This window comes from Flagellimonas sp. HMM57 (assembly GCF_021390175.1).
In the GTDB taxonomy this organism is placed as follows: Bacteria; Bacteroidota; Bacteroidia; order Flavobacteriales; family Flavobacteriaceae; genus Flagellimonas.
In genome coordinates this window covers 3,344,106-3,401,776 of sequence record NZ_CP090004.1, presented here as the reverse complement: position 1 = coordinate 3,401,776, position 57,671 = coordinate 3,344,106, and the positions used below count along the sequence as shown (strand labels likewise).

Here is a 57,671-nt window from a genome sequence, read left to right as displayed (position 1 = left end):
GGTGCGGGCGCCGCTGTTGCCAAAGCACTTCCCTCTCTGAAAGGGAAATTAACCTCCAATGCCATTCGAGTTCCGGTCCCCAATGGTTCACTGGCCATCCTTAATCTTGAAGTAAAGAACAAGACCTCCAAGGAAAGTATCAATACTATTTTAAAGAAGTATGCCCTTGAGGGCGACCTTGTGGAACAAATTCAGTATTCTTTAAGTAATGAATTGGTATCATCGGACATTGTGGGCGCTTCTGCACCTTCCATCTATGACAGTAAGGCTACCCTAGTGTCCGCAGACGGGAAAAGCTTGGTACTTTATATTTGGTACGACAACGAGTATGGCTATTCACACCAAGTAATCCGATTGGCAAAATACATTGCCAAAGTAAGGCGCTATACCTATTATTAGAGCCTAAATCTTTGCATATAATTTTTATTAAAAGATTTTTCTTTTCAATCTTAACTTTATTCGTGTAATTTCGCAGTTCCCTCAATCTAAATTTATACGCAATATTTATCATGAAACGTTTACAAGCATTTTTCACCCTTACCTTACTAATCACTTTTTTACCAATTTTAGCCCAAGACAACGAATCGGAATCCAGTTCTGACAATACGCTTGTTGGACAATTTCAACAACTTGAAAAAAAATCGGGTAATTACAGGGCAAACGGTGTTCGTTACGAAGTTGTACGCATAGGGGACTTAGCCAGAATCAAGAAGAATATTTTCGATTCCATTAATAGTGCCAACAAGTCCATAAAAGATTTGTCCGCTACCATAGAAAGCAATAACTCAAAAATAGAAGAGTTAAATTCCCAGCTTCAAGAGACTACCAATAATTTAGAGACCGTAACCGAGGAAAAAGATAGTATGTCATTTTTTGGGGCTTTGGTAAGCAAAGGAACGTATAACCTGATACTTTGGTCAATTATTTTCGCACTGTTATTATTCTTGTTGTTTTTTATCTACAGATTTAGAAACAGTAACTTTTTGACCCACCAAGCAAAAACGGCACTTGCCGATGTAGAAAAGGAATATGAAGAACATAGGCGGCGAGCGCTGGAACGTGAACAAAAAATTAGTCGTCAGTTACAAGACGAACTGAACAAACAAAAAAAATAAGCCAAAAACTCCCTTTTTAGGGAGTTTTTTCATTGATATCCTCATCAAAAAAATACAACAGGAAAGTTTTAGCTTTACGATATAATTATTTTGTATTATGAAGGTTAGAGGAGCAACCCTATCAGATGTAGCATTTATTGCCCCGTTATTCAATGAATACCGAGTATTTTATGAGCAAGAAACGGACTTAAGTGCTTCCAGAGCTTTTCTCGAAGCACGTTTGCGCAACAACGAATCAATCATTTTTGTAGCAATTAGTGAAGGGGAGATGATTGGATTTACCCAACTCTACAAAACCTTTTCATCTGTATCATTGCAACCTTATTATATTTTAAATGATTTATTTGTAGCGCAAGCGCACAGAAAACAAGGAGTGGGAGAAACACTACTAAACCATGCAAAAATCCATTGTGCCAAAAAGAATTATAAAGGCTTGGCACTGGAGACCGCTACAGATAATCCAGCGCAAAAATTATATGAACGCTTAGAATGGAAAAAAGATAATGACTGCTTTCATTACTTTTGGAAAAATACTATTGCACAATAACCCTTATTTTTGATGAATTTCTAAGATAGCCATGCGGATAGATATTATCACGGTTTTGCCAGAACTATTAAAAAGTCCTTTTGAAGCTTCAATCTTAAAAAGAGCTATAGAAAAGGGGCTGGTCGAAGTACATTTTCATAATTTAAGGGATTATTCAACGGGCAATTACAAGCAAGTGGACGACTATCAATTTGGTGGTGGTGCAGGAATGGTATTGATGGTAGAGCCCATAGATAAATGTATTACCGGATTAAAGGAAGAACGGGAGTATGATGAAATCATCTATATGACACCAGACGGAAGTACACTGAATCAAGCCATTTCCAACGAGATATCCCTAAAAAAAAATATCATAATCCTATGCGGCCATTACAAAGGAGTTGACCAAAGGGTACGTGATATGTTCATAACAAGAGAAATTTCCATAGGTGATTACGTACTGTCAGGTGGGGAGTTGGCGGCCGCGGTCTTTTGTGATGCTGTTATACGATTATTGCCAGGAGTCCTCAATGATGAAACCTCAGCATTAACGGACACATTTCAAGATAATTTATTGGCGCCACCCGTTTATACTAGACCATCTAATTATAAAGGCACAACTGTACCTGAAGTGTTGCTAAGCGGTGATTTCCCAAAAATAGAGAAATGGCGCGAAGAAAAAGCTTTGGAGCGAACTGAAAAACTAAGACCGGATTTATTAAACTGATATGGAAAATTCTCACACGCTATTTTATGCCATTGGAGGCATTCTGAACGCACTTGCACAACTGGTTGTTATTATAGGTTGTATTGTTTTGGTCACCAAACAGAAAAACACGGGCACTATTCTCATGTTGGTCGCAAGCATTCTTTCCCTGCTCTTTTTGATAGGAAACTTTGCTGGGAACATGATTGCTGGACATTATGGAACAGATGCTATTTTGCTGTTCAGTAAAATGACCGCAGTTTTGACACCACTCCCCTATGTTCTGTTTGCTGCCGGGCTATTAACTTACGGGGTGATGTATGTCAACAAAACAAAACCTGTAGCATAACCATTTAAAAATTTAAAAACATCTTGTCAATTCTAAATATTGCACTATTTTTGCAATCTCAAAATTAACCTCTGACGATGTCCGTGAAAGTTAATCTTGTTAAACGATAAAAAATATACCATGGAATCCTTAATAAAATTTGTTGAAGACGAATTTGTTCCAAAAAAAGATTTTCCAAAATTTTCTTCTGGTGACACGATAACTGTTTACTATGAAATTAAGGAAGGTGAAAAAACCCGTACACAGTTCTTTAAAGGAGTTGTAATACAACGAAGAGGGACTGGAGCTACAGAAACATTCACTATTAGAAAAATGTCAGGTACTGTTGGTGTGGAAAGAATTTTCCCAGTAAACATGCCAGCGCTTCAAAAAATTGAAGTAAACAAAAAAGGTAAGGTACGTAGATCTAGAATCTTCTACTTTAGAGAGCTTACAGGTAAAAAAGCCCGTATTAAAGAGATAAGAGGATAACTCAATAATCCTGCACTTATTAAAAAGCACCTGTAACAGGTGCTTTTTTTATGAACAATTGTTAATAACCAAAGTTCATAGTCTGTTGATTTTTAATCGCTTATAAAGTTTGCATACCTCCAACTTTATTTTAATTTAGTAAAAGAATAAGCAAGGGATGTATTTCTATTTCTTATTCTTTTAGAGTTAACGTTCTTTAAAACTGATGTTTTCCTTTTTAATTGGTAACACTACTAATCGAAAAAGAAATTCCATAAGTAGAGAAGCTTAGGTTGATTTAATTATGGAACGATAAATTTTATGTGCGGACGGAAGAGCGATTTTCTGTTTTGATAAAATTTAGAAAACAACAGACTAGTTTCGTAAAACATGGTTTGATTTAATAATTAAAGATATTTTGCGGAATAAACGTTAAAAGAGCAACGGATGCAACCAATGGTTGCGAATCTGTTGAAAAGCAGATAAAAATCTTTTAGCTCTTTTCAGAAAGCCATATCAATGTTCACACATAGATATGGCTTTTGTTATTTGTACTCCTCTAAATTCACACTTTAAGTTAAATCCCTTACACTTCCAACAGCCATAAATTGTATATTTGCACCGCTCAAATAAAAACACCTTAATGGCTAAAATTTTCTACACAAAAACTGACGAAGCGCCAGCCTTGGCAACATTATCTTTTTTACCAATAGTAAAAGCATTTACAAATACCGCCAATATAGACATAGAGACCAAAAATATTTCGCTTGCAGGTAGAATAGCAGCTGTATTTCCCGAGTTTTTGGACGATAACCAAAAAATATCGGATGATTTGGCCAAATTGGGCAGTTTAGCAAAGACCCCGGAAGCCAATATTATCAAATTACCAAACATAAGTGCATCCATTCCACAACTAAAAGAAGCCATTGCGGAACTTCAACAAAAAGGATTCAACGTACCCAACTATCCAGACGAGCCAAATACCGAAAACGAGAAGACCGTTAAGTCCAGGTATGATAAAATAAAGGGAAGTGCCGTAAACCCTGTGTTGCGCGAAGGAAACTCCGATAGAAGAGCGCCAAAAGCAATTAAAAATTACGCAAAAAAGAATCCCCACAGCATGGGCGAATGGTCATCGCAATCCAAAACCCATGTGGCCACAATGTCAGAAGGAGATTTTAAACACAATGAAAAATCTTTGACTTTAAAGAATGCTGACGATGTGCGTATTGAACTGTTCAATGCCAATGGCGAAGCGGCTGTACTAAAAGAAAGCACTCCGCTTCAAAAAGGGGAAATAATCGATGCTACGGTCATGAGCAAACGCGCACTTGTTGATTTTTTAACCCATGAAGTCGCAGCCGCAAAAAAGGATGGTCTTTTACTTTCCCTACATTTTAAGGCTACTATGATGAAGGTGTCCGATCCAATTATATTCGGTCATGCATTAAAAGCTTATTTCTCTGATCTCTTTGAAAAATATGGTGATGCTTTAGAAGATTTAGGAATAAATCCCAATAATGGTTTAGAAAGTCTGCTTGACAAATTGCACAAGTTACCAGAAGTAAAACGAAAAGAGATTGAAGCTGTAGTTGCTGAAAATATCAAAAATGGTCCAGATTTGGCCATGGTGAATTCAGATAAAGGAGTTACCAATCTTCATGTCCCCAGTGATATCATTATCGATGCTTCCATGCCGGCAATGATTAGAAACTCTGGAAAGATGTGGGACAAAAATGGACAACCTCAAGATACGAAAGCCATTATTCCAGATAGTAGCTACGCAGGAATTTATCAAGCTACCATAGACTTTTGCAAAGAACATGGCGCATTTGACCCCACAACCATGGGAACCGTGCCCAATGTAGGACTAATGGCCCAAAAAGCGGAAGAATATGGCTCCCATGATAAAACTTTCGAGATACAAAATTCTGGAACAGTTCGCGTGGTCAGTACAACGACCAATGAAGTTTTACTACAGCATAACGTTGAGCAAGGGGATATCTGGAGAATGTGCCAAGTTAAAGATGCACCAATCCAAGATTGGGTAAAACTAGCTGTTACCAGAGCTCGAGCGACCAATACACCTGCTGTATTTTGGTTGGATGAAGAAAGAGCCCATGACGCTGAATTAATTGGTAAAGTAACCCAATATCTGAAGCTTCACGATACCGAAGGATTGGATTTACGTATTCTCTCCCCTACCGAAGCTACCAAGTTCACCCTGGAACGCATAAAAGATGGAAAAGACACCATCTCAGTCTCTGGAAATGTGCTACGCGATTACCTTACTGACCTCTTCCCAATTCTGGAAGTTGGTACCAGTGCAAAAATGCTATCCATAGTTCCGTTGATGAATGGTGGTGGCCTGTTTGAAACAGGTGCTGGTGGATCTGCACCAAAACATGTACAGCAGTTTTTGGAAGAAGGACACCTAAGATGGGATTCGCTAGGCGAATTTTTGGCACTTGGTGTTTCCTTGGAACATTACGGTGAAAAAAATCAGAATAAAAAAGCTTTGGTGTTGGCAGAAGCCTTGGACAATGCAACAGAGAAATTCTTGGACAACGACAAATCACCTTCAAGAAAAGTGAACGAACTGGATACACGGGGAAGTCACTTTTACTTGGCATTGTACTGGGCAGAAGAACTGGCTAATCAGAATGAAGATAAAGAGCTTAAATCCTCTTTTACCAAGGTGTATGAGTCCCTTGATGCTAACCAAGATAAAATCACTTCAGAATTAATAGATGCACAGGGTGCTTCTGTTGATATTGGTGGATATTATCTTCCCGATTCGGATTTGGCATCAAAAGCAATGCGACCAAGTAAGACGTTCAATACCATTTTGGAGACAATCTCTTGATTTTTCACAATTTAAGGATTAAGAAACTGTTAAACCAGATAGTTTAATAGTATGATTGTCTATTTTAGACCCCAAAAAGCAACTTTAACACTTTGAAAAACAGCATATACCTCCTACTATCATTATTTCTACTAGCGAGTTGTGAAGAAGTAATCGATATAGAGTTGCCAACTTCTGAACCTAGATTGGTCATAGATGCCATAATAGGTTATAACCAAAATAATGGAGATCCAATTACTATTGGGCAGGTAAAACTTACCCTTACAGCACCTTTCCTTCAAGATGAAATACCGCCTGCAGAGAATGCAACGGTAACCATTATAGACGAAGAAAATGGACAATCTTTTCCCCTAGTAGAAAGTGACCCAGGTGTTTTTCAAAATGGGTTTCCTGATTTGGAGTTTGATAGGGAATACACCCTTATTGTGAATTACGATGGAGAAACCTACACAGCAACACAACAGTTGATACCAGCCCCGGTCATTAGTAGCGCTGTACAAGGAGACGGTTTTTTGTTCGATGAGGAAGAAGAGACCGAAGTGGTCATCACATTTACAGATACCCCAAACGAACGCAACTACTATTTGTTCTCTTTTGGGTTTGATAACTTTTTAGTTGTTGATGATGAATTTTTTGAAGGTAGTGATATTACATTTTCATATTTCTATGAAGATGTTGAACCTGGTGACCTGCTCACGATAACACTATTGGGAATCGATAAAAATTTTGCCGATTACGTTGACTTGGCCTTGGTACAATCTGGTGAGAATGGCGGTGGTCCGTTTGCAACACCCCCTGCCACCGTTAAAGGTAATATCTTAAATACGACAACCCCGGAAAATTTCCCTTTTGGCTATTTTAACCTGAGTGAGTTTGACACTGAATTATTGACCGTTGAATGAAATTAGATATCTCTTTTTCTATAAATCGCCCTGTTTCATTCAATAAATCGAAAAAACATAAAATGTCCAAAAGGCGACTGTTTCTTTTTCTCTCCTTGCTTGTTTGTGTTATCTCTATACAAGCCCAGAACAGATTCACGTTAAGTGGTACCATCACTGAAGCAAGTAGTAACGAGACCTTAATAGGAGTCACTATAGCATTTCCAGAACTAAAAACAGGCGTTACTACCAACGAATATGGGTTTTACTCCATCACACTGCCACAAGGTGAGTATGAAGTTATTGTTAGCTATTTGGGTTTTCAGGAGGTTCGTGAGACTATAAACCTATCCCTTAATATAAAGAAAGACTTTGAGCTCAATGAAGAAGCGGAACAACTGGACGAAGTTATCGTTTCTGAAAATCCAGAGCGTTTGGATATTGTAAAACCGCAAATGAGCGTAAACACCCTTGCGGTGCAGACCATAAAACAAATACCCGTGGTACTGGGCGAGGCGGATGTCATCAAGTCGCTACTTTTATTACCTGGTGTTTCCAATGCTGGTGAAGCTTCTTCAGGATTTAATGTACGTGGTGGTGCAGCGGACCAAAATCTTATTCTATTGGACGAGGCCATCGTATTTAACTCATCTCATCTTTTTGGGTTCTTTTCGGTTTTTAACCCAGATGCCATAAAAGATGTAAAACTGTTTAAAGGAGGTATCCCCGCTAGGTATGGCGGAAGACTTTCATCTGTTTTGGAAATATTTCAAAAGGAAGGCAACAGTAAGGAATTTAAGGTAAATGGTGGAATTGGTGCCGTGGCCAGCAGACTGCTCGTGGAGGGCCCTATTATAAAGGATAGAACGGCTTTCTTGGCAGGTGGTAGGGCTTCATATGCACACTTGTTTTTACCCTTTTTTGATATTGACAACAAAGCCTACTTTTATGACCTGAACACCAAAATCAACCATAAGATCAACGATAGGAACAACATATTTTTATCGGGTTATTTTGGGCGTGATTTGTTCAGCATCAATGACAGCTTTGTAAATACCTACGGTAATGCCGTAGGGAACTTTAGATGGAACCATTTGTTCTCGGACAAATTGTTTTCGAACCTGTCCGTAATCTATTCCGATTACTTCTATGGCCTAGAACTTGATTTTGTAGGTTTTGAATGGGATTCGGGGATTCAAAATTTCAACCTAAAGTATGACCTCAAACATTATATCAACGATAAGTTTCAGTTGAATTATGGATTGAACAATATATACTATGTATTCAATCCCGGTGAAATAAAACCCAACAGGGAAGATTCCGGAATAGTTGCAGACCAGCTTACAAAAAAATATGCAAACGAGGCTGCTGCGTATGTTGATGTGCAGCACAAAGTCTCAGAAAGACTGAGCCTTAACTATGGGCTTCGGGTCAGTCATTTTAACCGATTGGGGCAAGATGAATTTTTTGTTTACGAAAATGACAATGCCGTCATTTTTGATCCTTCTATTGGGATATATAGAGAAGGAACACCTATAGATACCATAAGTTCCAGCCGGGGCAACAGCTTAGATACGTTTACCAATTTTGAACCAAGGATATCGTTATCCTATAATTTTAACGGAAAAAGTTCCGTTAAGGCAAGCTACACACGATTAGCACAATATTTACATCTACTTTCCAATACCAACTCCCCTACTCCCTTAGATGTTTGGACGCCCAGCGGGCCATTTGTGGAACCCCAATTATTGGACCAGTATGCCATAGGCTATTTTCAGAATATAAAAGATGGCGAATTCGCCTTGGAAACCGAGTTGTTTTATAAGGATATCCAAAATAGAATCGATTATATAGATGGTGCAAACTTGATTGCAAACGATGCCATTGAACAAGTAATCTTAAATGGAGAAGCCCGCGCTTATGGGTTGGAAATCTTATTTAGAAAGAACGAAGGGCGTTTTAAGGGGTGGTTGGCCTACACACTTTCAAAATCAGAGCAGAGGACACCTGCAAGAACCTCATCAGAAACGAACGGAATATCACCATTGGAAACCGGTATTAATTCAGGGAAATGGTACAATACGCCTTATGACAAAACCCATGATATTTCGGTATTTGGTAGTTTTGATATAAACGAGAAATGGAACTTTAATGCAAACTTTGTGTACCAAACGGGCCAACCTACAAATTATCCCATAGGCCAATTTGAGTTTCAAGGGATTACCATTCCATTTTTTGGAGAACGTAATGTAGAGCGTTTACCCGCCTACCATAGATTGGACATTTCGGCGACGTTGACCCCAAAAAGAAATAAGAGAAAAAAGGTGCAGTCAGAATGGGTATTTAGTATCTACAATGCTTATAATCGTATGAATGCGGCTTCCATTAACTTTAGGGAAAATGAGGACAGTGGTAGAAATGAAGCGTTGAGAACTTCGATATTTGGAATCATTCCAGCTGTGACCTATAACTTTAGGTTTTAATCAGTTTCCATTTGCTATTAGAAAACTTGGTATAACAACAAAATCAATATTATTCCAACCGCCCCTTGTAAAAGGGTTCCCAAGGTGTGTCCTTTTAAGGCATTTTTTACATCAATGTTCGAAAACTGCGAAACCACCCAAAAATAGCTATCATTGATATGGGATACGGTCATGGCCCCAGCCCCTATGGCCAATACTGCAAATGCCTTGTCAGTAGCTCCAACCAAACCAAAAGTCTCCAATAAGGGCGCTATGATGGCCGAGGTAGTAATAATAGCTACCGTAGAAGATCCCTGCGCCGTTTTAAGCACCATGGCAATAGTGAATGCTATCAAAAGACCACCAATCCCGGAGCTGGATTCGAAATTAATCACTGAAGCAATATCTATTGTTCGTAGAACAGCGCCAAAAGCGCCACCGGCACCAGTTATCAGTACAATGAGTCCAGCTAGCTTAAAAGCTTCGGTAACCCAGCCTTTCTTTTGCTTCGCAGGTACTTTTCTCCCTAGCGAAACAGCCAATACAACCCCTACCAAAAGTGCAATGATGGGATTGCCCAAAAAGTTGAAAACATCAAAAACCAGTTCCTGTCCCAATGGATATGTTGGGTAGCTTACAATGGATTTCATGGCAATGAGAATAATAGGTATGATAAGTGGTAAAAAGGCCTGAAAAGGTGTAATGCCAAAATCTTTCTCAGCATCATCGGCAGCAACAACTTTATCAGTAACTTCTTCCTTTAGGGACTTTCCAATAAACCGCGCCCAGAAATACCCTGTCAACGATACGGGTACCGAAACCAACAGTCCAAAAATCAAGACCATTCCCAAATCAGCTTCCAAAATTGCTGCTGCGGCCAAAGGACCTGGTGTTGGCGGAACAAACACATGCGCTGCATACAATCCGGTTGCAAGGGATATCGCAAAGACCAGCACGGGAATTCCTGTTTTCTTGCTGATGGCCTTGTTCAAAGATGAAAGGATAATAAACCCTGAATCACAAAAAACGGGTATTGAAATTAAATAACCAGCTAAGTTTATAGCCAGCGGTGACCTTTTTAATCCTACTAATTTTAACACATAATTTGCCAATACCTTTGTACTCCCGGTTCGCTCCAGATAAATGCCGATAACTGTTCCAAAAGCAATAACAAGACCAATGCTCGACAGTGTTTTTCCAAAACCTTCGCCCAATGTATCCATAATATCCTTGGGGGAAAGTCCAAGTAAAAATCCTGTGGCTACCGCAGCTATCGTTAACGAAAAGACAGGATGCATTTTAAACTTGACAGTAGCGAGAATAATAAATAGAATAACTACGGCCAGTACAATGATTTCCATGTTTGTTTTTTGAAAAATACCTACTAAATATAAGGTAATATTCCTATTTTAGTTCTGCATGAGGACAGATAAGGAACTTCTGATAAAAGGGCTTAAATTTCTTGGCTATACGGTCGCAGTTATGTTTTTGGCCCCTTTTGTCATATCCCAAGCTTTTAAAAACCAAGATCATCCCGCTTACATTCCCGTTCTGGTCCTTGGACTGTTATTGGCCATTGTTGCAATTGGCCTGGGGTTTTATTCCATCAAGATTTTTATGGATGCAATCTTTGGGAAGAAAACGAAAAGTTAATTCTTCTTTCCAGAACCTTTTTTCCATTTGTTGCTCAACTGTGCGTAATCATAATCCAAAACGGATTCCTGGCGTTCCAGTTTTTGAGCGGCAAACGCGCGCTGTAAAATATCTTCGATCAAGTAATCTTCATGAATACGGTCTGGGTGGAATTCTTCTTTTATGCTGATTTTAAAGGCCTTTGCCGTAGTATTGTACCAAAATGCACGCCAACCGTTGCGTAATTCCTTTACCAAATTGAAAGCAGTTTTACCAGTTTGACGATAAATCAATTTAATCAATATTTGTCCTTCGGTGCGGGTTAATTTTTTCAGTTTCCCGGAAAACTCGCCCTCAATATACTTTTGCACCGTCTTCGTATACTTTTTGCGATGACGCTTCTTTTTGATTTTCGCCAAGCTGTCGTTCAATTCCACTAAACGTTCTGCTGCCAGCTTAGCATATGGATATACTTTTAGGGTTTTGCGTCTAAGAATGTAGTATCGTAGTTTCTCTTTTCGGTCTGCGAATTCAAGTTTGCCAAATAAATAGACTTCGCCTATTTCGATAGAGCTACGAAGAATAGAATCACCTTCAAACCTTATGTAATAATCAGTAACCGAATCTTTTTCAACTTCTTGGGAAAAGCTTAGTGAAAAAAACAATGAAAAAATTATAACAAAGCTGTAACGAAACATTCGTACTATTTAACAAAAGTCCTGCCAAAATTAAGGATAAACACAGTATTTGGCTATTAAATAAAAGTGAATATTGTTATGTTTGTGGACTAAATTATAGAAATGGCCGCTTTAAAAATCATTACTTCCAAATCCTTAAAATTCTTTGAAAAATATCTGAACAATGCCTCTCCAACTGGTTATGAATGGGAAGGGCAAAAAATTTGGATGGACTATTTAAAGCAATATGTGGATGATTTTATTACGGATACTTACGGTACAGCAGTAGGCGTAATCAACCCAGATGCAAAATTTAAAGTGGTTATCGAAGGGCATTCCGATGAGATTTCCTGGTATGTCAATTATATAACCGACAATGGTCTTTTATACGTTATTCGCAATGGAGGGAGCGATCATCAGATTGCTCCCTCCAAATGGGTAAATATCCATACCAAAAATGGCATCGTGAAAGGTGTTTTTGGTTGGCCTGCTATCCATACGAGAAATAGAAGCAAAGAAGAACCACCGAAACTTGATAACATTTTTATCGATATAGGTGCCAAAGACAAGGAAGAAGTTGAAAAGATGGGTGTTCATGTAGGGTGTGTCATTACCTATCCAGATGAATTCCAGATATTGAACAAAGACAAGTTTGTTTGTCGTGCCATCGACAACAGAGCTGGAGGTTTTATGATTGCCGAAGTTGCACGTCTATTGCATGAAAACAAAAAGAAATTGCCATTTGGGCTATATATAACCAACTCCGTACAAGAAGAGATAGGATTACGAGGTGCTGAAATGATTACCCAAACCATTAAGCCAGATATAGCCATCGTAACGGACGTTTGCCATGACACCACTACCCCAATGATCGATAAAAAGAAAGAAGGGGAAACAGCAATGGGATCCGGTCCCGTTATTTCTTATGCCCCTGCCGTACAGAACAAATTGAGAGAGCGTATCATTGAAACCGCAGAAGCTAAAAAGATTCCTTTTCAGCGTTTGGCTTCATCTCGATATACAGGAACTGATACAGACGCTTTTGCGTACAGCAATGGTGGTGTTGCTTCAGCTCTGATTTCCTTACCACTTAGGTATATGCATACTACAGTGGAAATGGTCCATAAAGATGATGTGGAAAATGTAATCCGATTGATTTACGAAACATTACTGACCATAAAAGAGGGGGAAACCTTTAGTTATTTTGATTAAGAAACAGCATATAACCTGATGTTTGCCACAAAATATTCATGTTACGCCTTCTTCTACTACAAAAAAGAATGAATAACCAGCGTTATGGATGAACTAGTGGACATTCTTGACGAAAATGGAAAGTTTACAGGAAAATCCTGCTTAAAATCGGAAGCACATCGTAAAGGATTGTATCATCCAACTGTTCATGTATGGTGCTATTCCAATGATGGCTTGGTCTTGCTACAACGCAGGGGGCGTTCCAAAAAGAACTTCCCCTTAAAATGGGATATCTCTGTCGCTGGACATGTAGGTGCTGGAGAATCCCTCGAAAAAGCAGCTGTTAGAGAAGTTCGAGAAGAAATAGGACTTAAAATATCAACACTGGAGCTGGAAAAAATAGCTGTTTTTAAAACAAAGCATAAACACAGTGAAACATTTCTGGACCATGAATACAACCATACCTATCTATGCAAGTTAGATGCTACAACAAAGCTCCAAAAACAGGAATCCGAAGTAGAAGAATTAAAATGGTTTTCCATAGAACAATTCAAAGAATGGGTACATCAAAAAAAACCGGATTTAGTACCCAATAGCAATGGACGCTACGAAAAAGTCATCGGTGAAATTGAATCACGGATTTAATTCGTTGACAAAAATTTCAGGATGTTGTAATTCGTAGGTTTTCTGTTCACCGCTGGACATGTTTTTGACCACAAAATGGCCATCGGAGAGCTCTTTATCCCCCAATAAAATCACATACGGCACATTTCTGCGGTCTGCGTATTTAAATTGCTTCTGGACTTTTGTAGAAGAAGGATACAAATCGGCTCTAACCTCTTTGCTTCGTAGCTGGGAAATCAACTTTAAGGCCGCTTTCGCTTCTGCTTCACCAAAATTAAGGCAAAGAACATCCAAAGAGACCGAGACCGCATCGGGAAAAAGCTTCAACTCTTCCAAAACCAAATAGATTCGATCTAATCCAAAAGAAATCCCTACCCCACTAACATCCTTTAATCCAAAAATCCCAGTCAGATCATCATAACGACCTCCACCACCAATCGAGCCCATTTTGACTCCCTCGGGAGCGCTTACTTCAAAGATAGCACCGGTGTAATAGTTGAGTCCACGGGCCAAGGTAACATCCAATTGTAGCTTGGCTGTTTGCAAACCAAGGTCTTCAACATGGTTCACGATATCTTCCAATTCCGTTACTCCGTCCATTCCAACCTCAGATTCAGCAAGTAATGTTTTCAATTGCTCCAATTGTACTTTGCTAGAGCCTGACATTTCAAATAATGGGGCTGCTTTTTCAATGGCGTTTTCTGAAATGCCCTTGGATATCATCTCCTTTTTAACGCCTTCCTCCCCTATTTTGTCCAATTTATCTAATGCAACGGTAAAGTCAATCAATAAATGCTTTGCCCCAATTACTTCTGCAATACCCGACAATACTTTTCTATTGTTGATTTTTATGGTGGTATCCGCTAATTTTAAATCAGTAAAGACCGCATCGTACAACTGAACCAATTCCACTTCTTGCAGCAAAGAATTGGAACCGACCACATCGGCATCACACTGATAAAACTCACGAAAACGACCTTTTTGTGGTCTATCCGCACGCCAAACAGGCTGAATTTGATACCGTTTAAAGGGAAAATCAATTTCATTTTGGTGCATGACCACGTACCGCGCAAAAGGAACGGTCAAATCATAGCGAAGTGCTTTTTCCGAAATCTTTGGAGTTAATGTGGATGAGTCTTTTGAACTGTAGGTTACATCATCCACCTTAGAGATATAATCCCCAGAGTTTAAAATCTTAAAAATCAAGCGGTCTCCTTCTTCGCCATATTTTCCTAACAGAGTTTCTGAATTTTCAAAGGATGGTGTCTCTATAGGGCGGAAACCATAAACCTCAAAATGCCTTTTTATGGTTTCCATGATGTAGTTGCGCTTGGTAACTTCAGCTGGGGAAAAATCACGGGTTCCTTTGGGTATGGATGGTTTTTGTGGCATGCGTTTTATTTAATTCACAAATATACGTTGTTCCATTCTTACCGTTCATCAATTCATATAAACCATATATCAATTGTACACGGATTACAACTCCCAGCCTAAATACTTTCGCACCATATAACCCATAAAACAAAAAAAATGAAACGTAAATTATTTTTATCCGCTTTGATCATTTCTACAGCGACCTTTATTTCATGTTCAGGTGAAGATGGAGAACAAGGAATCCAAGGGGAGCAGGGACTTCAAGGAGAACAGGGACTTCAAGGAGAACAGGGAGTTCCCGGGGATGACGGTAATGCCAATGTACAACTATTGGAATTTGAGCTTTCCTTTATTCCAGCAGGCGAAAACAACATAATAATCGATAATATTTCTGAGTTTACTGCAGACGTATTGGCAAGCAATGTTTTTATTACCCACTTGGAATTTTCTGACAGTATCGATGCCCAGTACGCTTTAATTCCAGGCATCGTTCCCCCTCTAAATTTTAATATTTCGGTTGAATATACTGAAGAAGCTTTGGCATTGACATTTTATAACCTAGATGGAACATTAGGTGAATGGCCAGACCTTCCAGAAGGTATAACCATTATTTTACACATTACCATGGTTGAAACAGATACAGGTTCAATGTCTGGAAAAAACACCCAAGATGTTTTAAAAGACCTAAAGAATAGTGGTGTAAATATCAACAACTATCAAGAAGTGATGCATTATTACGGTTTGGAATAAAAGCCAATTTTTTTAAGATATTTTAGTTATCTATAGTCAGTTGTATAAAAAATGGGGTCGTCACTCTGACAACCCCATTTTTTGTGGTTTATTACTCCATTATTTGTTCAAACCATTGATACAGTTCTCCTTTGGTAATCGCCGCACCTTGCTGAATCAAATTGAATTTATCCAAGTTTTTATCATCCGAATAGGCTTTGGATGCGGTCAAGTACTCTACAAAATCAGATTGGAAATTACGTTTGAACCAGCTAAAACCTTCCTTGGTCCGTAAATCTATGTTGGGATTCATCACCTTTACCGAAAACAACTTCATTTCCTTATCGGTCAAATGAAATAAATGCATGTGCAGTTCGGAAATGTTCTCCAGATACTCCACTTTGTTAAGCACCCCATCCCAAATCAAATCACTGAAAACATCGAGTTCTTCTTCGGCAACTTGGGGTTTCTCTTTTTTTAGGATAGCCCATTCTTCTGCGGTAATGGACTGCGTTGCTAAAAAGTTGATGAATTCTGGGTGCAGCTCTTCCAATTGCTGCTGTGTCAATCGCGTATATTTCATTTGGCAAAAATAAAAAAGGCCGCGCTTTCGCGCAGCCTTTTTCAAGTAGTATTCGATTTTTCTTTAGTTGAAGATATATCGTACTCCAACTTGGGCTCTCCATCTAGATCTTTCAAACGTATTTGCTGTAAACGTCTCCCTTTGATTTGAATCAAATGTAAAGATTGGAGCTTGGGAAAAGTCAGGTACAAAATTGTCTGGAGATGGATCGGCATCTTGAAAGCCCACTCCCAAAACCTGATCAAATACCTGAACGTCCACTACACCCCAATTCGAGTTGATCAAATTTCCAACGTTAAGGACATCTAAACTTAGCTGAAACTTGTTCTTGTCATTAATTTTAATGTCCTGTAAAACTTTAATATCCCAGCTGCCTCTCCAAGGGGCTAATGCACCATAACGTTCGGCATATTGTCCTCTTCGATCACTCAAGTAATCATCCTGCTGGATAAAAGCTTCAAAAGCTTCAGCCTGTCCTTCCCCACTAAAGGTCATTTGTCCTATTTCCGCTGCTGTAGGAATGTAAAGTAAATCGTTTATGGCAGACCCATCATTATTGATATCACCGCCATAGATATAATTGAATCGGCCACCTTGTGCATATTCAAAGAATGTAGAAATTGTAGTCCCTGTTTTAAACGCTTTGGAGATAACCCCGATAAAACGATGGGTATCGCCATATCTTGAATTTGATAATACATCTGTATTGGCATTTCCCACAACGGCATTAGCGTTGAATGCATCTCCCGTTATCTCCGCATCAACGGAATTTACTTCTCTTGCATCCAAATAACTGTATGCCAATTGGGCGAACAATCCGTTATCCCATGTTTTTTGAGCTTTTACGGCTGCATTAAAGATTCTTCCCTGATCAGAATTCGTAAAAACAAATGCAGAATTGCCCTTATCTGAATTTTCATATAATTCCCTGTTATCAACTCCCACTAGATTTGATGAAGGTGTCCTTAATCCCCAGTTCTGAACGTGTGCTGCATTAATGTCTTTAGTATAGGAAACATCAGCAGTAAGTACCACATTATTTTCAAGCCTGTGATCTACACCAAGATTCGTTCTCCATACTTGAGGCCACTGAAAATCTGGGTCAACTATTTGAAAGAAGCCATCATCGGCACCTGTAACTTGGTTTCCAATCCATACAAATGGAAATCTCCCCGTAAACAGCCCACTACCACCTCTTAGCTGTGTTTTTTGGTCACCATTTAAATCCCAATTAAATCCTACCCGTGGTGAAATCAACCAGTCGTTATTAGGCAGGGTCGTCGATTCCAAAAACACTTCCTCGCCGGTATTAGGGTTAAAATAAGGTATTGAGGTGTCTCTATTTGCACCATTGTCCGTTTCTATGAAATCCCGAATTTTTTCTCCCGTGTCAAAATATAACGGCTTGTCAAACCGTACGCCATACGTCAATTTAAAATTATCAGTTACATTCCAGTCATCCTGTACATAAAAGGAGAGTTGTCCAACGTTGGTCTCCGCCAAGTTCCAACCTCCATCAGTTCCTGTACCTAATTCATTTTTGGTATCAAAAGCATTTTGGGTTGCTGATAAGTACTGATCAACAAGACCACCCGGTTGGGCATTGTCTAAAAATGTCTGTACATCTGGATATGGACTAAAAGAACCAAAATATGGAAAAATTCCAAAATTGAACGACTCATATGCAGTTAAGTTGAAAGAATTATCAAACTGAAATTTTTCGAAAGCGAACCCAACAGTATAGGTATGGTCCCCTTTAAAAAAGTTAAGGTTATTGGTAATCTGAAACACTTTTTGGTCCAATCTATTATTGATAGAAAAAGGTTCATGCCCAGCTATGATATAGTTTGTTCCCGCTCCATCCTGGATGTTGATTACTGGAGCTGGTGTGGAAAATGGGTTCCTGAAGTCATCAAAATGGGTATACCCAACCTGTAATTTATTGGTAGTATTTTCATTCAAGGTCGAATTAAGTTCCAATTGGACGGATTGAATATTATTATTGATTTCATAACCAGAATTTTCGAACTGTAAAGTAGAAATACTTGGTCCCCTAAAAGTTATTGCATTACGATTTGCGGGTAAACCTCTTGAAGCGTTCAAGAAATTATAAATAATCGCAAGTCTATTGTTATCGTTAATGTTCCAATCCAACTTTAAAATACCCTTTGTGGATTTTTGGTCAAAGTTGAAATCACGAAATCTCCCAGGGTCATATCCAAGGCCCAATAGCGCATCTTGTACTGCTATTAAATCAGACTCCAAAACTCTCGATTCATTTATGGCACCAGTTCCCGTGTTTGGAACAAATGCATCAGTACCTAAGGAGGTCAAATCATCCGCTTCAAAATTGGCAAAAAAGAAAAGTTTGTTTTTTATGATGGGTCCTCCGATACTAAATCCGTACTGAGTCTGCTCCAGACCAGTCTTGGACACATCATCCCCATTAATTTTACCACCGGTCAAATCATCATTTCTAAAGAAACCATAAACAGTCCCTTTAAACTCATTGGTCCCACTTTTGGTCACTGCATTTACCGAAGCTCCTGTAAAGCCAGATTGCGTAACATCATAGGGCGCTGTAGTAACCTGTATTTGATCTATAGCTTCGATTGAAATGGGAGTTGCGTTGGCTTGACCTCCTGGTTGTGCGGCATCCAATCCAAATGGGTTGTTGAAGATGGCTCCATCCAAAGAAAAGTTGTTATACTGGTCGTTTCTACCTCCAAAGGAACCAGCACTTGCTGTAGGTTCCAAACGTGTGAAGTCATTGGTAGATCTTGAAATAGTAGGTAATCTGGTCAATTCCCTTCTACCCACGCTGGTTTCTGAACCGGTACGGTCACTTCCAAAAGTACCTGTCTGATCGGATACGACAATAACCTCATCCAATGCTTGGCTATCCGAGACCAGTGAAGCATTGTAGTTGAACGTTTTTCCCAAAGAAAGAAAAATATCGTTTCCAACACTGCTTTTGTAGCCTACATAAGAAATAGTGATCTCATAGGGTCCTCCCACACGTAAGTTAAGTAGATTATACCGACCTTCTTCATTTGTTATTGCTCCATAGCGCGTTCCTGTTGGTGTGTGTACCGCAACGACATTTGCTCCTAAGAGCGGAACTTGTTGATCATCTACTACGGTTCCCCGTATGTTTGATGTAGTAACTTGTGAAAAAGCAGATGGTAATACCAAAGAAAAAAGTACTCCAAGTAGCAAGAGTTTCTTCATAATGAGTGAGTTAAAGTTTAGATTTCCGCAAACATAGGACAAAAAAAAGAGCTATGCATGCATAGCTCTTAACAACTTATTAACTTTTAATTAACTTTCTACTTGGATTCTGCAATCACTTCAAAAGGAAAATCAATGATTACTTCTCTGTGCAATCTAATTTGTGCATTGTAAGGTCCAACTCTTTTGATAGTTCCACCTTTAATACTAATAAATTTTCTATCAACTTCTTGGCCAGCTTTGTCCAATGCAGCTGCTAGATCAATATTATTAACCGAACCAAACAATTTATCACCAGCTCCTACTTTTGCAGGAATACGAATTTCCAATTGTTTCAATGCTTCAGCCTTTTTATTGGCTTCATCGATTACTTTCTTTTCTTTGTGAGCCCTTTGCTTTAAATTTTCCGCTAAAACTTTCTTTGCAGAAGGTGTTGCCAAGTCGGCCAATCCTTTAGGTATAAGGTAATTTCTTCCGTAACCGTTCTTCACTGTTACAACATCGTCCTTAAAGCCTAAATCCTGTATATCTTTTTTTAGAATAAGTTCCATTCTTCAGTATATTTTATTTCAACATATCGCCAACATACGGCATTAAGGCTAGGTGACGTGCACGTTTAACGGCTTGGGCCACTTTTCTTTGGTATTTTAACGAAGTTCCCGTTAACCTTCTAGGCAATAGTTTACCTTGTTCGTTTACCAATTTCATCAAGAAATCTGGGTCTTTGTAATCAATATACTTGATTCCAGATTTTTTGAACCTACAATATTTCTTTTGTTTGTTGGTCTCTATGTTCAGCGGAGTCAAATACCTGATTTCCCCGTCTTTTTTCGATTTTGCTTGTTGTTCTATAGATGCCATAACCCTATGCCTTTGCTTTTAATTTAGTTCTTCTTCTTTCTGCCCAAGAAATAGCATGCTTGTCCAACTTTACAGTCAAGAAACGCATAATACGCTCATCTCTTCTAAATTCTAGCTCGTAAGGAGCGATTACTTCACCGGGAACGGTAAACTCGAATAAGTGGTAAAAACCACTTTTTTTGTGCTGAATGGGATAGGCCAATTTTTTAAGTCCCCAATTTTCCTTGGAGACCATTTTGCCGCCATTCTTAATTAAGAAATCTTCAAATTTCTTAACTGTTTCCTCTATCTGTGTTTCAGATAGAACGGGATTCAAAATGAAAACAGTTTCGTAATGGTTCATATATTATATTTTTTAAGGAGTGCAAAATTAGTAATAATTACTTCATCCCACAAGAAAAGCCAAAAAACTTCGTTTAAATATTAAGAGTTATTAACATAAATGAACCAAGCAAGCTTACGTAACGTATATGACAATATACACAACAAAATAGACCATGTTTACATCTTTTGTTGCGGTTAAACGTCTTTTTTATGTAATTTGCCGATGATTTAAAACCCTACAAATCACCCCATTCTATGAAATTAAAAAGTATAATTGTAGACGACTCCTCAATGCAACGTATGGCTGTAGCCAAACTGGTGAACAGTCACCCACATCTTGCCTTAGTAGCCGAATACAGCAACGCAATCGAAGCCAAGAACGGCCTTAAAAACCACGACATCGATTTGATTTTTCTTGATGTTGAAATGCCAATCATTAGTGGTTTTGACCTTTTAGAGGCTTTAGAAAACCCTCCACAAGTAATTTTGATTACTGGAAAGCCTGATTACGCACTCAAGGCTTTTGACTATGATGTGACAGATTATCTACACAAACCCATCACCTTAGCTCGTTTTGAATCCTCCGTAAAAAGAGCGGTTGCAAAATATGAGCAAATGAACAGAGTTGATGAAGACGAAGAACACATCTTCGTAAAAAGTAACCTAAAGAAAAGAAAGGTTATCCTAAATGATATTAAGTGGATCGAAGCACTTGGTGATTATATCAAATTGGTAACGGATGAAGCCAATATCGTCATTCTTTCCACTATGAAATCTTTTGAGCAACAATTACCCGCTGAAAAGTTTTTAAGAATACACAAGTCCTACATCGTGAATCTGGAAAAAATAGAAAAGTTCAACAGTAAGAATGTTGAGGTTGGGGGTAGACAAATTCCTTTGAGCAGGAACAAAAAAACAGAATTGGCAGAGGCACTTGCCAACGTATAATTATATGTGGTCTACATTGTAGACGAGTCTCACACTTTTATACTTAGAAATAGCATTAAAAGATTTTTCTATTCTTTTAATGCTATTTTTTGTTTGGGCAATGGATTGTTTTCTATTGGCCTTGACCATGATATTTTTTAGATAGTCCCTTCGTATTCTTGCAACGGGCGGATATTCGGGCCCTAAAATCTGATGTCCCAACAGCACGTTCCGCAATGAGTTTGCAAACCATTCCGAAGCTTCATTGAGTTTGTTATAGTCCTTATCCTTTAAGGTGAGTTTAATAATTCGTACCAAGGGAGGATACTTAAACTGTTCGCGTTCGTAATATTGTTCATCGAACATTTTATCATAGTTATTCGTAGTTACTTGCTGTAGTATTTGATGGTAGGGATTGTAAGTCTGTATGAGAACTTTACCTCTTTTCTTTGTCCTTCCCGCCCTTCCAGCTACTTGTGTGAGTAATTGAAAACTCCTTTCATGTGCGCGATAATCCGGAAAGTTAAGCAATGAGTCAGCATTCATAATACCGACCAGACTTACATTTCTAAAATCCAACCCCTTTGTTACCATTTGCGTACCAACAAGAATATCCATCTCTTGCTGTTCAAAAGCAGTGATTATTTTTTCATAGGCATATTTTCCACGAGTGGTATCCAAATCCATCCTACCAATGGTGCTTTCGGGGAAAAATTCCTGTAATTCTTCCTGAATCTGTTCCGTACCCAATCCTTTCATGTCCAAAGTTGCATTTCCACAGGCTAGGCAACTTAGCTGTAAGGCCATGTGATACCCACAATAATGGCAACGCAGCTGATTCCTGTGTTTGTGGAAGGTTAAACTAACGTCGCAATTAGGGCATTGGGGAACGTTTCCACAAGTGGTACATTCCACAATAGGTGCAAAACCTCTACGGTTCTGAAACAAGATTACCTGTTCCCCTTCCTCTAAGGTTTCTGTAATAGCATTGTACAAAGTTTCTGAAAAATGCCCTTTCATCCGCTTTTTTCGCGTAGCTTCTTTAATATCCACCAAGGTAATATCCGGCATTACAACATCCCCATATCGATACTGGATATAGGCATAACCATATTTTTCTTTCTTAACATTATCCATGCTTTCTATACTTGGAGTTGCGGAACCCAGTATACAATTGGCATTATGATATGCTGCCAGAACCAAGGCCGCATCACGGGCATGGTATCTTGGATTGGGGTCAAATTGCTTAAAAGAGCTCTCGTGTTCCTCGTCTACCACAATTAGTCCTAAATTAGAAAATGGCAAAAACAACGAAGACCTTGCCCCTATTACAATCTGTGCCTTTTCTTTATTTTCCAATACATTGTTCCAGACTTCTACCCGTTCTTGAATGCTATATTTCGAATGATATATCGCCACCTTTTCACCAAAATAATCCCGAAGTCTATTAATGAGTTGGGAAGTCAATGCGATTTCTGGGAGCAAATAGAGTGATTGCTTCCCTTCTTGTATATATTGCTCAATGAGTTTGATATACACCTCTGTCTTGCCCGATGATGTAACCCCATGCAATAGAACAGGCTTTTTCTTCGCAAAATTTGAATTAATCGCTTTAAATGCTTCTGCCTGATACGAGTTTAAAGTAATGGTCTGTCTTTCTTTTTCCGATGTATATGTTACTCTATCCATTCTAACATAGTACACTTCAAAGATGGATTTATCGATAAGTGCTTTAATAACGGCTTTGGAACCACCACTCTCTTTCTCCAATTCGGTAATGGAAATTGGCTTTTTTGTTCTTGCTTGGAGCTGAAAAAAAGAGAGCACTACCTGGCTTTGTTTTTTGGCTCTAGCGATTGCGTGCAATAACTCCTCAAGCTTTTCTTCACTATCATAAGCCTCGGCCAATTTGACATAGCGAACCAGCTTTGGCCGGTACTGTTCATATAGCTCCTCTTTCTGAAGCACTACCCCTTTTTGCACTAGTCGCTGTACGAGTGGCAATACATTTTTTCTATCAACAATACTACTTATCTCTCCTATTTTCAATGCAGTTTGATGCTGGAGCGCTTCGTAAATCAGAAATTCATCGTCTTTTAGTTCAAGGTCGTTAACGGTATTGTTTTTATTGGGTAATATCAAGGTTTCACTTTCTAAAAGGAAAGCACTTGGCAATGCGCTTCGAACTACCTCTCCCAAAGTACACATATAGTATTTTGCAATCCACTCCCAGTGTTTTATTTGATAGGAATTCACCAAGGGTGTTTCATCCAATATCTGATAGATTTCTTTGGCATCATAAGCAGTCGGCGCATTGTCATGAATGTTATAAGCTACCGCCGTATAGATTTTGGATTTACCGAACGGTACCGCGACACGCATGCCCACTTGTAAAAAATCTGCTTCAACCTTAGAAATGCTGTAGGTAAAGAGCCTCTCCAAAGGAATGGGTAATACAACATCTAAAAAATAATGCATACGCTATTTATTCATCCGGAACCCTATGCCAAGTTTGGGTTCTGTACAAAAATGCCAAATATCCCCGTACTTTTAACCTGTTCTTGTTCTTTGGGTCCAACCAGACCTTTCCTCTAAAGGTCATAGCTTGTTCTGGGTCAAAAAGTCTATCTCCTTTATATTCGCCCTTGCTATTTTTCTTGAAGTCATTCATAATCTTCATGCCAACAATGGGTTTATCCTTTAATTCTCCCTTACATTTTACGCAAACAGCGTTCTCTTTCCCCTTTTCCAAGATTTTAAGAATCTTGGCCTGTAAGAGACCATTTTCTTCATATATTTTTACAATCGCTTTGGTGTTCCCGTTTCTGTCATCTATCGTTTTCCATTTTCCGAATACCGTTTGGGACCAAGATATTTGAAGTGCCAATAAAAAAATAGCCAGTAAAAAATTACGTCTTCTTGCGCTGTCTCTCATGTTTTTTCCTTAGTGAATTAAGGGTCGCATTCAATTCGAACCCCAATAGTAAAATGTTGGAATTCAACCAAATGAACACCATTAAAATCAATAAACCTCCCAATGCCCCATAAAATTCATTGTACCGCGCAAATTTTTCTACATATACTCCAAAAAGATAGGATGTAAGTATAAACAACAACGTGGTCATTAATGCACCCGCAGAAAAGAACTTCGCCTTTCTGCCTTCCGCTGTGCCAAAGTAATACAGAATGGCCGTAGTAAGATAAGAAAGTAGCAAAAAGAAAATAATTTTGGCGACCTGTATGAGCAAATTATCTCCTTGTTCAACAGTATACCCCAATCGCTTTCCTAAGTATTCACTCGTATATTCTAAAACATAGAACTCAAAATAAACAAAAGCTACTGCTCCGATAACAAGTAGAATAGATAGCAACAGACCAACCATAAGAGCATAGGCATATTGACGCAGAAAGTTTCGGGTAAGCTCTACATGGTACGAATTTTCAAAACCTCCAAATATTGCATTTACGCCATTGGCGACCAAAAAAATAGAAATCAAAAAAGTGGAGGACAATAAACCGCCACGCTTTTGATTTTTGATCTGCTGGTATATCTCGCCAAAGTAGTCACTGGTCGCAGATGGCAAAAAGGCTTCCAAATACAAAAGGAACTGAGCATCAAAATTTTCATTGCCCACGCTTACATAGGGAATAATGAAAGGTAAAAGTGTAACCAAAAAAATCAATAGGGGAAACAATGCCATAAATAAACTGAATGCGATAGAGCTGGCTCTTGAAGATAATGTTCCCTTAACAATTCCCAGCACGTACATTTCCAACAAGTCATAAAGGGATAATCCTTCAAAAGCTTTTAATTTTATACTTTTTAAGAAACGGACGAGCCATTTGACCAAAGGTATTTTTTCAAGACGTTCTTCTATGGTCATTCGTGTTATACTGCTTTTAAGCTTAAATCCATATTATGGACAGAATGGGTCAAGGCACCTGAGGAAATATAATCAACCCCACATTCTGCATATCGCCTCAGTGTATTTTCGTTGATTCCGCCAGAAGATTCGGTTAGACAAGTATCCCCTATTAATGTGACTGCTTTTCGAGTATCATCATAATCAAAATTATCCAATAGGATTCTATATACTCCCCCTGATTTTAGTATTTCTTCTACCTCATCAAGGTTTCTTGCCTCTACAATGATCTTTAGATTTCTGTTAGTGTCCTGAAGGTATTGTTTTGTTTTGTGTATCGCCTCTGCAATGCCCCCAGCAAAGTCGATATGATTATCTTTCAACATGATCATATCATACAGCGCAAATCTGTGATTTTCCCCACCACCAATTTTTACCGCCCATTTTTCAAGGGCCCGTATTCCAGGTGTTGTTTTACGGGTGTCCAAAATCTTGGTGTTGGTTCCCTCTAAAAGTTGAACATAACTTTTTGTTTTGGTCGCTATTGCACTCATTCGTTGCATCGCATTCAAGACCAAACGTTCGGCCTTCAATATGCTTTGGGAACTACCGGATACATAAAAAGCTATATCCCCATGCTCCACTTGCATACCATCTGAAATATGGGTTTCCACCACTAAATTTGAATCTACATGTTCAAATACTCGTTTGGCAAAGGCTATACCGGCAATAATGCCTTTATCTTTCACCAATAGTTTTGCCTTGCCAGTAGCAGTGTCGGGTATACAGGCCAAAGAGCTATGATCTCCGTCACCTACGTCCTCACGAATGGCATTCTCGATAATATAATGTATCTCTTTTTGGAATTGATCTTGGGTAATCATCCATAGGGGTTTTGACGAAAATAATAAAAACATTAGTTACATCTAAGGTCAATTAGTATAGTTTGGCCATAAAAAATTATTTTTGATGATGCAGATTACCTTAATTGCCATAGGAAAAACAGACAGTCGTGAACTCTCCAGCCTTATCGCTATCTACGAAGAGCGGTTGAAACACTATGTGAAATTTAAGCTTGTTATAATTCCCGATATCAAGAACAGTAAAAACCTTTCTGAAGCCCAACAGAAAGAAAAAGAAGGGGAATTGATTCTTAATCAATGTAAAGCCAGTGATACCATAATCCTAATGGATGAAAAAGGAAAGCAATTTTCATCAGTCGAATTCTCTACGTTTCTCCAGAAAAAAATGAACAGTGGTATAAAGAACCTTGTTTTGGTAATCGGCGGACCTTATGGGTTTAGCGAAAAAGTATATCAACAATGTGATGCCAAAATGAGCCTATCCAAAATGACCTTTTCGCATCAAATGGTTCGTTTGTTTGTCGTTGAACAGCTATACAGAGGATTTACGATTTTACGGAATGAGCCATATCATCATCAATAGGTGATTTATCGGCCCCCATAAGCTTATATTTTTCCAGAAAATTCTCCACCTTTTTTATAACGATATGATGTGGTTTCGGTTCTTCGGTAGTTTCTTCCAAGGATTTTACCATGCTTTGGGACACCTTCTTTAGATGATTCAATTCTTCATCAATAAAGCCATAAATCTCTTTTTGACGTTCGGGATTTTTTTCAACTTTAAGCACATATTGCAGGTCGGCTATGTTTTTCATGTGGGAACTGAAGACATGGGATTGATGCCACGCTATTTCTGAAAGTTTCTTCTTTTGATCAAGTATTCTATTGATAATGGGGTTTACTATAAAAAATATCTCGAAGAGAATGATAACAATTGAAAAGATGGCAAGTTCCATTTCAATAATCATCATGGTCCTAATGTCTTTTTCGGCTTTCTTCTGAAACTGATTTACAATTCCATCCATTATAACAAGAAACCGATCAACCCGATATCTTACGTCATTGAACGAAACATGCTTGTAATTCTGAAAGTTTTCCAATTCACTGTACAACCATTCCAAATGTGGATCTAATTTTCTGAACTCCTTCAAAATAGCTTGGTCATCCAAAGGTTCCAACTTAAACCCTGCGTTACCTTTTTGGAGAAATCCGTTCATTTGGTATAGCTTGGTCAAAGTGAGTTTCATTTCGGCGTAGTCGCAGCTGTGGTACCTACACGAGTACAGTTCGTTGAGTAAGCGTTGGCTTAGCATTCTTTGTCTACCCGCCAAGTTTACAATCAATGCCGTAGATCTTTGTTTACTTAAAGAATATTGGGTCATGGACTGTATCGTAATGGTCAACAATACAATGGAAATTACCAATAAGTAGTAAGCCCTAAAACCTTTTTTAAATAATTTCATTCTTTTATTGCCCATGTAACCAGAATACCGTTTTGGTAAGAATTTAGTTACAATGTACTCCTTAAAAAAAGTCTTTTAAGATAATTGTTGTGAAACCTAGGTTTTAAGAATGTGAAATGCAGGATTGTAGATGGAGTCTTTGCAATTAATACAATACTCTGAACTTAATCGTATTTTCTACATTTTTAAGTGCTTTGACCACTTCTTTATTGTATTCTTTGTCCAGATCGGTGATTACATAACCAACTTTATCATCCGTAGACAAAAATTGTCCCGTAATGTTCATTTCGTACTTGGCCAATACTTCATTGATTTTGGCCATAATCCCGGGTACATTTTTATGAATATGCAGAAAACGATGGGCATTGTTCTGTTTGGGCAATCTTATGTTTGGAAAGTTTACGGCATCTACCGTATTCCCAGAGTTGATGTAATCCATAATCTTATTGGGTACAAAATCCGCAATATCTCGCTGTGCCTCTTCGGTACTACCACCAACATGGGGTGTTAATATTACATTGGAAAATCCCTGTAACGCAGTTTTAAAATCTCCATTACTTCGGGGTTCTTCTGGATATACATCTACGGCTGCCCCAGCTAGTTTACCACTCGCCAATGCTTTGGAAAGCGCATCAATATCTACAACAAAACCTCTAGAAAGATTGATCAACATTGCACCGTCCTTCATTGTATCGATTTCATTTTGCCCTATGAAATCTTTATTGGCTTTATTATCGTCTATATGTAATGTCACCACATCAGAAACAGTAAGCAATTCTTCCAGGGAACCACATTTAATGGCATTTCCCAAAGCCAATTTATCAGCTACATCGTAGTAATACACTCGCATCCCAATTGCCTCCGCTAAAACAGATAGTTGTTTTCCAATATTACCGTAACCTACAATCCCCAGATTCTTACCTCTGACTTCTCTTGAATTGATAGCCGTTTTGTTCCATTCTCCATTATGGATTTCAGTGCTGCGCGTAAAAACGTTACGCATAAGCATTATGATCTGCCCTATGGCCAACTCAACAACAGAACGCGTATTACTGTAGGGAGCATTAAAAACAACTACGCCCTTCTCTTTGCTATACGTTAAATCAATTTGGGTAGTACCAATACAAAAAGCACCTACTACCAACAATTTATCCGCTGCATCAAGTACTTTTTGGGTTACCTGTGTCTTGGAACGAATCCCCAGCACGTGCACTCCCTTAATTTTTTCAATGAGTTCTTCTTCCGGAAGGCTGTGTTTCACCAATTCTACCGAAAAACCATCTTCGGATAAGTTTTTAAAGGCATCTGGATGCACATTTTCCAATAAAAGAATCTTGATCCTATTTTTGGGGTACGAAATATTTCTTGGTAAATCATTTACATAAAGAAATTCATCAAGATTGGGAGTTACATGGTCCGCGTTGTTTGCTGCTTTCTCGCGATGTACGTTCTCCGTGTAGGCAAAAAACTTATCCGCTATACCAGCTTCCCGCATAACATAATCACTGTAGCCGTCACCGATTACCTGTACTTCACCATCCAAATCAAGGTTTTTAAGGCACTCGATCTTTCCATTATGCGAAGCAAGCACGTTTGATTCGTCAAAACCAACAATGTTCCCTTTGTCATCAAATCTAAATGTATTTGCATACACACGATTTGATGGAATATTATATTCTTGAACAATTGGATCAATAAACTCTTTGAAACCACAGGAAATCACGTAAATATCTTCCGAGAATTTCTGAAAGAACTCTTTGTTGGAAGCAATGGACTTTGAAATTTTGTGACGAAGTTCTTCCACCAAGCCACCAAGATCATCTTTATGGGCATTCAAGAGCTGTATCCTTTTCTCCAAAGATTCGGTAAAGGAAATATCCCCATCAATACCTAAATTGGTGATGTTCTGTATTTCTTGTATAATCTCTTCTTTGTTTGATTTACCCTGTAAGGTCATCTCTGCCAGCACATCCAGTGCTTCAACCGTTGTAAGGGTACTATCAAAATCAAAAACGTACTTTCGTCCCACTTCCACCATGATTTTTCCAAAAATTAAGGGCTAAATTTAAACATTAATTTCATCCCTAAAATTGGAAGTTATAAAAAACCATCTACAAATATGGATATATCAAAAATAGTCTTCAAAATGTTCTAAAAACTTATATAAAATTATGATTCAATGGTTTTTAGTGTCAAAACCATCGTCTAGTTTCCTTACAATACACTTTGTACCGTTTTCCAAACAACTCGGTAAGTGCTTTTTCTTCGCGTTTGATTTGAAAATGGTTCATATAGTACACAAAGCCAGCTGCCAAAAGTGTGTTGAAAGCATTCCCAAGTTTTAATCCAAAGGCAATCAATATAAGCAGCATTGCCAAATACATAGGGTTTCTGGTATACTTAAAAATCCCGTTAGTTACCAAACTACTGGTTTTGGTCAAATTAATAGGGTTGGTTGCAGTTTTCACTTTTAAAAACTGAAGTAACGCTATCAACATAATTAGTACAGCAAGAGAGCACAAAAAAATTGCAAGTTGTTCTCGTCCAAAAAAGTCAAAATGACCTACAGGCAAAAACCTGTACAATAGATACATTAAACCTCCAAAAACCAATACTACTAAAGGCGGCAATACTTTCAATTTCATATTTAAGCAACAAATATTTCGAAATTACTACTTTTAGCAACGCTTTAAATCATTCATACTTTGAAAATCGTTTTTGCCACACATAATCAACATAAATTGGAAGAAGTTCGCGAACTGCTTCCGTCTTTCGTTGAGCTACTATCCTTAACGGACATTGGTTGTTTAGAAGAAATTCCCGAAACAGGGAAGACATTGGAAGAAAATGCCAAGATAAAAGCGGATTATGTTACTTCAACCTTTGGCCAGAACTGTTTTTCCGATGACACCGGTCTTTTGATCGATGCCTTGCACGGTGCGCCAGGAGTATTTTCTGCACGTTATGCAGGAACACACAAAAGCACTCGGGATAATATAGCTAAGGTATTGCGCGAGATGGAAAGCACTAACAATCGAGAAGCCCATTTTAAAACAGTAGTACATCTTAATTTAAACAACAAAAGCTATGCTTTTGAAGGCATTGTGGAAGGAAACATCACCAAAAAGGAATATGGGACGGGAGGTTTTGGCTATGACCCCATTTTTAGACCGGAAACCTACGACGCCACCTTTGGTGAACTATCGCCAGAAATTAAGAACGCTATTAGCCACAGGGGCAGAGCCATACGCAAATTAGTAGCATTTTTTGAAAAAATGAAGCCATAGTTCCCAACTGAACTATTTAATGTACCTTTGCGCCTTTATTAACGCCGCCGGTATGGGCAAGGTGTTGTTAAGGGCTTACAATGGTAAAATCGAAATCGCTCTGTACAACACAACATATTTGCGATTTAAGGTATTTACCAAAATGACAAAATTTGAAGCCTTGGGGTTGGACAAACCCCTTTTGGATGCTATTTCCGATCTTGGATTTGAATCCCCCTCAGAAGTACAAGAAAAAGCAATTCCGATCTTATTGGAGCAAGAGACCGATTTGGTCGCACTCGCACAAACAGGAACAGGAAAAACCGCAGCTTTCGGTTTTCCCATGATTCAAAAAATACAATCGGAAAGTAGGACTACGCAAGGACTTATCCTCTCTCCTACCCGTGAGCTTTGCTTACAGATAACGAACGAACTCAAGCTATACTCAAAGTACGTCAAAGGGCTCAACACCGTAGCTATTTATGGTGGTGCCAGTATTACGGACCAGGCAAGACAAATAAAGCGTGGTGCACAAATAATTGTTGCCACACCAGGCCGAATGAAAGACATGATCGGCAGAAGAATGGTCGATATTTCTAAAATTGACTACTGTGTATTGGATGAGGCCGATGAAATGCTGAACATGGGCTTCTTTGAGGACATAAAGGATATTTTGTCCAATACGCCCCAAGAGAAATTAACCTGGTTGTTTTCTGCAACTATGCCGAAAGAGGTTTCGGTCATTGCAAAAAAATTCATGCACAAACCCCAAGAAATTACGGTTGGTACAAAAAATGCAGGTGCTTCTACGGTTCAGCATGAATATTATGTGGTTGGTGGACGTGATCGTTATCCCGCATTGAAACGATTGGCAGATGCAAATCCAGGTATCTTTTCGGTAATATTCTGTAGAACCAAAAGGGATACGCAAAAAGTTGCGGAAAAACTTATTGAAGATGGTTACAACGCAGGAGCGTTGCATGGAGATTTGAGTCAAAATCAGCGTGACCTTGTCATGAATTCGTTCAGAAAGAAACAGGTCCAGATGCTCGTGGCTACAGACGTCGCTGCCCGAGGAATAGATGTGGACGATATAACCCACGTTATCAATTACCAGTTACCAGATGAGATAGAAACCTATACTCACAGAAGTGGGCGAACAGGACGTGCAGGAAAATCCGGTATTTCCATGGTCATCGTTACGCGTTCTGAAATGAGAAAAATAAAGGCCATTGAGAATAAAATCAAACAGGACTTTTTATCCAAGAAAATCCCATCAGGTATAGAAATTTGCGAGATACAACTGTACCATTTGGCAAATAATATCAAGGAGACAAAAGTCAATACCGAGATAGACCACTACCTACCTGCAATCAATGATGTCTTGGATGGTATAGACAGGGACGAACTCATCAAGAAAATTGTATCGGTAGAGTTTACACGTTTTTATAGTTATTACAGCAAGACCAGAGATTTAAACTCCTCTGATGACGGCGGAAATCGTGGCGAAAGAAACAAAAATGGAAAAGATGGTGCGCCCTCCAATGGATCGGTGCGTTACTTTATCAACGTAGGGGAACGGGATGGTTATGATTGGATGTCCTTAAAAGACTTCTTGCGGGACACCCTAAACTTGGAAAAAGAAGAGGTCTTCAATGTAGATACCAAGGATAGTTTTTCCTTTTTTAATACTGATGCCAAGGTTACGGAACATGTATTACAAACCTTCACTGAATTTAAGGTAGACGGTCGTTTTATCAATGTAGAAGTATCCAAGAACCCCGGAGGTTCTGGAAGAGGTGGCAAAAAACGCGATAGAAACCGAGGCCATAGAAAAGGCGGTGACAATAGATCGTACAAAGGAGGTAGAAAAAACAATTCAGGCAGAAAAGGAGGTAAAGGAGGTAAAAAACGTTCTGGCTTCTATTAGTTAATTCTATATTAAATGATAAGGAAGACGTGTTTATTTTTCTTTGTTTAGTACTTTTATGACTACATAAATTGCATGAGAAAAGTTTTACTTATTTTTTTTTCCTTCATTTCATTTTTTTGTTTAGCTCAAAATGAGGAAGATACTTCGGTCGAAGGTGAATTGACTGCAACCGTAATCAATGCGCAATCAAGTTTTCCTATGGAAAGTGTCCATGTTATCAACCTCAACAAAGTTGTAGGTACCATTACGGACCAAAAAGGAAAATTTACGATTCGTGCCGCTGTGAACGATACCTTATATCTTTCTTTTCTAGGTTTTAAATCGCAAAAAGTAAGGGTGACCAATGATATGTTCAAGTTTGAAGGTACAGAAATAGCACTTACAGAACTGGCCTATGCTCTAGAAGAAGTTATCGTTAGACCATACCAATTAACGGGCTATCTCGAAATTGACGTAAAAAACCTTCCTGTGAACAATGCGTACCAATACAGTATATCTGGACTACAAAGAAGCTATGAAGCCGGCAGTAAAAATCCTAGCGCGGTCACAAAAGTATTGGGTGCCATTTTAAATCCGGCCGATTTGCTGCGCAATCTTTTTGGAAAAAAACCAAAACAAATGCGAAAATTACGCCAGATGAAAGAAGATGAGGATATCAGGAACTTACTGGCCTCAAAATTTGATAGGGAGACCCTTACGGAATTGCTTCAGATTGAAAAAGTGGACATACAGGATATCCTGAATAACTGTAATTATTCCAAATCCTTTATCACTACCGCCAACGATTTACAAATTTTAGATGCAATATCTAGCTGCTATGAAGAGTATAAAGTACTGAACAGAAGATAATAGCATTTTCAACACAAATTTGACTACAATACTTGGGATAAATAAATTTTATATTTCGGCTTGCATTTTATAGTTTTAGCTAAAATCCCAAAAAATGAAAAAACTGCTTTTCGTTATGTCCCTATTTTCTTTTCTTATTGGCTGCAAAGAAGTTACAAAAAAGGCAAAAAAAGACACAAAAGTAGTTGAAGAACAAGTGCCTGAAAAACAAGCTCCATTTGTTTGGGAAGGTGCGAACATCTATTTTCTGCTTACCGACCGTTTTAATAACGGGAACAGTGAAAATGATGTCAATTTTGACCGAACCATGGAAACCGGTGTGCTACGAGGTTTTGAAGGTGGCGATATACAAGGAATCACACAAAAAATAGAAGAAGGGTACTTTACCGACTTAGGAATAAATGCCATTTGGTTTACTCCTGTCGTAGAGCAAATCCATGGTGCAACGAACGAAGGCACCGGAAACACCTATGGATATCACGGCTACTGGGCAAAGGATTGGACAGCGATAGACCCAAATTTTGGAACACGAAAAGATTTGGAAAAAATGGTCAAATCGGCTCATGCAAAAGGCATTCGAGTGCTTCTTGATGTCGTATTGAACCATACAGGTCCTGTTACCGAAAAAGACCCGGTTTGGCCCGAAGAATGGGTGCGAACTGGTCCTGCTTGTGAATTCTCCAACTATGAAAACACGACTGCATGTACGCTTGTACAAAACCTTCCCGATGTTTTAACCGAATCCAATGATGCCGTAGAACTGCCAGACGCACTTTTAGCCAAATGGAAGGAAGAAGGGCGACTTAGCCAAGAGTTGGACGAACTTCAATTGTTCTTTGAACGAACAGGATATCCGAGGGCACCACGATACTATATCATCAAATGGTTAACGGATTACATCAACGATTTTGGAGTTGATGGTTTTAGGGTAGATACCGTAAAACATGTCAATGAAGACGCATGGGCAGATTTGTACAAAGAGGCCACTTATGCATTTGAGACCTGGAAGAAAAAACACCCAAACTATGTATTGGACAACAATCCGTTCTACATGGTGGGCGAAGTATATAACTACGGTATTTCTGGAGGTAGACAATTTGATTTTGGAGATAAAAAAGTGGACTTTTTTGACTATGGCTTTAAGAGCCTCATCAACTTTGAGTTAAAAAATGATGCCCACAATGATTACGAAACCGTTTTTAAGAAATATAACAAGTTATTAAACAACAAACTAAAAGGGAAAAGTGTAGTCAATTATTTAACGTCCCATGATGATGGTAATCCCTTTGATAAGGAACGAAAGCGTCCAATGTATGCCGCGAATATGTTATTATTGACTCCTGGCGCATCCCAAGTATATTATGGAGATGAAACCTCTAGAAATCTCATTATAGAAGGCACCGAAGGGGATGCGACACTACGTTCATTTATGAACTGGGAAGATTTGGACAGTCTGCCCCAAACCCAGAAAATACATAAACACTGGCAAAAGCTGGGGCAATTTAGAAGAAACCATCCAGCAGTTGGAGCTGGTAAGCACAAAAGATTGGGTAAAAAACCTTACGTATTCTCAAGAATGTATACCGATGGTGACTTTAAGGATAAAGTGGTCATTGGACTGGATTTGCCAAAAGGTAAAAAATCACTTTGGGTCAAAGGCTTTTTTGGTGATGGTACCAAATTGTACGATACGTACTCCGAGACCCAAGTGGTAGTGACCAAAGGCAAGGTCATTCTTGAAAATGACTTTGATATTGCGCTGTTGGAATTGGTGGAATGATTTATTTATTTTTCCAAAGTGGCCTTTAAGCTGGCCAATCCTTCTTCAAAATCTCCACCAACAGCTTTATCCATGTTCATGAACAACATAAAAATACTGAACGGAAATTTGTTTTTTCCTGAAAAACCCCATGTAACTTTGGTAGTATCTTCTCCTACTGCTTCTGTAAGCAAGTAAGCATCAGAAGTGGATTTCCATGGTTTTAAGAATCGTAGTTCCGATTCAACACGCTCCCCATCAACAATTTTGGTGATTTCTTGTTCCCCTTCCCCTACATCTTTATTACCGTTCCAGTAGCTCATTGCACCAACTTCACCATCGGTACCGGTAAATTTTTTATTCATGTTAGGGTCTTTTTTATTCCACGGAGACCATGCATCTTGATTTTTCAGATACTTGAGATTCTCAAAAACAACAGCTTTTGATTTTTTTATTTCTATAGACCTAGAAACATTGTACGACTTTGGGGCAATTGCCGCTAAAATTAAAATCAGCAATACGATTCCTGCGAGAAGATAGAGTAAAATATACATTGGTTTTTAGTTTTGGTTGCAACTCAAGGTACAAAAACTTTATGTATTGAGGTATCTGCTGATAATTCTTTCCACATCTTTAATCGATTTTTTAGTCCAATCCAGTCGTTTTTCAAGTATCTCAATATCAGAAAGCTGCCATGATATTTCAGACTTTTTCAACTTTTCCGTGACAACTTGGATAATAATAGCCGCCGAAACAGAAACATTCAAACTCTCTGAAAAACCAACCATTGGAATTGTAAGAAATCCATCCGCTTTTTGCATGACCTCTTCACTCAAACCTTCTTTTTCCGTTCCAAAAAACAATGCGGTCTTTGTCTTCAAGTTAAAATCAGGAAGTGAGATTGAACCACAGTGCGGTGTAGTCGCAATAATGTCATAACCCTCATCCTTTAACGTTGTAATGCATTCAGAGGTAGTGGCATATCGATTCACATCTACCCATTGCTCAGCACCCATAGCAATATTTTTATCCAATCGCTCACCAAATCTATCTTCAACAACATGCACATCTTGGACACCAAAAGCATCGCAGCTTCTAATCACGGCGCTGGTATTGTGTAGTTGATATACATCTTCGATAGCAACGGTCACGTATCGTGTGCGCTGTTGGAGCACTTCCAAAAACCGTTGCTTTCTTCCTTCGGTAAGGAAACCTTCCAAATAGGTCAATACATCAACATCATCATTAAACATAAAGAACAAGATAGCAAAAAATGAATTTCTTATTTTTAGCCCATGGGTAAAAAGCAAAAAATAGTTGTGCTCACTGGTGCAGGAATTAGTGCTGAAAGCGGGTTAAAGACCTTTAGGGATTCCAATGGCCTTTGGGAAGGCCATGATGTCATGGAAGTTGCATCTCCCCAAGGTTTTAATAAAAATCCAGAACTGGTTTTGGAGTTTTACAATCAACGACGCAAACAACTTTTGGAAGTGTCACCGAACGAGGGACACAAAGCACTTGTTGGGTTGGAAGAAGAGTTTGATGTAAGCATTATCACCCAAAATGTGGACAATCTCCATGAACAAGCTGGCAGTTCCCATGTTGTCCATCTGCATGGAGAGTTGTTAAAAGTACGAAGTACTGCAAATGAGAATCATGTTTTGGAGTGGAAAAAAGATTTAGTATTGGGTGATTTAGATAAAAACGGACATCAACTCCGCCCCCATATTGTCTGGTTTGGAGAAATGGTCCCTATGCTGGAAGTTGCTATTGAGATTACCCAAACTGCTGCAATTCTCATCATTATAGGCACCTCAATGCAGGTGTATCCAGCGGCTAGCCTAATTAATTTTGTTCCTAGGGAAACCCCTATTTATTTTATAGACCCAAGACCCAGTATACAAGCTTCGAATTTTGCCGATCTCACCATTATTTCAAAAACGGCGACCGAAGGCGTACCTGCCCTTACCCAAGAATTGTACAGTAAGTTCCACTGATTTTTCATGACCGAAAAACAACTGCATATTGCCCTAAATTCTGGTAGGCTTTCCAAACAGGAAATCATTGGGATTGTTGAAAAGCTAGTGATGCAACCAGAATTGACCTATCCCCTACTACTAGAAGTTTTAGAACAGGATAAACAAGATTCGTTCAATGCAAGTTGGGTATTTGACCATCTGATGCGAAAAAAACTGGAATTTCTATTGCCACACTATGACACATTTACCAACAGTCTGGCTGACTTAAAATCCGAATCAATCATCAGGCCCATGGCCCATGTGTGTGAATTCAGCATGGAAAAATATTTCAAAAAAAAGGACAGCCGTTTTAGGGAACATATTTCTGATGAGCTTTTGGAACGTATCATGACCATAAATTTTGATTGGCTTATCGGTGATTATAAAGTGGCTACGAAGGCTTTTGCAATGTCCAGCTTGTTTTATTTGGGTACAAACTATGATTGGATTCATCCTGAACTGAAAATCATTCTGGAACAAAACATACATGGAGCTACCCCTGGTTATCGGTCCAAAGCTTCAAAAATACTTGCAGCCCTAAAGAAACTTGGTTTTTAAACTCCTCAACTAATAAGTATCTTTGCTGCTTCAAAAAAACAGAGGTCTATGTCCTTAAGCCAGCTAAACGCAATTTCCCCAATAGATGGAAGGTATCGCAACAAAACCGAAGCCCTCGGAAATTATTTCTCCGAAGAAGCATTGATTAAGTATCGCGTTCAGGTTGAAATTGAATACTTTATCGCGCTATGCGAAATTCCTTTGCCACAGTTGGCCAATTTTGATGCTTCGAAGTTCGTTGAGCTTCAAAACATATATCTTGAGTTTTCATCCGAGGACGCCACAGCGATCAAGGAAATTGAAAAAGTCACCAATCATGATGTAAAAGCTGTAGAATACTTCATCAAAAAAAGATTTGATGCGTTAGGTCTGGAAAAATTTAAGGAATTCATCCATTTTGGATTGACTTCACAGGACATCAACAATACGGCAGTACCCTTATCCATAAAGGAAGCCATGAACGATGTCTATGTTCCGTTGTATTTTGAGGTTTTTGAAAAGTTAAAAGCTTTTGCTTCGGAATGGGAAAATATTCCCATGTTGGCAAGAACCCATGGACAACCTGCTTCCCCTACCCGATTGGGAAAGGAAATCGATGTTTTTGTAGAACGCTTGAAAGAACAGTTTAATCTACTGAACGATATTCCCAGCGCTGCTAAATTTGGCGGCGCCACCGGAAATTACAATGCACACAAAGTTGCTTATCCAAGTATTGACTGGAAAACTTTTGGACAACAATTCGTTCAGGAAAAATTAGGATTGCACCATTCTTTTCCAACTACACAAATTGAGCATTATGATCATATGGCAGCCCTTTTTGATTGTCTAAAGCGCATTAACACGATTTTTATTGATTTAAATAGGGATATCTGGACATACATCGCTATGGATTACTTCAAACAAAAAATAAAAAAGGGAGAGGTAGGTTCTTCTGCAATGCCACATAAGGTCAACCCAATAGATTTTGAGAATTCGGAAGGAAATCTAGGGCTTGCCAATGCACTTTTCGAGCATTTATCCGCAAAGCTCCCAATTTCAAGATTACAGCGAGATTTAACGGACAGCACAGTATTACGGAATGTAGGGGTTCCTTTTGCCCATACACAAGTGGCGCTTCTTTCAACGTTAAAGGGATTGAACAAACTAGTTCTTAACGAGGTTAAATTTGAAGAGGATTTGGAAAATAACTGGGCCGTAGTTGCGGAAGCCATTCAAACCATTTTAAGAAGGGAAGCATACCCAAATCCTTATGAAGCATTAAAAGGTTTAACAAGAACCAATGAAAAAATCACCCAAAAATCCATTGCAGATTTTATTGACACGTTGAAGGTTTCCGATGCCATAAAAAATGAACTTAAAAAAATAACCCCAGCAAATTATACTGGGGTTTAGTCATTAATTTAGTTTTTAAAAAGTTCTAGCCTTCTTTGTGTATCTCTACAGAATGTGGATACGGTATTTCAATATTGGCGGCATCCAACGCTAACTTACAATTTTCATAAATAGCAAAATAGACATCCCAGTAATGTTCTGGTTTGCAAAATGGGCGTACTGCAAAATTAACGGAGCTGTCCGCCAATTCCATAACATTTACAGAAGGTTCTGGGTCTTGTAGCACTTTTTCGTTCGAAGTAAGCACGTTCATAAGGACTTCTTTTGTCTTTTTGATATCCTCGTTGTATCCTACCCCTATCACCGTATCTACCCGAATTTTACCCTCTGCCGAATAATTAACGATATTCCCATTTGCCATGGCGCCGTTTGGCACAATGGCCAATTTGTTCTCTGGCGTTGTCAATTTTGTAGTGAAAATTTCAATTTCCTTTACAGCTCCCAAAACACCTTGAGCCTCTATAAGGTCTCCTATTCTGTAGGGCTTAAAAATCATGATCAATACGCCTCCAGCGAAATTGGAGAGTGATCCCTGCAAAGCCAAGCCAATAGCAAGACCTGCAGCTGCAATCACTGCTGCAAATGTGGTAACGTCCACACCTAATCTTGAAATCACAATGATAATCAAGAATATCTTTAACGCCCAAGAAACAAGATTAAGTAGAAACCGCTGTAACGATTCATCATACTTGCTTTTGGACATTACTTTTTTACTGGTGCCAATAATTCTTTTAATAATCCAGATACCTATTACATAAATGAGGATAGCCGTAATCAATTTGGGGCCAAATTCTTTTGCGAGCTCAATACCGTAGTTAATCCATTCTTGTGCTTTTTCCATGGTTTACTTTAAATTTTGTTAGTGTTCTTATAGTGAGACACTAAGATAGAGAAAGCGTCACACAAACTTAGAGTTTCGATACCGTTACAAACTAAAAAATCCTGAACAATCTTGATTGTTCAGGATCAGTATTAGGTGATATGAAGTAAAATTATCCCTTTAAAAAATCTCCAATTTCCCCAAGGCCTTCTCCTTTATAGTCCGATTTCTGAATTGCCTGCATTAATTGCACTATATGTGCAGGATTCATGTCTTTTCCCAAGACACGTACCAAAGCAAAGCCCTTGTCCTTACTATCGCCATAGATGATGACTTCATCAATCGCATCTTCATCACCTAGGTATTTTATAACACCTTTTCCATATTGGGAGTTGATTTTCATAAGCTCTACAAAATCATCGTTCTTTAAAATCTGTTTTACCTTGATTTTTTCTGACTTATATTCCGCTACGTTGGAATCGGTTTTTTTGAATGCCAAAAGATTGAATTTTCGCAAAGATGCAATTGCTTCGGATTCCGCTTTCGTGAGATTTGCTTCATCCATTTTCAAAATACTGGCCGGTACATCTATGGAGATAAAATTGGGATTCTCTGAATTATCAACATAATATTCCTGTAGACTTTGTTGGGAAGAGCATGAAGCCAGCAATACCATCATGACCATCCCTATAAATTTGACTGTATTCTTCATTTACTATTATTTTTTGATTGATTTGATTTCTATGATATAAGTTGCCAAAAACCTGTTTTTGTTACAGTATGGCAACAACCCTAACTTAATTTTAACGACGATTTACTCTGTTCAATTCTTTCGGAAGATTCATTTTATTCGTCAATGAACTGACTTTCGCCAAATCGATATCACCTGTCATGGTCAATAAAATGGTTTCAAACTTAAAGTCGTTACCTTTTTCATCTTCAATTCCAGTGACAAACATGAGTAACTCTTCAACATTATTTCCGTTTTTTCCATTTTTAATGTAGAATCTTAGATTGGTATCCTTGTCCTTTATTTTCATTAACTCTTCCAATCTCGATGATTTAACATATTGTTTCATCGTAACAGCCATGTCTGCTGATGCCCCCTTGTCCTCAGATATAAATACTCTTATATTGTCTATACTTTTTGCCAATGCTACAAAATCCTTTGTATCTTCATCTTTATCATAGGACATGGCATCGGCAACTATATCCAGCATTCCCTTACTTATCGTTATAGAACCTACTCTATCTGAATCCTCAAACTTGTCAAGAATGGATTGGGACATTCCAAAAATGGGAAGGCATGAGCAGACGACTACAGTAAACCATTTTTTTATCGTCCCCATTAGTTTCCTTTTTTACCCGCTTTGTTCAATTCTTCCGGAAGATTCATCTTTTTTGTCAACGAATTGATTTTGTTCAAATCGATATCCCCGGTCAAGGAAAGTAAAACCGTTTCAAATTTTCTGCCATCTGCTTCCATATCCTTTAGACCTGTAACAAACATCAATAGTTCACTTACGTGGTCGGCATCTTTACCCTGCTTTATATAAAACTTGACGTTGGCGTCTTTATCCTTTACGCGCATCAACTCTTCCATGGTAGATGACTTTAGATATTTGTCCACGGAAGATTTCATGTTATTACCAATCTCTTTATTGTCCGTGGTATATACTTTCAGACTTTTAAGGCTACTGGCAATGTCCATAAAATCCCTCGCTTCCGGATCATCGACCTCAACATCTATTTTCGCCAATAGATTGAACATGCTTTTGTTGACAACCACAGAAGTTACGTCATCCAAATCTTCGTATTTGTCAAACAATGACTGGGAAAAACCAGACAAGGGCACTATAGCTATCATTATGATTAAAATATACTTTTTCATTTTTTGTGATTTAATTATTATTATAGATTTTTTGTTTTGCGACCTCAAACTCTTTTAAATAGGCTACTTTTTCAGTGCCTCGACCAAAATTTTCGGCCAAGAGTTCAAAAGCCTTTTTTGTTTCTTGATAGGCATATTCCGCCTCTCTTTTTTCTTGGTACTCGTTACCAAAATAGATGCCAAAAATGAATAGTGTCACAGCTGCTACGGAAATCCATTTGTAGTAGTTCTTTCTAGGTTTTAATGGAACCTGCTTTGTGTATTTTTCTTCCTTGGCGTTGGAAAAATAGGTAAACATTGGCTTGTACTGCTCAAGATGTGTTGCTACACTTTCCTGCGAAAAATAAGTCTGCAATGTCTTTTCCTCAGCTACCGTAGTGGTAGCATCAAAATATTTCTCCAATAATCTTTCTATGTTATCCAATTCCATAGTTATGTTTTTTTATCAATTCTTCTCTTACCATTTTTCTTGCTCTGGACAATGTTACCCTAACTGCGGTAGGCTTCATATCCAAAAGTTCACATATTTCCTCAAAATCATATTGCTCCACATCCCGTAATTGCAATACCATTTTTTGCTGTTCGGGTAACTTTTCCATGATTCGCTCCATCCACTGAACACTATCTTCAGCCTCCAATTGTTTTTGAAGCGAGGTTCTCTCATCACTATAATTACTGTGAACTAACTTTAAATTACTGGCCTGTTTGGATTTTAATCGGTCCAAGCAAAAATTCTTGGTCATAGTCATTGCAAAGGCCTCAACATTTTTATACTGTTCCATTGCCTCATTTTTAGACCAAAGTTTCAGCAAAATCTCTTGTGTGGCGTCTTCAGCTTCCTCCCGTGAGACCAACAATCTTTTGGCCAGTCGGTAGAGCTTGTCCTTAAAGGGCATTACCACATTTAAAAATTCGGCCTGTTTCATTTTAGTTTTTAGTTGTTTGTAAGCTATTTAAATTCGCTTATACTATCACGACGACATATATCGAATTTTGTTACAAAAAATTTGTATTCTCATTATATGTCTCTATTTTGTGAATCAAAAATTGTAAGAATTCACCAAACTATACTACCTAAACAACAAGTTCTATTAGTAAATGGAACGATAATTGAGTGAATCTCTTAAAAAATAACTATGAAAAAATACTTTCTTTTAGTTTTGGGGCTGTCTTTATTTATTGTTGGTTGTAGCGACGATGATGACGGAATTACGAATACTGACACACCAGACCCAACCCCTGGGGCCGATGTCACTGTACAAAATTTTATGTGGCAAGCCATGAACTTATGGTATTTTTGGCAAGCCGAAGTACCAAACTTAGCAGATAACCGTTTCTCAAATGATACTGATTACACCACTTTTTTAGAAGCTACACCCGACCCGCTGGATTTTTACAATAGCATTCAATTTAATGAAGACCGCTTTAGTTTTTCGAATGATGATTACGAAGAACTGGTAAATAGTTTAGCTGGAGTTTCAAAAAGCAATGGATTGGAATTTGGATTGGTAAGATTTGGAGAGGGAAATGATATATTCGGATTTGTTCAATATGTACTTCCCGACTCAGATGCTGCAAACAAAGGTGTTAAAAGAGGAGATATTTTCACTCGGGTAGATGGACAACAGCTCTTTGCCGATCGTAATAATAGCAGCATAAACAATTTTAACCTATTTGGCGCTGATAGCTATACATTAGGATTTGCCGATATCGTTGATAATACGATAACAGACAACGATGATGAAGTTACTTTGGTAAAAGTGGAGAATTTTGTAGAAAATCCGATTTTAGTTGCAGAAACCTTGGACGTTGGCGGCGAGAAAGTTGCGTACTTAATGTACAATAGGTTTCTTGGGAATTTTAACGAAGAACTTAACAATGTTTTTGGACAATTTGTAGCTGATGGTGCAACTCAGTTGGTACTAGATATGCGTTATAATCCCGGTGGGAACGTAAATACTTCGCGATTGTTGGCCAGTATGGTTCATAGTACTGATACCAATAAGCTGTACATACGTGAGCGTTGGAATAGCAAAATACAACCACAGCTGCCAGATTCGAGATTGAATAATTACTTTGCAAATCGTATTGGGGATAATAACAGTGCAGAGGTAAATTCCCTAGGTCTTAACACAGTTTATATCCTGGCGACAAATGATTCCGCTTCTGCCAGTGAATTGGTCATGAACGGCTTGGCCCCATATGTTAACGTTATTCATATTGGAGAGACCACCAGAGGTAAAAATGAATTTTCCATCACATTGGTTGACGACTCTGAAGGGAGTTATATTTATAATCCAAATCGCGAAAACGAAATAAATCCTAATAATAGATGGGGGTTACAACCCTTGGTAGGGAGAAATGAAAATGCTGATGGATTCTTTGATTATACAGCTGGCTTGGCTCCCAATATAGCACTTGAAGAAGATATCGAAAATTTAGGAGTTTTGGGAGACCCCAATGAACCCATGTTAGCAAGAGCAATTCAGGAAATCACCGGTGTTGCAAGCAAGCGGAGTTTTACCGTTCAAATGCCTGCAAAGAAAGTAATGAGCTCCAGACTGATGACTCCAATAAAGGATAACATGTACTTGGATAAACCTTGGGACATTGACATTCATTTTGAATAACTTAAAAAAGCGGCTCATTGAGCCGCTTTTTTATTTAAGCATTTTAGTATTAAATCGTTTTCACAAGAAAAGGCTTGAACTTTTCTGATAGTTTCTCAGGGATGTCGAATACATCTGGATGAAAAAGGCCTGCCAATACTTCTATTCCATTGACGAGTGTATTGGCAGATGATTGAGTGAACATATCAAAATCTGCAATGTAGACAGCTTCTTCTTTAACTGCTGTTAATTCATTCCATCCCTCTTTTTTAATCAGCAAGTGCATTTCTTCAATGGTTCGTTCAATCGTAAAACCACAAGGCGCTATGACCAAAACCTCAGGGTCATACTTTACGATTTTGTCCCATTGGGTCACTATACTGTCGCCAGATGGGTTCGAAAGCATATCCACCCCACCTGCGTAAGCAATTTGATGGGAAATCCAATGTCCACAATTAAAAATAGGATCTAACCACTCCATCAGCATCACCCGCTTTGGCAATGCTTTGGAAGCTCTTAGTTTATCGATTACGCTATCAATTCGGTTATGCAATTTTGCCAAATACAAATAGGCCACCTCTTCCCTACCCATTGCTTTGGCAATGGTAATTGCAGATTCAAAAACGTCTTCCAAAGATTGTGGACTTATCGAAATCAATTCAGGTTGTTTCTCTAAATTAGCAACTGCTGCTGCAGTACATGCCGTATCTATCTGGCATATATCACATATATCCTGGGTGAAGATGATATCAGGTGAAATCGTCTCCAAAAGGGGTTCGTCCACATAATACAAATCTTTCCCCTGGTGCTTACTTGCAGAAAACAACGTATCAATTTCCTGACTAGATAAGTTTTTACCTTCCAAAATACAACGTACAACAGGTTTCTTTTCTTTTAACGCTTGTTCAGGGCATTCAAAAGTGACGCCATAAAGCTGATTGTCAAGACCCATATCATAAATCATCTGGGTAACGGCGGGCATAAAAGAACAAACCTTCAACATAGTATCGATTTGGTGATTAAAAACTTAGGTTAAATCCAGCACTGATGTTTCTACCTCTAGTGGTAAAACCAATAATTTCAGTGAACTCTTCATTTAAAACATTATTGGCGTTGAGGAAAACCTTCAGCTTATTGGACATTAATTCATGGTCAATATACAAGTTTACCAAGGAAAAAGCATCTAGGGCAACATTCTCACCGATGGCGAAATCTGTATCATTCCGCTCACCGGTATAGGCATAGTTAAGCGAAACATTTGTGGATTTGCATAGTTGGTAGCCCAAAGTTAAATTCGCTTTATGCTTGGGAATTCTTATAGCATTATCACCCTTCCGCTCTGTGAAGGCATAATTGGCATCCAAGGTAAGTGTTTCAATAGGAATCCAAGAAGCTTCTACTTCGATACCGTTTACATCGATTTCATCTGAAATATTAATACTCCGAAAATCAGCATCCGACCCAATTCGGTTCTTTTCATTTCTATCAAAATAAATAGTACTAAACCGAAGCTTATCATTTACAAAATACTCCACCCCACCTTCTATGGTAGTATTCTCCTCAGGTTCCAAATCTGGGTTTGCACCAAAATCCCCGAACAACTGTGTTAAATTAGGTGTGATATATGATGTGGCATAAGTACCCAGAAGTTTAACATACCCCTCAGAGGTACGAAAAACGTAGGATGGATTTACGTTATATACGAAATTGTTCCCGTACTCAGAATGCGTATTAAGCCTAGCTCCCGTATTTAGGTTGAAGCCAAAATCAGATACATATACCAAGTTGGCATAGGGGTCAACAATCGTAAAATCCACCGCATTGGTAAAAGAAGCCTTGTCTTTAATATAGTTTACGCCTAGAACTGTATAAAACTTTTCATTCAACACATATTTATTAAAAATGTCAAAAACAAAATTCTCACCGTTGGCACTGCTATCACCAAATGTGCCTCTGGTATCTATTTCAAAATCTGTGTACGCAGCATTTAGTTCTACAGATCCTTTTCCATAGTTAAATGTGGATGCAATCCCTACGCGTTCCTGATCTTGCTTTAATCTATTGGGAGATTCAGCACGGTCGGCATCAAACTCGGTTCTAAGTTCCGTTTTGTTCACATAAACCGAAACATTCAAGTCTTTAGAAAATTGATATCCCAGTTTAAGGTCTGTGCTGTATTGTGAAAAATCATCTTCCTCATTTTCTGGAGTTACAGCAGCAGAAAGTCCATTGGAATAGCGATTGGAAAAACTTAGACCATAAGAGAACTTGTCCAAGGTTCCACTTACTCTAGCTCCATTGGCAAAACTAGCGAGGTTATAATTTTGGTCTTCAGAAGTTTGATTTGTTCCTACCATGGATTCAAAATTACCTGCAATCTTATTTTCCGAATTCTTTTTGGTAGTGATGTTGATGACAGCCGTAGCCGCGTTGGTACCATAAAGCGTACTCGCAGCACCTTTTATAATTTCAATGGATTCTACATTGGCTGCAGACAAAAGCCGTAAATCATATTCAACCGCAAAAGAAGAAGGGTTGGTTACACGAACCCCATCAATAATGACCAGAACTTGTCGTCCTCGCCCACCTCTGGCAAAAACACCTAGAACGTCACCGTCCCTACCCCGGCTACCGGCAATTTCAATTCCGCTTTTTGTATTGATAATCTGAGCCACGGTCCTACCTTGATTTCGTTCCAATTCCTCAGTTGAAATCTTGATGACCGTTTTACCAGAATTTTCACGCTTTAGCTCAAAACGCGAATCACTCACAACCACTTCCTGCAGTTGTTGAACCTGAACAGAATCTTGCTGTGAGCTCTGCGCAGAAAGACCCTTGCCAACTAAAATAGCAGCACCTAACCATAAGTAACTTTTTTTCATTTCGTTTACTAGAATAAACGGGAGAATAGTATGTCTGTACCCATACGTAAACCTTTATCCCGAAAGTTTAACATGTTTTGTTTGAATTTGGCAGGTCTCCTGACTTGTTCAATGCTATTTTGCCTTCCCACCTTAGATTAAGGCAGTGACATAGAAGAAATAACACCTTCATTTGTTTGAAGTGTCAAAACAAGTTTGACATAAACTTACAGTTGCGGGAACAGTTCTGGACTTACACCAGATTCCCTTTTAATCGACTTAGCTCCTTTGAAATCACTTACTGAACTAAAAATATTCTAAAGCAAAATCACATGACTAAATCGAACCTAAATTCTCAGCGAAAGTAATCATTCTGTTTAATCTTTTTTTAAAAAAGTTAAATAATATTACATTTGGGGTCATGATACGAAAACAAGTATTCATCCTATTTTTCACAAGCTTTTTTATATTCTTTTTCTCTGGTTGCGGTGAAAAAAAGAAAGTCCTTCCGATTAAACAAAAAGAGAGAGAAACCAAAATATACCACGCTACAGGTTTTACAATAAAATCAAATACCAATTTTACTACAATAGAAGTTTCATCAGCCTGGCCAGGTGCAGAAACCAATTTTAAATATGCATTGGTATCCAGAGAAAAAATTGCTTCGATAGCGCTACCTCGGGATACATACGATGCCATAATACCCGTACCTGTAAAAAATATGATTGTAACCTCCACAACACACATTCCTTCTTTAGAAGCTTTGGGCGAACTGAATACGATTACAGGTTTTCCCAACACGGATCTAGTTTCTTCGGAAAGGGCCCGAAAACGAATAGAATCCAAGCACATTAAAGAATTGGGAACCAATGAAAATATCAATACGGAAATCGCATTGGTTTTGCAGCCAGATGTTGTGATAGGCTTCGGAATAAACAATACCAACAAAGCTTATGAAACATTAAAACGTTCAGGAATACCTGTAGTGTATAATGGAGAATGGACAGAGCAAACACCTTTGGGAAAGGCAGAATGGATTAAGTTTTTCGCTCCTTTTTTTCAAAAAGAAAAACAGGCTGACAGTATTTTCAAGACAATAGAAAAATCATATAATGACACCAAGCTTTTAGCGTTGAATGCAACACAAAAACCAACAGTATTAACTGGCGGGCTATACAAAGATGTATGGTATATAGCAGGTGGGAAAAGCTGGATGGCAAAATTTTTAAAAGATGCCAATGCGAATTACATATGGACAGATACTGAGGAAAAAGGAAGTATTGGCCTGAGCTTGGAAGCCGTTTTGGAAAAAGGGAAACAGGCAGATTTTTGGTTCAATCCCTCCATGCACACTACATATAAAGATTTGAAAAAAGCGGACACTCACTATGAACAATTCGATGCATTTTCCAATAAAAAAATATATTCAAATGCTGTAAAGAAAGGAAGTACTGGAGGTATTCTTTTTTATGAGCTGGCTCCACAACGGCCAGATTTGGTGCTTAAAGATCTAATCTCCATACTACATCCTGAACTTTTACCAAATCACGAACTCAATTTCTACTTGCCCTTGCACTAAATGCAGCACTACAAATCATACCGTATTTCGTTTGCGCTAATCATTACAGCTCTAATTTTTGCATGGATATTGAATATAAGTTCAGGTTCTGTAGCAATACCTTTCAAAGCACTGTTGTCTTCTTTATTTGGTGGTGAAGTTGAAACTGAGTCTTGGAAATACATTATATGGAACTATCGCATACCTAAAGCCTTTACGGCCATTTTAGTTGGTGGCGGTCTGGCGTTGAGTGGCTTGTTGATGCAAACCCTGTTTCGCAATCCATTGGCCGGACCTTTTGTTTTGGGGATTAGCTCCGGCGCCAGTCTTGGAGCTGCATTACTATTAATGGGCGCATCGCTGTTCACAGGTTTTACTTCATTGTTACTTTTAAATGATGTGTCGTTGGCAATCGCGGCAAGTGTTGGTAGTTTTTTGGTATTGCTTGTGGTAATGCTGGTAGCCAACAGGGTCAAGGATACCATGGCTTTACTGATTATCGGTCTTATGTTTGGAAGTATTACGGCAGCAATTGTCAGTGTACTGGCCTATTTTTCAACTGCGGAGAACCTCCAGCGCTTTATTTTTTGGTCATTTGGGAGTGTCGGCAACCTATCTTCGCAACAAGTAATCCTTTTAAGTGGCATTGTTGGCATAGGAGTTATCTTGAGTATACTTTCCATAAAAAAATTAAATGCATTTTTATTAGGAGAAAACTACGCATTGAGCCTTGGCATATCTTTAAAAAAATCCAGGCTCATTATCATCATTGCAACTGGCATATTGGCTGGTGGAATTACGGCATTTGCAGGACCTATTGCTTTTGTTGGATTGGCGGTACCGCACCTTACAAGGCAAATATTCGACACTATGGAGCATCGCATTCTCATTCCTTCAGTATTTCTTTATGGTGCCATTTTAATGCTCCTTTGTGATACCATTGCACAGTTGCCAAATTCTGCCAATGTTTTGCCCATAAATGCCATAACTTCACTTATTGGAGCTCCCGTTGTGATATGGTTGCTGGTTAGAAAACGAAAAATGTTGTTTTGATGCCAGGGTCAATAAAAAATATTATCACAGTTAAAGATGTAGCAATTGGCTATACCTCCAAAACAATTGTGGACACGATAAATTTTGACTTGAAATCCAAAGAACTATGTGCTATCGTTGGCGTTAATGGCATTGGAAAATCGACACTTTTACGCACCTTAGGAAATCTTCAACCCAAAATATCGGGCAGCATTACCTTAAATACCAAGAATCTAAAAGATTATGCTTCATTAAAACTTGCACAAGAACTTAGCTTGGTGCTAACAGAGCAACCTGCTTCCAAAAATCTAACCGTTGAAGAATTGATTGCACTGGGCAGGCAGCCCTATACCAATTGGATAGGCACTTTGACGAAGACCGATAAGAAACAAATTCAGAAAAGTCTGGATACTTTTTTATTGAACGATTTACGTTACCGCAAATGCCATGAGCTCAGCGATGGTCAACTACAACGTGTATTGATAGCACGTGCTATGGCACAAGATACGCCCATCATTTTATTAGATGAACCCACAACACATTTAGACCTCTACCATAAAGTACAAATTCTAAAGTTATTGCAGCAATTGGCTCATGAACAGCAGAAAACAATCATTTTTACAACACATGAAATTGATTTAGCCATTCAGCTATGCGATAAAATTTTAATCCTTGATGGACATGAAAATCCATTCGGAGAACCCTGCAAATTAATAGAACAAAAGCATTTTGAACATCTTTTTCCTTCAGAAATGGTTCAATTTGATGCTAAAACAGGTTCTTTTAAAGTGAACAAATAGAGAAGCGACGGTTTGTAAAACCAATGAGCTGTAAGCTGTAAGCTGTAAGCTGTAAGCTGTAAGCTGTAAGCTGTAAGCTGTAAGCTGTAAGCTGTAAGCTGTAAGCTGTAAGCTGTAAGCTGTAAGCTGTAAGCTGTAAGCTGTAAGCTGTAAGCTGTAAGCTGTAAGCTGTAAGCTGTAAGCTGTAAGCTGTAAGCTGTAAGCTGTAAGCTGTAAGCAAAAAAACATCACAACCGAAAGCTACAAACTATTTCAGGGATATTTTTATGTAGTTAGATATCCATTATCTTTATCCTGAGAAAGGAATTTTATGAGCAATGAATTGATTTATGTATTGGTTGGCATACTTGCAACTGGAATTGGAGTACTTATGGGCATCTATATTCAAAAGCTAAAGACCAAATCCAATGAAAGTGTTTGGCAGGAACGTGAGCAGCAGCTGAACAATACTGTAACGACCCTAAACGATAGACTTCTTTCTGTCGATACCGAGAAGAAAGAACTTCAATCTGAAAAAGAGCAACTTGGAAACCAAATTGTCAGGTATCAGGCAGATTTGGAAAATTTACAACGCATCAATACCGAACAAAAAGAGGAAGTAGAAAAGTTACAGGAAAAATTCACCAAAGACTTTGAAATTCTCGCTTCAAAAATATTGGAAGAAAAGAGCTCGAAGTTTACAGAGCAAAATCAAAAAAACATCAAACAAATACTGAGTCCGCTTCAAGAAAAAATTCAGCTGTTCGAGAAAAAAGTAGAAGCTACCCAAAAGGAGAATATCAGTATTCATTCAGCGCTTAAAGAACAATTACTAAATCTTCAAAATCAAAACCTTAAGATTACCCAAGAAGCGGAAAATTTAACCAAAGCCTTAAAAGGAGATAGTAAAATGCAGGGGAATTGGGGGAATTGGTTTTAGAACGCGTATTGGAGAAGTCGGGTCTTGAGAAAGACAGAGAGTATAGTGTACAGCAAAGTTTTTTAAGGGATGACGGCTCTCGGGTAATGCCAGATGTTATTATCCATCTACCAGATGGGAAAAAGATGGTGGTCGACTCCAAGGTCTCCCTCACCGACTATGAACGTTATACCAATGCTGAAGATGAATTAAAGGAAAAACACCTTAAAGACCATATCAATTCTTTACGAAAGCATGTGGAACAACTTTCCGCCAAAAAGTATGAGGACTTGTATGAAATGGAAAGTCCTGATTTCGTGCTACTATTTGTTCCGATAGAACCTGCTTTTGCAGTAGCAATAAATACTGACAATTCGCTTTACAACAAGGCATTTGAACAGAATATTGTTATCGTTACTCCTTCTACCCTATTGGCTACATTGCGTACCATAGACAGTATGTGGAACAATGAAAAACAGCAAAAAAATGCTATAGAAATTGCTAGACAAGCTGGTGCATTATACGATAAATTTGAAGGTTTTGTAACAGATTTGACCAAGGTGGGCAAAAAAATGGATGAGGCCAAAATAGAGTATCGTGGTGCCATGAACAAATTGGTAGAGGGGCGTGGAAACATTGTTACCAGTATTGAAAAACTCAAAAAAATGGGTGCAAAAGCTAAAAAATCCATTCCTGAGCCAATATTAAAACGTGCAGAAGAAGACGATTATCAAGAACCAAAACTTGAACTATAACCATGAAAAAAGCAATATTTATTACCATATCAGCCATCCTATTGGGAGTCTCGGCTTACTTTGCTTTTATCTACTATGTCCCTTTCAGTGAGGGCTATCGTTCCGGGGAATTGATAAAATTCAGTAGGAAAGGGGTGTTGGCCAAGACATGGGAAGGTGAGATAAGCCAAGGTATTTCAGGGGCTCAAATTTTTTCTTTTTCTGTAGAGGACAATAAAAAGGATGTCATACAGAAACTAAAGGATTTTCAAGGTCACTACGTAAAAGTTACTTATAAGGAACGGTACTCAACTTTTTTTTGGTTAGGGGATACAAAATATTTTATCATCGAGGTGGATAAGGAAAAATCGCCACATTTTGGGAATTAAATAACTAAGAAAAGTATATAACTTCCCTCCTAACAAGGAGGGATTGAGGGAGGTGTAAATCCTTTTTCTTCGAATGTTACAATATAATCCTCAATAGCTCGTAGTACATTCTCCATTTCGTTCATCACTTGGTAATCTGAAAATCTAAGTATATTGATTCCAAGCTCATTTAGGCATTTCGTCTTTTTGACATCCTTTTCCCAAACCTCAGTTATTTGATGTGAATAACCATCTAATTCAATAGCTAACCGCAACTTATTACAGAAGAAATCTACAATGTATTGATCAATAGGTTTTTGTCTATGAAAATCATAGCCATACATTTGATTTCGCTTTAGTTTTTGCCAAAGAAAAATTTCAGCTTTTGTAGCATTATTACGCAGTTGCCTAGCAAGTTCTTTGAGCTTTGGATTATATTTGATTATCATTCCAATGTTTTTACACACCCCTTAATCCCCTCTTTTTAGAGGGGAAATATAATAAGTTCAAATGAAAAAATTCAAAACCGTAGAAGAATCCAAGGTTTCAATTACGGAGCTAATGCTACCTTCCCACTCCAATTTTGGTGGTAAAGTACATGGAGGACACATACTAAATCTGATGGACCAGATTGCTTTTGCATGCGCATCAAAACACTCACAAGCGTATTGTGTTACCGCCTCTGTCAATAGAGTAGATTTCTTAAATCCAATTGAAGTTGGTGAATTGGTCACCTTAAAAGCATCCATCAATTACACTGGAAAAACTTCAATGGTAGTAGGCGTCAGAGTTGAATCTGAAAATATTACCACTGGAAAGATCAAACATTGCAATTCATCTTATCTTACTATGGTCGCAAAAGATGAAAGTGGCAAAAACAGAACGATTCCAGGTTTACTATTATTTGACAAACAAGGGGTTCGCCGATTTGCCAGAAGTAAAGAACGAAAAGCCTCGGCCCAACATAGAGATTCCAAATATGAAGCTGCCAATTTTAAAATCGATGCGCATTTAGATACTTTAGAAGGTGAAAATGTACAGCTGGATTTAAACTAAGCAAGTTCCTTAGCAGCATCTGCATCCATAAACCAGACCAAACTCCCAGAATTTGGATGTACTAAAGAAGCTGGATAGTCCATATGACCCTCCTTCTTTTCAAGAATTGCTGTTATTTTTTCTGACTTACTTTCTCCTGTCACCAAAAAAACTACTTCTTTCGCATTATTGATAACTTTTCCTGTTAACGTAACCCTTCGTTGTCCAGAATCTGGATGAATGGCGACCTCACAGTTTTCGTTTGAATCCCATAATTCAATTTCATGTGGAAAAATTGAAGCTGTATGCCCGTCATCACCCATTCCTAAGATAACTAAATCAAATTGAGGAGTTCCATTTTGCGACGGAAGATGCTCCACCAATAGCTCACCATATCTTTTAGCTTCTTTATGCGGGTCGTTTTCGCCTAATATTCTATGAATATGTTCTTGGGGGACATCAACTTTGGAAAACAGATGCGCTACAGTCATTTTATAGTTGCTTTGGTCATTCGTTGGTGGAACGCATCGCTCATCTCCCCAATAAAAATGAATTTTATTCCAATCAATTTTTGAAGAAAAATCAGCAGCAAGCAAATCAAAAACAATTTTTGGGGTACTTCCACCAGACAGTGCCACATGAAAAATGGATTTCCCCTCAACCAATCCCGAAAAATATTCAGAGAACTGTTTTGCAACTTCGTCTTTATCCCTATAAATTTTCAATTCCATCAAATAAATCTTTAAACCATACTCTATCAACCAATGACCAATGACCAATGACAAAAATAAACTCAAAGTTCAAGCGCAAGATCAAACCCAAAGTTCAAACCAGCAATTGACCACTGACTACTTAACTAACAAATCACACAATAGCCAGGGTCATCGGCCAAGTTCTCACCAGGATTCCGCCAGAACCCTAAATCATCGATCAGTTCATCTGCGTTTTCAGGTCCCCAAACACCTGCGGCATAACCGTACATTCTTACATCGTCACCGGTCTTCCAGTAATTCAAGATAGGGTCAACAAACTCCCAAGCTGCTTCTACTTCATCAGCTCTTGCATATAACGTAGCATCGCCTTGCATGGCATCTAAAAGTAGTCGCTCATAAGCTTCCATAACATAGGTTTGTGCCAAACTGGAATAGTAAAAATCCAAATTCGCCCGTTCCACCTTAAAGCCTTGACCAGGAACTTTTACTCCAAACTTCATAAGAACACCTTCATCTGGTTGTATCCTGATTATCAGCTTATTGTCTTTATTGTTAACTCCAGAATCTTGAAAAATCTGATGGTGCGGTGTTTTAAAATGAATAATTACCTCCGTAACTTTTGTAGGCATGCGTTTGGCCGTACGCACATAAAAAGGAACTCCGTGCCAACGCCAGTTATCTACAAAAAACTTTACCGCAGCATAGGTTTCAGTAGTTGAGTCTGGGTCAACACCATCTTCATCGCGATAACCTTTCACTTTTTCCCCATTAATTTCCGAACCAACATATTGGGCACGTATCGTATTATCAAAAAGGGTTTGCTTATCCCGCATGACCCTGAGCGATTTTAATGCTTTTACTTTTTCATTTCGTATTTCTTCTGGCTGATCACCTATTGGAGGTTCCATGACCACCAATGAAACAATTTGCAGCAAGTGGTTTTGAAACATGTCGCGCAATGCACCTGATTTATCATAGTATCCTCCCCTTTTCTCTACGCCAACGCTCTCCGCATTGGTTATTTCCACGTGGTGAATGTAATTTCGATTCCACAAAGGCTCAAAGATGCTATTGGAGAAGCGGGTCACCAATAAGTTTTGTACGGTCTCTTTTCCAAGATAATGGTCAATTCTATAAATCTGCGACTCTTTAAAATACTGCTGAAGTCCGTTATTCAGTTCTTTTGCGGTCTCCAGATTGTATCCAAATGGCTTTTCCACAATCAACCGTTTAAAGCCTTTCGTTTCATCATTAAGATTGTATTCTGAAAGGTTCTTTGCTATCGTCTCAACAATACTTGGAGGTGTGGATAAATAAAACATGTAATTATGATTCGTATTGTGGGCATCGTTCAAATCCTCAATACGCTTGGACAGGCCTTCGTAATTAGAGGCGTAATCGTTACCTAAATCCTCATAGAACAATGTATTGGCAAATGCCTCTAACTTCTTTTTATCCAGACCGTTAATCTTTTCTTTTAAATACTTGCTTTCATAGACCACCCTATTTCTAAATTCTTCGTCTGTAAGGTTACTTCTACTAGCACCTAAAACGATAAAATTTTTGGGCAGCTGTTCTGCAACGTATAAATTAAACAATGCTGGAATGAGCTTTCTGGCTGTTAAATCGCCCGAAGCTCCAAAAATAATGAGCATTTGACTATTGGTCTTTTTCATAGAGTGAGCTATTACAGGTTCGGATATCCCAAAAATTGAATGATTGGGGAGCTATTTCCTAAAAAAGGCTTCAACACCGCAATTTATTTTTGAGCTTAACGAATATAACGTTTATTTTAGGTTCAGAATTCAACAAATAACGTACTTAGTGTTGTCTTAACATAAGACGTTAAAAACATAGAACATGGCAGATACTTATGATTTTGGGCTTGTGGGCCTTGGTGTAATGGGGCGCAATTTTATTCTTAATGTTGCCGATAATGGATTTACAGCTTTTGGCAATGATCTGGACAAGGAAAAAGTTGATGCCCTTATAAAGGAAGGTGGTAACCAGAGTAAAGTAAATGCTGCTACTGATGCTCAAGTTTTTGTTAAGGCTTTGACCACTCCTAGAAAAATCATGTTATTGGTTCCTGCTGGTAAAGTAGTAGACATTGTCATTGAAAATTTACTGCCCCATCTTGATAAGGGTGATATCATTATCGATGGAGGGAATTCCTTTTTTACGGATACGGACCGTAGAGAAGCTTATTTAAAAGAAAAAGGCATTAATTTCTTTGGTGCAGGAGTATCGGGCGGAGCTAAAGGTGCCCGCAAGGGACCAAGCATCATGCCAGGAGGTTCCAGAGATGCGTACCAATACGTAAAACCAATTTTTGAAGCTGTTTCTGCCAAGTACAAAGGAGAACCTTGTGTAACATATTTAGGTCCAAAATCTGCTGGAAACTATGTGAAAATGGTGCACAATGGCATTGAATATGGATTGATGCAATTAACCTCGGAAATTTATGACCTTTTGAAAAAGGCCGGGGACTTGACCAATGAAGAGTTACATCAAACCTATGCGAATTGGAATGCTGGGCGATTACAATCGTTTTTGGTTGAAATCACTTCTGAAATATTTGAGCAAAAAGATGATTTGACAGATGGACATTTAGTCGATAAAATTTTGGATAAGGCCAAACAGAAAGGAACGGGGAAATGGACCTCGCAAAATGCAATGGATTTAGGTATTCCTGTGCCAACCATCGACATTGCGGTAAGTATGCGCGAGATTTCGGCCTTAAAAGCAGAAAGAATACAAGCGGATGAACTATATGACCGCCCCAAACCAGAATCCGTTGTCAAAAAGACATTGATTGCCAAAGCTGAAAATGCACTTTATTTTGCATTTATCATCACCTATGCTCAAGGTATGCACCAA

Annotated in this window: 57 protein-coding genes, 1 pseudogene and 1 riboswitch (2 of these 59 cut by a window edge); of the genes and pseudogenes, 30 read left to right on the top strand and 28 right to left on the bottom strand. The window is 38.4% G+C overall.

The genetic code is table 11. From position 1 onward, the window contains the following. From LV716_RS15080 to LV716_RS15040, 9 genes are all read left to right on the top strand, one after another. Positions 1-399, top strand: partial view of a glyceraldehyde-3-phosphate dehydrogenase gene (locus LV716_RS15080; protein WP_163418612.1) — the end only. The gene continues 1,050 nt to the left of window position 1, outside the view; 399 of the gene's 1,449 nt are visible here — the last part of the coding sequence; its start codon lies beyond the left edge, outside the window; the stop codon is at positions 397-399. A 110-nt stretch (positions 400-509) separates the two neighbouring features. Beyond that, positions 510-1,115, top strand: a complete 606-nt coding sequence (locus LV716_RS15075) for a tRNA (guanine-N1)-methyltransferase (protein WP_163418611.1) — start codon at positions 510-512, stop codon at positions 1,113-1,115. Between the two features lie 97 nt (positions 1,116-1,212). Further along, the gene (locus LV716_RS15070; RefSeq protein WP_163418610.1) at positions 1,213-1,662 is read left to right on the top strand and encodes a GNAT family N-acetyltransferase; all 450 of its coding nucleotides are present in this window, start codon (positions 1,213-1,215) and stop codon (positions 1,660-1,662) included. Between the two features lie 31 nt (positions 1,663-1,693). After that, a complete protein-coding gene (gene trmD / locus LV716_RS15065) occupies positions 1,694-2,368 on the top strand; it encodes a tRNA (guanosine(37)-N1)-methyltransferase TrmD (protein ID WP_163418609.1) in 675 nt (224 codons plus the stop codon). A gap of 1 nt (position 2,369) precedes the next feature. Continuing rightward, positions 2,370-2,696, top strand: a complete 327-nt coding sequence (locus tag LV716_RS15060) for a hypothetical protein (RefSeq protein ID WP_163418608.1) — start codon at positions 2,370-2,372, stop codon at positions 2,694-2,696. 120 nt (positions 2,697-2,816) lie between these two features. Then, positions 2,817-3,167, top strand: coding sequence for a 50S ribosomal protein L19 (gene rplS / locus LV716_RS15055; protein ID WP_163418607.1), 351 nt, complete (start codon positions 2,817-2,819; stop codon positions 3,165-3,167). A gap of 622 nt (positions 3,168-3,789) precedes the next feature. Further along, on the top strand, positions 3,790-6,012 hold the full coding sequence (locus LV716_RS15050; protein ID WP_163418606.1) for an NADP-dependent isocitrate dehydrogenase: 2,223 nt from the start codon (positions 3,790-3,792) through the stop codon (positions 6,010-6,012). A gap of 92 nt (positions 6,013-6,104) precedes the next feature. After that, positions 6,105-6,914 carry a DUF4249 family protein gene (locus LV716_RS15045; protein WP_163418605.1) on the top strand — a complete coding sequence of 270 codons (810 nt, stop codon included), beginning with the start codon at positions 6,105-6,107 and terminating at the stop codon, positions 6,912-6,914. Between the two features lie 62 nt (positions 6,915-6,976). After that, positions 6,977-9,376, top strand: a complete 2,400-nt coding sequence (locus LV716_RS15040; protein ID WP_163418604.1) for a TonB-dependent receptor — start codon at positions 6,977-6,979, stop codon at positions 9,374-9,376. Positions 9,377-9,393: 17 nt separating this feature from the next. Here the strand turns inward: LV716_RS15040 and LV716_RS15035 are convergent, their stop codons facing one another. Continuing rightward, a complete protein-coding gene (locus LV716_RS15035; protein WP_163418603.1) occupies positions 9,394-10,716 on the bottom strand; it encodes a GntP family permease in 1,323 nt (440 codons plus the stop codon). 58 nt (positions 10,717-10,774) lie between these two features. Here LV716_RS15035 and LV716_RS15030 point away from each other — a divergent pair, with 58 nt between their 5' ends. Beyond that, positions 10,775-11,008 (top strand): DUF6095 family protein, encoded by a 234-nt coding sequence (locus LV716_RS15030; RefSeq protein ID WP_163418602.1) that lies wholly within the window; start codon positions 10,775-10,777, stop codon positions 11,006-11,008. On the opposite strand, the gene LV716_RS15025 is transcribed toward LV716_RS15030, so the two are convergent. Next, the gene (locus LV716_RS15025) at positions 11,005-11,685 is read right to left on the bottom strand and encodes a DUF4294 domain-containing protein (RefSeq protein WP_163418601.1); all 681 of its coding nucleotides are present in this window, start codon (positions 11,683-11,685) and stop codon (positions 11,005-11,007) included. The two genes, LV716_RS15030 and LV716_RS15025, sit on opposite strands and share 4 nt — an antisense overlap. A 102-nt stretch (positions 11,686-11,787) precedes the next feature. Here LV716_RS15025 and LV716_RS15020 point away from each other — a divergent pair, with 102 nt between their 5' ends. Together LV716_RS15020 and LV716_RS15015 are read left to right on the top strand one after the other, a co-directional pair. After that, on the top strand, positions 11,788-12,876 hold the full coding sequence (locus LV716_RS15020) for a M42 family metallopeptidase (protein ID WP_163418600.1): 1,089 nt from the start codon (positions 11,788-11,790) through the stop codon (positions 12,874-12,876). A gap of 84 nt (positions 12,877-12,960) precedes the next feature. Continuing rightward, complete coding sequence (locus LV716_RS15015; RefSeq protein WP_163418599.1) at positions 12,961-13,500, top strand: NUDIX domain-containing protein; 540 nt, start codon at positions 12,961-12,963, stop codon at positions 13,498-13,500. Here the strand turns inward: LV716_RS15015 and hisS are convergent. After that, positions 13,489-14,871 (bottom strand): histidine--tRNA ligase, encoded by a 1,383-nt coding sequence (hisS, locus tag LV716_RS15010; RefSeq protein ID WP_163418598.1) that lies wholly within the window; start codon positions 14,869-14,871, stop codon positions 13,489-13,491. The two genes, LV716_RS15015 and hisS, sit on opposite strands and share 12 nt — an antisense overlap. A gap of 138 nt (positions 14,872-15,009) precedes the next feature. Here hisS and LV716_RS15005 point away from each other — a divergent pair, with 138 nt between their 5' ends. Then, a complete protein-coding gene (locus LV716_RS15005; protein WP_163417932.1) occupies positions 15,010-15,603 on the top strand; it encodes a collagen-like protein in 594 nt (197 codons plus the stop codon). Positions 15,604-15,694: 91 nt separating this feature from the next. On the opposite strand, the gene LV716_RS15000 is transcribed toward LV716_RS15005, so the two are convergent. From LV716_RS15000 to rpsF, 5 genes are all read right to left on the bottom strand, one after another. Next, positions 15,695-16,165: a DUF6495 family protein gene (locus tag LV716_RS15000; RefSeq protein WP_163418597.1), complete on the bottom strand. Its 471-nt coding sequence runs from the start codon at positions 16,163-16,165 to the stop codon at positions 15,695-15,697. A gap of 63 nt (positions 16,166-16,228) precedes the next feature. Then, positions 16,229-19,396 carry a carboxypeptidase regulatory-like domain-containing protein gene (locus LV716_RS14995; RefSeq protein ID WP_163418596.1) on the bottom strand — a complete coding sequence of 1,056 codons (3,168 nt, stop codon included), beginning with the start codon at positions 19,394-19,396 and terminating at the stop codon, positions 16,229-16,231. Positions 19,397-19,494: 98 nt separating this feature from the next. Then, complete coding sequence (gene rplI, locus LV716_RS14990; RefSeq protein WP_163418595.1) at positions 19,495-19,947, bottom strand: 50S ribosomal protein L9; 453 nt, start codon at positions 19,945-19,947, stop codon at positions 19,495-19,497. Positions 19,948-19,960: 13 nt separating this feature from the next. Then, a complete protein-coding gene (rpsR, locus tag LV716_RS14985; protein WP_055392375.1) occupies positions 19,961-20,257 on the bottom strand; it encodes a 30S ribosomal protein S18 in 297 nt (98 codons plus the stop codon). A gap of 4 nt (positions 20,258-20,261) precedes the next feature. Next, complete coding sequence (rpsF, locus tag LV716_RS14980; protein WP_163418594.1) at positions 20,262-20,600, bottom strand: 30S ribosomal protein S6; 339 nt, start codon at positions 20,598-20,600, stop codon at positions 20,262-20,264. Positions 20,601-20,836: 236 nt separating this feature from the next. Here rpsF and LV716_RS14975 point away from each other — a divergent pair, with 236 nt between their 5' ends. Next, on the top strand, positions 20,837-21,529 hold the full coding sequence (locus tag LV716_RS14975) for a LytTR family DNA-binding domain-containing protein (protein WP_163418593.1): 693 nt from the start codon (positions 20,837-20,839) through the stop codon (positions 21,527-21,529). Here the strand turns inward: LV716_RS14975 and priA are convergent, their stop codons facing one another. The 4 genes from priA to nadC are packed head-to-tail and all read right to left on the bottom strand — an operon-like array spanning position 21,530 to position 26,255. Further along, positions 21,530-23,986, bottom strand: a complete 2,457-nt coding sequence (gene priA, locus LV716_RS14970) for a primosomal protein N' (RefSeq protein WP_163418592.1) — start codon at positions 23,984-23,986, stop codon at positions 21,530-21,532. Positions 23,987-23,993: 7 nt separating this feature from the next. Next, the gene (locus tag LV716_RS14965) at positions 23,994-24,443 is read right to left on the bottom strand and encodes a DUF2147 domain-containing protein (protein ID WP_163418591.1); all 450 of its coding nucleotides are present in this window, start codon (positions 24,441-24,443) and stop codon (positions 23,994-23,996) included. After that, positions 24,418-25,392: a YihY/virulence factor BrkB family protein gene (locus LV716_RS14960; RefSeq protein ID WP_163418590.1), complete on the bottom strand. Its 975-nt coding sequence runs from the start codon at positions 25,390-25,392 to the stop codon at positions 24,418-24,420. The genes LV716_RS14965 and LV716_RS14960 overlap by 26 nt, the downstream gene beginning before the upstream one ends. A gap of 5 nt (positions 25,393-25,397) precedes the next feature. Next, the gene (gene nadC, locus LV716_RS14955; protein ID WP_163418589.1) at positions 25,398-26,255 is read right to left on the bottom strand and encodes a carboxylating nicotinate-nucleotide diphosphorylase; all 858 of its coding nucleotides are present in this window, start codon (positions 26,253-26,255) and stop codon (positions 25,398-25,400) included. Between the two features lie 88 nt (positions 26,256-26,343). On the opposite strand from nadC, the gene rlmH reads away from it, so the two are divergent. Further along, a complete protein-coding gene (gene rlmH, locus LV716_RS14950; protein ID WP_163419479.1) occupies positions 26,344-26,817 on the top strand; it encodes a 23S rRNA (pseudouridine(1915)-N(3))-methyltransferase RlmH in 474 nt (157 codons plus the stop codon). Here the strand turns inward: rlmH and LV716_RS14945 are convergent. From LV716_RS14945 to LV716_RS14935, 3 genes are all read right to left on the bottom strand, one after another. Continuing rightward, on the bottom strand, positions 26,780-27,712 hold the full coding sequence (locus LV716_RS14945) for a type IV pili methyl-accepting chemotaxis transducer N-terminal domain-containing protein (RefSeq protein ID WP_163418588.1): 933 nt from the start codon (positions 27,710-27,712) through the stop codon (positions 26,780-26,782). The genes rlmH and LV716_RS14945 overlap by 38 nt on opposite strands. A 130-nt stretch (positions 27,713-27,842) precedes the next feature. Further along, a complete protein-coding gene (gene serA / locus LV716_RS14940; RefSeq protein WP_163418587.1) occupies positions 27,843-29,735 on the bottom strand; it encodes a phosphoglycerate dehydrogenase in 1,893 nt (630 codons plus the stop codon). A gap of 154 nt (positions 29,736-29,889) precedes the next feature. Next, positions 29,890-30,342: an isoprenylcysteine carboxylmethyltransferase family protein gene (locus LV716_RS14935; RefSeq protein ID WP_163418586.1), complete on the bottom strand. Its 453-nt coding sequence runs from the start codon at positions 30,340-30,342 to the stop codon at positions 29,890-29,892. Between the two features lie 60 nt (positions 30,343-30,402). Between LV716_RS14935 and LV716_RS14930 the strand changes: the two genes are divergently transcribed. From LV716_RS14930 to LV716_RS14915, 4 genes are all read left to right on the top strand, one after another. Further along, on the top strand, positions 30,403-30,984 hold the full coding sequence (locus LV716_RS14930) for a non-canonical purine NTP diphosphatase (protein ID WP_163418585.1): 582 nt from the start codon (positions 30,403-30,405) through the stop codon (positions 30,982-30,984). A 142-nt stretch (positions 30,985-31,126) separates the two neighbouring features. After that, a complete protein-coding gene (locus LV716_RS14925) occupies positions 31,127-32,893 on the top strand; it encodes a DEAD/DEAH box helicase (protein ID WP_163419477.1) in 1,767 nt (588 codons plus the stop codon). A gap of 75 nt (positions 32,894-32,968) precedes the next feature. Beyond that, positions 32,969-33,745 carry a carboxypeptidase-like regulatory domain-containing protein gene (locus tag LV716_RS14920; protein WP_163418584.1) on the top strand — a complete coding sequence of 259 codons (777 nt, stop codon included), beginning with the start codon at positions 32,969-32,971 and terminating at the stop codon, positions 33,743-33,745. 94 nt (positions 33,746-33,839) lie between these two features. Continuing rightward, positions 33,840-35,525 (top strand): alpha-amylase family glycosyl hydrolase, encoded by a 1,686-nt coding sequence (locus LV716_RS14915; RefSeq protein WP_163418583.1) that lies wholly within the window; start codon positions 33,840-33,842, stop codon positions 35,523-35,525. Between the two features lie 5 nt (positions 35,526-35,530). On the opposite strand, the gene LV716_RS14910 is transcribed toward LV716_RS14915, so the two are convergent. Continuing rightward, positions 35,531-36,058, bottom strand: coding sequence for an SRPBCC family protein (locus LV716_RS14910; RefSeq protein ID WP_163418582.1), 528 nt, complete (start codon positions 36,056-36,058; stop codon positions 35,531-35,533). 39 nt (positions 36,059-36,097) lie between these two features. Continuing rightward, positions 36,098-36,757, bottom strand: coding sequence for an RNA methyltransferase (locus LV716_RS14905; RefSeq protein WP_163418581.1), 660 nt, complete (start codon positions 36,755-36,757; stop codon positions 36,098-36,100). A 42-nt stretch (positions 36,758-36,799) separates the two neighbouring features. On the opposite strand from LV716_RS14905, the gene LV716_RS14900 reads away from it, so the two are divergent. From LV716_RS14900 to purB, 3 genes are read left to right on the top strand one after another with little or no spacing between them, the layout of a single operon-like run. Beyond that, entirely contained in the window at positions 36,800-37,501 is a 702-nt protein-coding gene (locus tag LV716_RS14900; RefSeq protein WP_163418580.1) for an NAD-dependent deacylase, read from the top strand. Positions 37,502-37,507: 6 nt separating this feature from the next. Further along, positions 37,508-38,080 carry a hypothetical protein gene (locus LV716_RS14895; protein WP_163418579.1) on the top strand — a complete coding sequence of 191 codons (573 nt, stop codon included), beginning with the start codon at positions 37,508-37,510 and terminating at the stop codon, positions 38,078-38,080. A 48-nt stretch (positions 38,081-38,128) separates the two neighbouring features. Then, positions 38,129-39,472 carry an adenylosuccinate lyase gene (purB, locus tag LV716_RS14890; RefSeq protein ID WP_163418578.1) on the top strand — a complete coding sequence of 448 codons (1,344 nt, stop codon included), beginning with the start codon at positions 38,129-38,131 and terminating at the stop codon, positions 39,470-39,472. A gap of 25 nt (positions 39,473-39,497) precedes the next feature. Here purB and LV716_RS14885 read toward each other — a convergent pair whose 3' ends face one another. The 6 genes from LV716_RS14885 to LV716_RS14860 form a co-directional block, all read right to left on the bottom strand. After that, positions 39,498-40,313, bottom strand: coding sequence for a mechanosensitive ion channel family protein (locus tag LV716_RS14885; RefSeq protein ID WP_163418577.1), 816 nt, complete (start codon positions 40,311-40,313; stop codon positions 39,498-39,500). Positions 40,314-40,464: 151 nt separating this feature from the next. After that, the gene (locus tag LV716_RS14880) at positions 40,465-41,004 is read right to left on the bottom strand and encodes a DUF4252 domain-containing protein (protein ID WP_163418576.1); all 540 of its coding nucleotides are present in this window, start codon (positions 41,002-41,004) and stop codon (positions 40,465-40,467) included. A gap of 91 nt (positions 41,005-41,095) precedes the next feature. Continuing rightward, positions 41,096-41,641 (bottom strand): DUF4252 domain-containing protein, encoded by a 546-nt coding sequence (locus LV716_RS14875; RefSeq protein ID WP_163418575.1) that lies wholly within the window; start codon positions 41,639-41,641, stop codon positions 41,096-41,098. Beyond that, entirely contained in the window at positions 41,641-42,183 is a 543-nt protein-coding gene (locus tag LV716_RS14870; RefSeq protein WP_163418574.1) for a DUF4252 domain-containing protein, read from the bottom strand. The genes LV716_RS14875 and LV716_RS14870 overlap by 1 nt, the downstream gene beginning before the upstream one ends. 10 nt (positions 42,184-42,193) lie before the next feature. After that, a complete protein-coding gene (locus LV716_RS14865) occupies positions 42,194-42,613 on the bottom strand; it encodes a hypothetical protein (protein ID WP_163418573.1) in 420 nt (139 codons plus the stop codon). Then, positions 42,600-43,109, bottom strand: a complete 510-nt coding sequence (locus LV716_RS14860) for an RNA polymerase sigma factor (RefSeq protein ID WP_163418572.1) — start codon at positions 43,107-43,109, stop codon at positions 42,600-42,602. The genes LV716_RS14865 and LV716_RS14860 overlap by 14 nt, the downstream gene beginning before the upstream one ends. A 210-nt stretch (positions 43,110-43,319) precedes the next feature. Here LV716_RS14860 and LV716_RS14855 point away from each other — a divergent pair, with 210 nt between their 5' ends. Further along, on the top strand, positions 43,320-44,813 hold the full coding sequence (locus LV716_RS14855; RefSeq protein ID WP_163418571.1) for a S41 family peptidase: 1,494 nt from the start codon (positions 43,320-43,322) through the stop codon (positions 44,811-44,813). Positions 44,814-44,862: 49 nt separating this feature from the next. On the opposite strand, the gene LV716_RS14850 is transcribed toward LV716_RS14855, so the two are convergent. After that, positions 44,863-45,795 (bottom strand): ABC transporter substrate-binding protein, encoded by a 933-nt coding sequence (locus tag LV716_RS14850; protein WP_163418570.1) that lies wholly within the window; start codon positions 45,793-45,795, stop codon positions 44,863-44,865. A 16-nt stretch (positions 45,796-45,811) separates the two neighbouring features. Further along, on the bottom strand, positions 45,812-47,674 hold the full coding sequence (locus LV716_RS14845; RefSeq protein WP_163418569.1) for a TonB-dependent siderophore receptor: 1,863 nt from the start codon (positions 47,672-47,674) through the stop codon (positions 45,812-45,814). A gap of 71 nt (positions 47,675-47,745) precedes the next feature. Then, a riboswitch (cobalamin riboswitch) is annotated at positions 47,746-47,979 on the bottom strand. Between the two features lie 95 nt (positions 47,980-48,074). On the opposite strand from LV716_RS14845, the gene LV716_RS14840 reads away from it, so the two are divergent. The 5 genes and pseudogenes from LV716_RS14840 to LV716_RS14820 all read left to right on the top strand — a co-directional run bounded on the left by LV716_RS14840 (position 48,075) and on the right by LV716_RS14820 (position 53,064). Then, positions 48,075-49,232 (top strand): ABC transporter substrate-binding protein, encoded by a 1,158-nt coding sequence (locus LV716_RS14840; protein WP_163418568.1) that lies wholly within the window; start codon positions 48,075-48,077, stop codon positions 49,230-49,232. Further along, the gene (locus tag LV716_RS14835) at positions 49,233-50,264 is read left to right on the top strand and encodes an iron ABC transporter permease (protein ID WP_163418567.1); all 1,032 of its coding nucleotides are present in this window, start codon (positions 49,233-49,235) and stop codon (positions 50,262-50,264) included. Then, on the top strand, positions 50,264-51,043 hold the full coding sequence (locus LV716_RS14830; RefSeq protein WP_163418566.1) for an ABC transporter ATP-binding protein: 780 nt from the start codon (positions 50,264-50,266) through the stop codon (positions 51,041-51,043). Before LV716_RS14835 ends, LV716_RS14830 begins: the two co-directional genes overlap by 1 nt. Before the next feature lie 310 nt (positions 51,044-51,353). Beyond that, positions 51,354-52,696, top strand: a pseudogene (gene rmuC, locus LV716_RS14825) (DNA recombination protein RmuC). Positions 52,697-52,698: 2 nt separating this feature from the next. Beyond that, positions 52,699-53,064, top strand: a complete 366-nt coding sequence (locus LV716_RS14820) for a 6-phosphogluconate dehydrogenase (RefSeq protein WP_163418564.1) — start codon at positions 52,699-52,701, stop codon at positions 53,062-53,064. 29 nt (positions 53,065-53,093) lie between these two features. Here LV716_RS14820 and LV716_RS14815 read toward each other — a convergent pair whose 3' ends face one another. Beyond that, on the bottom strand, positions 53,094-53,492 hold the full coding sequence (locus LV716_RS14815) for an endonuclease domain-containing protein (protein ID WP_163418563.1): 399 nt from the start codon (positions 53,490-53,492) through the stop codon (positions 53,094-53,096). Between the two features lie 61 nt (positions 53,493-53,553). Here LV716_RS14815 and LV716_RS14810 point away from each other — a divergent pair, with 61 nt between their 5' ends. Further along, positions 53,554-54,099 carry an acyl-CoA thioesterase gene (locus LV716_RS14810; RefSeq protein WP_163418562.1) on the top strand — a complete coding sequence of 182 codons (546 nt, stop codon included), beginning with the start codon at positions 53,554-53,556 and terminating at the stop codon, positions 54,097-54,099. On the opposite strand, the gene pgl is transcribed toward LV716_RS14810, so the two are convergent. After that, entirely contained in the window at positions 54,096-54,809 is a 714-nt protein-coding gene (pgl, locus tag LV716_RS14805; RefSeq protein WP_163418561.1) for a 6-phosphogluconolactonase, read from the bottom strand. The two genes, LV716_RS14810 and pgl, sit on opposite strands and share 4 nt — an antisense overlap. 125 nt (positions 54,810-54,934) lie before the next feature. Next, positions 54,935-56,467, bottom strand: a complete 1,533-nt coding sequence (gene zwf / locus LV716_RS14800; RefSeq protein ID WP_163418560.1) for a glucose-6-phosphate dehydrogenase — start codon at positions 56,465-56,467, stop codon at positions 54,935-54,937. Positions 56,468-56,651: 184 nt separating this feature from the next. Between zwf and gndA the strand changes: the two genes are divergently transcribed. Then, positions 56,652-57,671, top strand: partial view of an NADP-dependent phosphogluconate dehydrogenase gene (gene gndA, locus LV716_RS14795; RefSeq protein WP_163418559.1) — the 5' portion only. 390 nt of this gene lie beyond the right edge of the window; 1,020 of the gene's 1,410 nt are visible here — the first part of the coding sequence; its start codon is at positions 56,652-56,654; the stop codon falls past the right edge of the window.

Bases quoted from the DNA above. Each gene is read 5' to 3' on its own strand.
- LV716_RS15075 (WP_163418611.1), top strand. From the start codon at position 510: ATGAAACGTTTACAAGCATTTTTCACCCTTACCTTACTAATCACTTTT.
- LV716_RS15070 (WP_163418610.1), top strand. From the start codon at position 1,213: ATGAAGGTTAGAGGAGCAACCCTATCAGATGTAGCATTTATTGCCCCG.
- trmD (WP_163418609.1), top strand. From the start codon at position 1,694: ATGCGGATAGATATTATCACGGTTTTGCCAGAACTATTAAAAAGTCCT.
- LV716_RS15060 (WP_163418608.1), top strand. From the start codon at position 2,370: ATGGAAAATTCTCACACGCTATTTTATGCCATTGGAGGCATTCTGAAC.
- rplS (WP_163418607.1), top strand. From the start codon at position 2,817: ATGGAATCCTTAATAAAATTTGTTGAAGACGAATTTGTTCCAAAAAAA.
- LV716_RS15050 (WP_163418606.1), top strand. From the start codon at position 3,790: ATGGCTAAAATTTTCTACACAAAAACTGACGAAGCGCCAGCCTTGGCA.
- LV716_RS15040 (WP_163418604.1), top strand. From the start codon at position 6,977: ATGTCCAAAAGGCGACTGTTTCTTTTTCTCTCCTTGCTTGTTTGTGTT.
- LV716_RS15035 (WP_163418603.1), bottom strand. From the start codon at position 10,716: ATGGAAATCATTGTACTGGCCGTAGTTATTCTATTTATTATTCTCGCT.
- LV716_RS15030 (WP_163418602.1), top strand. From the start codon at position 10,775: ATGAGGACAGATAAGGAACTTCTGATAAAAGGGCTTAAATTTCTTGGC.
- LV716_RS15025 (WP_163418601.1), bottom strand. From the start codon at position 11,685: ATGTTTCGTTACAGCTTTGTTATAATTTTTTCATTGTTTTTTTCACTA.
- LV716_RS15020 (WP_163418600.1), top strand. From the start codon at position 11,788: ATGGCCGCTTTAAAAATCATTACTTCCAAATCCTTAAAATTCTTTGAA.
- LV716_RS15015 (WP_163418599.1), top strand. From the start codon at position 12,961: ATGGATGAACTAGTGGACATTCTTGACGAAAATGGAAAGTTTACAGGA.
- hisS (WP_163418598.1), bottom strand. From the start codon at position 14,871: ATGCCACAAAAACCATCCATACCCAAAGGAACCCGTGATTTTTCCCCA.
- LV716_RS15005 (WP_163417932.1), top strand. From the start codon at position 15,010: ATGAAACGTAAATTATTTTTATCCGCTTTGATCATTTCTACAGCGACC.
- LV716_RS15000 (WP_163418597.1), bottom strand. From the start codon at position 16,165: ATGAAATATACGCGATTGACACAGCAGCAATTGGAAGAGCTGCACCCA.
- LV716_RS14995 (WP_163418596.1), bottom strand. From the start codon at position 19,396: ATGAAGAAACTCTTGCTACTTGGAGTACTTTTTTCTTTGGTATTACCA.
- rplI (WP_163418595.1), bottom strand. From the start codon at position 19,947: ATGGAACTTATTCTAAAAAAAGATATACAGGATTTAGGCTTTAAGGAC.
- rpsR (WP_055392375.1), bottom strand. From the start codon at position 20,257: ATGGCATCTATAGAACAACAAGCAAAATCGAAAAAAGACGGGGAAATC.
- rpsF (WP_163418594.1), bottom strand. From the start codon at position 20,600: ATGAACCATTACGAAACTGTTTTCATTTTGAATCCCGTTCTATCTGAA.
- LV716_RS14975 (WP_163418593.1), top strand. From the start codon at position 20,837: ATGAAATTAAAAAGTATAATTGTAGACGACTCCTCAATGCAACGTATG.
- priA (WP_163418592.1), bottom strand. From the start codon at position 23,986: ATGCATTATTTTTTAGATGTTGTATTACCCATTCCTTTGGAGAGGCTC.
- LV716_RS14965 (WP_163418591.1), bottom strand. From the start codon at position 24,443: ATGAGAGACAGCGCAAGAAGACGTAATTTTTTACTGGCTATTTTTTTA.
- LV716_RS14960 (WP_163418590.1), bottom strand. From the start codon at position 25,392: ATGACCATAGAAGAACGTCTTGAAAAAATACCTTTGGTCAAATGGCTC.
- nadC (WP_163418589.1), bottom strand. From the start codon at position 26,255: ATGATTACCCAAGATCAATTCCAAAAAGAGATACATTATATTATCGAG.
- rlmH (WP_163419479.1), top strand. From the start codon at position 26,344: ATGCAGATTACCTTAATTGCCATAGGAAAAACAGACAGTCGTGAACTC.
- LV716_RS14945 (WP_163418588.1), bottom strand. From the start codon at position 27,712: ATGGGCAATAAAAGAATGAAATTATTTAAAAAAGGTTTTAGGGCTTAC.
- serA (WP_163418587.1), bottom strand. From the start codon at position 29,735: ATGGTGGAAGTGGGACGAAAGTACGTTTTTGATTTTGATAGTACCCTT.
- LV716_RS14935 (WP_163418586.1), bottom strand. From the start codon at position 30,342: ATGAAATTGAAAGTATTGCCGCCTTTAGTAGTATTGGTTTTTGGAGGT.
- LV716_RS14925 (WP_163419477.1), top strand. From the start codon at position 31,127: ATGACAAAATTTGAAGCCTTGGGGTTGGACAAACCCCTTTTGGATGCT.
- LV716_RS14920 (WP_163418584.1), top strand. From the start codon at position 32,969: ATGAGAAAAGTTTTACTTATTTTTTTTTCCTTCATTTCATTTTTTTGT.
- LV716_RS14915 (WP_163418583.1), top strand. From the start codon at position 33,840: ATGAAAAAACTGCTTTTCGTTATGTCCCTATTTTCTTTTCTTATTGGC.
- LV716_RS14910 (WP_163418582.1), bottom strand. From the start codon at position 36,058: ATGTATATTTTACTCTATCTTCTCGCAGGAATCGTATTGCTGATTTTA.
- LV716_RS14905 (WP_163418581.1), bottom strand. From the start codon at position 36,757: ATGTTTAATGATGATGTTGATGTATTGACCTATTTGGAAGGTTTCCTT.
- LV716_RS14900 (WP_163418580.1), top strand. From the start codon at position 36,800: ATGGGTAAAAAGCAAAAAATAGTTGTGCTCACTGGTGCAGGAATTAGT.
- LV716_RS14895 (WP_163418579.1), top strand. From the start codon at position 37,508: ATGACCGAAAAACAACTGCATATTGCCCTAAATTCTGGTAGGCTTTCC.
- purB (WP_163418578.1), top strand. From the start codon at position 38,129: ATGTCCTTAAGCCAGCTAAACGCAATTTCCCCAATAGATGGAAGGTAT.
- LV716_RS14885 (WP_163418577.1), bottom strand. From the start codon at position 40,313: ATGGAAAAAGCACAAGAATGGATTAACTACGGTATTGAGCTCGCAAAA.
- LV716_RS14880 (WP_163418576.1), bottom strand. From the start codon at position 41,004: ATGAAGAATACAGTCAAATTTATAGGGATGGTCATGATGGTATTGCTG.
- LV716_RS14875 (WP_163418575.1), bottom strand. From the start codon at position 41,641: ATGGGGACGATAAAAAAATGGTTTACTGTAGTCGTCTGCTCATGCCTT.
- LV716_RS14870 (WP_163418574.1), bottom strand. From the start codon at position 42,183: ATGAAAAAGTATATTTTAATCATAATGATAGCTATAGTGCCCTTGTCT.
- LV716_RS14865 (WP_163418573.1), bottom strand. From the start codon at position 42,613: ATGGAATTGGATAACATAGAAAGATTATTGGAGAAATATTTTGATGCT.
- LV716_RS14860 (WP_163418572.1), bottom strand. From the start codon at position 43,109: ATGAAACAGGCCGAATTTTTAAATGTGGTAATGCCCTTTAAGGACAAG.
- LV716_RS14855 (WP_163418571.1), top strand. From the start codon at position 43,320: ATGAAAAAATACTTTCTTTTAGTTTTGGGGCTGTCTTTATTTATTGTT.
- LV716_RS14850 (WP_163418570.1), bottom strand. From the start codon at position 45,795: ATGTTGAAGGTTTGTTCTTTTATGCCCGCCGTTACCCAGATGATTTAT.
- LV716_RS14845 (WP_163418569.1), bottom strand. From the start codon at position 47,674: ATGAAAAAAAGTTACTTATGGTTAGGTGCTGCTATTTTAGTTGGCAAG.
- LV716_RS14840 (WP_163418568.1), top strand. From the start codon at position 48,075: ATGATACGAAAACAAGTATTCATCCTATTTTTCACAAGCTTTTTTATA.
- LV716_RS14835 (WP_163418567.1), top strand. From the start codon at position 49,233: ATGCAGCACTACAAATCATACCGTATTTCGTTTGCGCTAATCATTACA.
- LV716_RS14830 (WP_163418566.1), top strand. From the start codon at position 50,264: ATGCCAGGGTCAATAAAAAATATTATCACAGTTAAAGATGTAGCAATT.
- LV716_RS14820 (WP_163418564.1), top strand. From the start codon at position 52,699: ATGAAAAAAGCAATATTTATTACCATATCAGCCATCCTATTGGGAGTC.
- LV716_RS14815 (WP_163418563.1), bottom strand. From the start codon at position 53,492: ATGATAATCAAATATAATCCAAAGCTCAAAGAACTTGCTAGGCAACTG.
- LV716_RS14810 (WP_163418562.1), top strand. From the start codon at position 53,554: ATGAAAAAATTCAAAACCGTAGAAGAATCCAAGGTTTCAATTACGGAG.
- pgl (WP_163418561.1), bottom strand. From the start codon at position 54,809: ATGGAATTGAAAATTTATAGGGATAAAGACGAAGTTGCAAAACAGTTC.
- zwf (WP_163418560.1), bottom strand. From the start codon at position 56,467: ATGAAAAAGACCAATAGTCAAATGCTCATTATTTTTGGAGCTTCGGGC.